Raw genomic sequence first — 57,671 nt, 5'->3', positions numbered from 1 at the left:
TTGAACAAGTTGAGATCCATACAAAGTACGCAGGTTATATTGTGCGCCAGCAAGATGAGATCAATAAACAGTTACGCCATGAGCAAACAATTTTACCAAAAGAGTTTGATTATAAAACCGTATCGGGTTTATCAAATGAGGTTGTTGCTAAGCTGATTGATGCTCGTCCAGACACTATTGGTCAAGCTTCGCGTATTTCTGGTATCACCCCAGCGGCGATTTCGTTATTATTGGTGTATCTGAAGAAGCAAGGCTTGTTACGCAAATCTGCATAACGGCGAGGGTACCTAGTGTTACAGCAACAATTAACTACATTGTTAGCGCAAACTAATATTGCGCTAACCGAAAAACAACAGCAACAGCTGGTTCGTTACGTTGAGTTATTAACTAAGTGGAACAAAGCTTATAATTTAACCTCAGTACGCTTACCTGAAGAAATGATGGTTAAGCACATAATGGACAGCTTAGTTGTTGCACCTCATTTACCCGGTCATCATTATATTGATGTAGGAACTGGCCCTGGCTTACCTGGTATTGTATTAGCGATTGCATTACCTAACACTCATTTTGTGTTACTTGATAGTTTAGGTAAACGTGTACGTTTTTTAATGCATGTTAAACATGAGCTAGGACTTGATAACGTCACTCCGGTGCAGTCAAGAGTTGAAGAATATCAGCCAAGTGTTAAATTAGATGGTGTACTCAGTCGCGCATTTGCTTCATTGCAAGATATGGTTGACTGGTGTGGACACTTAATTGATCATTCAGGAAAATTTATTGCCCTTAAAGGTGTGTTCCCTAGCGAAGAGCTAGAGTCATTACCGACTGGCGTTAAGTTTGAGCAAAAAATTGCATTAGAAGTACCTAATTTAGATGCACAACGACATTTAATTATTCTTTCTAAAGACTAGGGATCAGAGACACTGTGGCAAAAGTCATCGCATTAGCAAATCAAAAAGGTGGTGTAGGTAAAACTACAACCGCTGTTAACCTCGCTGCATCTATGGCTGCAACAAAACGAAAAGTGTTGTTAATTGATCTCGATCCGCAAGGTAATGCCACTATGGGTAGTGGCGTAGATAAGTATGGCGACGTGCCAACTATTTACGATTTGCTGATAGAAAACAAGCCAATTGAAGAGGTTATAATTAAAGAAACCTCTGGTGAATATCATATGATTGCTGCAAACGGTGATGTAACCGCTGCAGAAGTAAAATTAATGGAATTATTTGCCCGCGAAGTACGTTTGCGTAATGCGCTGGAAAAAATTCAAGACCAATATGAATTCATTTTTATCGACTGCCCTCCTTCTTTAAATATGTTAACTGTAAATGCCATGGCTGCAGCCGACTCTATTTTAGTCCCTATGCAATGTGAATATTATGCGTTAGAAGGTTTAACCGCATTAATGGACACCATTACGCAACTTGCCAAGTTAGTTAATCCTAAGCTACAAATTGAAGGCATACTTCGTACTATGTACGATCCGCGTAATCGATTAGCTAATGATGTATCAGAACAATTAAAACAACATTTTGGCGATAAAGTTTACCGCACAGTGATCCCGCGTAATGTTCGCTTAGCCGAGGCACCAAGTTTTGGTGCACCAGCGATGTATTATGACCGGGCATCAAGTGGTGCTAAAGCATATTTAGCACTGGCTGGTGAAATGTTACGCAGAAAAGAAAAAACAACGCCAGTTGTCGCCTAACTTTGAGGTAAAAAAATAATATGTCTGCTAAAAAAAGAGGTTTAGGCCGAGGACTCGATGCGCTGTTAAGTTCATCAAAACCTGCACCAACAAGTAGCAATGAGCAAAATTCGTCAAATACAACTGACATTATGCACAATGTAACGCAATCTCAACAAAGCGAATTACAAAAATTACCGATCGAATTTTTACACTCGGGTAAATATCAACCGCGTAAAGATATGTCGGAAGAAGCATTAGAAGAGTTAGCTAGTTCAATTCGTGCGCAAGGCATTATTCAGCCAATTGTAGTGCGCCCTATTGCTCAAAATAGCTATGAAATTATTGCCGGTGAACGTCGTTGGCGTGCAGCGCAAATTGCTAAGCTTGATACTGTACCTTGTATTATTAAAGATGTACCCGATGAAGCTGCGGTTGCTATTGCTTTAATAGAAAATATTCAGCGTGAAGATTTAAATGCCATGGAAGAAGCGGTTGCTTTAAATCGTTTACTAAATGAGTTTGAATTAACCCATCAACAAGTAGCCGATGCCGTTGGTAAATCTCGTACTACAGTGACTAATTTATTGCGTTTAAATAATTTAAATAATGACGTAAAAACATTGTTAGAACACGGCGATATTGAAATGGGCCACGCTCGTTGTTTATTAGCGCTTGAGGGAGATACGCAATCTGATGCGGCGCGTTTAGCTGTGGCTAAAGCACTTACAGTGCGAGAAACCGAAAAGCTTGTACGTTCAATTTTAGAGCCTGTAGCCGCTAAAGAAGCAACAGAAAAAGATCCAGATGTTAAACAGTTAGAGCAACAACTCGCTGAAAACATAGGTGCCAAAGTAGAAATAAACTATAACAAAAAAGGCAAAGGTAAGTTGGTTATTTCTTACACAAACCTTGATGAATTAGATGGCATTTTAAACCGTATCAACCAAGACTATTCCCAGCATTAATAAATAACATGTCTAAAATGAGACAATTGTCGTTATTTTACACCACAATACAGCTACTCAAGTTGCAAAACTGGCAGGATTAAGTATAATTTCGCCAGTTTTCATACCCTGACAATTAGAACGCCATTAAGGTTAACTAAACGTGACGAATAAGTTAGCAAGACCGTATAGGCTTGCCGCATTGAAATTAATTCTTCTGCAGGGAGTAGTAGCGTTAGTTACTACAGTAATTATTTTTTTAGGTTGGGGAATAAATGCCGGGCTATCAGCATTTGCTGGAGGCACCGTAGCAGTACTCCCCCACTTAGTATTTGCCCTCTACGCATTCAGATATATGGGTGCGAGTAAAGCAAATCAAGCGTATGCCTCGTTAAAACGCGGCAACGGACTAAAATTTATGCTAACAATCATATTGTTCGCGCTAATACTAAAGCTTTACCCGGTAGTGTTACTGCCTTTTTTTAGTGCTTATGTGTTGGTGTTGTTTACTGGATTGTTTGCACCCGTTTTTTTTAAACATTAACTTTGGGATATAACATGGCTGCAGAAGAAGTTACTCTATCTAGCCATATTCAGCACCACTTGACCAATGCGAAGATGTGTTCGACCGATGCCGGTTTAGCCTTCAATAAAGCATGTGCGGATAGTGGATTCTGGACATGGCATGTGGATACCCTCGCATGGTCTATCGGATTAGGTCTAATATTTTTATGGATCTTCCGTAGTGCCGCAAAAAAATCAACACTTGGTGTACCAGGAAAATTTCAGTGTTTTATTGAAATTATCGTTGAGTTCGTTGGCGACAACGTACGCGATACCTTCCACGGTAAAAGTAAGCTTATTGCGCCATTAGCCCTAACGATATTCGTTTGGGTGTTCTTAATGAACTTAATGGACTTAATCCCGGTTGACTTTTTACCATCATTTGCAGGTTTCGTTGGTGAAACAGCATTCGGTATGGACTCACACGACGTGTACATGAAAATTGTACCGACTACCGATATTAATATGACCTCTGCACTTGCGCTGGGTGTATTTATTTTAATGGTTGGTTTTGCAATAAAAATCAAAGGCATTGGCGGCTTTATTAAAGAACTAACGCTTCACCCGTTTAGCTCTAATAACGTGTTTGTGCAAATTTTATTGATTCCTTTCAATTTGTTACTTGAGCTTATCGCATTGGTTTCTAAGCCATTTTCGTTAGCACTACGTTTATTTGGTAACTTGTATGCAGGTGAATTGATTTTCATCTTGATTGGCGCAATTGGTTTTATGCAGTTACCACTGCACTTTGTATGGGCAGTATTCCATATCTTAGTTATTACACTGCAAGCATTCTTATTTATGATGCTGACCATTGTTTACCTAAGCATGGCAAGTTCAGATAATCACTAATTTATAATCTTTACCTTTAATATTTAACTTTAATTACAATTGAAACTTTGGAGAAAAAAATGGAACTAGTATTAGGTCTTAAGTACATCGCAGTAGCTTTACTAATTGGCTTCGGTGCAATCGGTACAGCAGTAGGTTTTGGTAACATGGGCGGTAAATTCCTTGAAGCATGTGCGCGTCAACCTGAGCTTGCACCTTCGCTACAAGTTAAAATGTTTATCCTTGCTGGTCTAATCGATGCTGTAGCAATGATTGGTGTTGGTATCGCTATGGTATTGTTGTTCGTACTTTAATTTTATTTTTTGAACAGCTTACTATTTAAGGAGGAGCGGTTGTGAATTTAAACGCCACTCTTATCGGTGAATTGATTGCGTTTACGGTGTTCGTACTTTTTTGTATGAAGTTCGTATGGCCACCACTAAACGGTGCAATTGAAGCTCGCCAGAAAAAAATCGAAGATGGTTTAGCTGCCTCTGATAGAGCCGAAAAAGACTTAGAACTAGCGCAAAAGAAAGCTGCAGAACAGCTTAAAGATGCCAAAGTTCAAGCGGCTGATATCATAGACCAAGCTAAAAAGCGTGCTGTGCTAATTGTTGACGAAGAGACAGTTCGTGGTCAACAAGAGCGTGAAAAAATCATTGCTCAAGGGCACTCTGAAATTGAATCAGAGCGTAACCGTGTGACAGAAGAGCTACGTAAGCAAGTAGCAACTCTGGCAGTGGTTGGCGCACAGAGAATTTTAGAGCGTGAAATTAATCAAGCTGCACATAGTGACATCGTTGAAAAACTTGTCGCTGAGCTGTAACTAGGAGGGTATGAGCATGTCTGAATTGACTACTATCGCTCGCCCATACGCTAAAGCGGCTTTTGAACTTGCCGTTGAAAAAGGCACTATTGAAAGTTGGAACGAGATGTTATTTTTTGCTGGCCACGTTGCTAGCAATGAAAAAGCATCTGCGCTTCTAGCGGGTATGCCTACTGCTACTACACAAGCTGAATTATTTATTCAAATTTGTGCTGAGCAGCTCAACGAACAAGGTCAGAACCTAGTTAAGGTGATGGCTGAAAATGGACGTTTGATCGCACTACCAGCAGTTGCACAGTTATTTGCTAAATTTAAAGCAGAATACGACAAAGAAATCGACGTTGATGTGATTTCGGCAACCCCTCTTGTTGCAGCGCAACAAGAGTCATTGGTAGCGGCACTTGAAAAACGTTTCGCACGCAAAGTTAAGCTGAATTGTAGTGAAGACGCAGCAGTAGTTGGAGGCCTTATTATTAAGGCGGGTGACACTGTAATCGACGGCTCTATTCGCGGTAAATTAAACCGCTTAGCCACAACACTACAATCGTAATTGGGAAAAAGAGCATGCAACTTAATTCCACTGAAATTTCAGATCTGATCAAACAACGTATTGAGCAGTTCGAAGTTGTAAGTGAAGCTCGTAACGAAGGTACTATTGTATCTGTTACAGACGGTATCATCCGCATCCACGGTCTAGCTGACTGTATGCAAGGTGAGATGATTGAGCTTCCAGGCAACCGTTATGCTATCGCACTAAACCTTGAGCGCGACTCAATTGGTGCAGTAGTAATGGGTCCGTACGCGGATCTTACTGAAGGCGTAAAAGTATATACAACTGGTCGTATTTTAGAAGTGCCTGTTGGTCCTGGTCTACTTGGTCGTGTTGTTAACACACTAGGTGCTCCGATCGATGGTAAAGGCGCGCTAGATAATGACGGGTTTGAACCTGTAGAAAAAATTGCACCAGGTGTAATCGAGCGTAAATCTGTAGATGAGCCAGTACAAACTGGTTATAAATCTATCGATGCGATGATTCCAGTTGGTCGTGGTCAACGTGAACTTATCATTGGTGACCGCCAAACAGGTAAAACTGCACTAGCAATCGATGCAATCATCAATCAAAAAGGCACAGGCGTTAAGTGTGTGTACGTTGCGATTGGTCAAAAAGCATCTACTATTGCTAACGTAGTTCGCAAATTAGAAGAGCACGGTGCATTAGCAAATACTATCGTAGTTGTTGCATCTGCTTCTGAATCAGCGGCACTTCAGTACTTAGCACCGTTCGCGGGCTGTACTATGGGTGAATACTTCCGTGACCGCGGTGAAAACGCTTTAATCGTATATGATGATTTGTCTAAGCAAGCAGTTGCTTATCGTCAAATTTCATTACTACTTAAGCGCCCACCAGGTCGTGAAGCATACCCAGGTGACGTATTCTATCTTCACTCTCGTCTTTTAGAACGTGCTTCGCGTGTAAACGCTGAATACGTTGAAAAGTTCACTAATGGTGAAGTGAAAGGTACAACTGGTTCATTGACGGCATTGCCAATCATTGAAACTCAAGGCGGCGACGTTTCTGCGTTCGTACCGACTAACGTTATCTCTATCACCGATGGTCAAATTTTCTTAGAAACTGACCTATTCAACTCAGGTATCCGTCCGGCAGTAAACGCTGGTATTTCGGTATCGCGTGTTGGTGGTGCTGCACAAACTAAAATCGTTAAGAAACTAGGTGGCGGTATTCGTCTAGCCCTAGCTCAGTACCGTGAATTAGCTGCGTTCTCGCAGTTCGCGTCTGACCTTGATGATGCAACTCGTGCTCAACTTGAGCATGGTGAGCGTGTAACAGAGCTAATGAAGCAGAAACAGTACGCGCCAATGTCTGTTGCTGAAATGTCTTTGTCGTTATTTGCTGCTGAAAAAGGTTTCCTTCAAGATATCGAGATCGCTAAGATCATGGATTTTGAAGCGGCTTTACTTTCGTATGCAAATAGCACATACGCAGAGCTTGTGGCTCAAATCAATGAAACTGGTAACTACAACGCCGAGATCGAAGCGCAACTTAAAGAACTTCTAACGAAGTTCAAGTCTACGCAAACTTGGTAATATAGTTATTAATGGTGCGCTTTAGGAAACTAAAGCACACCTTGATTCGGAGAGAGAGTCATGGCCAGCGGAAAAGAGATTAAAAGCAAGATCGGTAGTATTAAAAATACTCAAAAGATCACTAGCGCAATGGAAATGGTTGCTGCGTCTAAAATGAAAAGGGCGCAAGAACGCGTTGCTACAAGCCGTCCATACGCTGCAAAATTACGCACAGTGATTGGTCGTGTTGCTCAGGCAAATCTTGATTTTACCCACCCTTTTTTAGAAGAGCGTGAAGTAAAACGAGTTGGTTATATTGTTATCTCTACAGACCGTGGTCTGTGTGGCGGTTTAAACTCAAATGAGTTTAAAAAAGTTGCACTAGATATTAAAGCATGGAAAGAAAAAGGTGTAAGCGCAGAGTTTGCAACTTTAGGCAGTAAAGCTGCTGGTTTCTTCCAACGCTTTGGTGGTCAAGTCCTTGCTAAAAAAGCAGGCTTAGGAGATAAACCTTCAATTCAGGATATAATTGGTCCTGTAAAAGTAATGCTTGATGCATTCTCTGAAGGTAAAATTGACCGTTTATTCTTGGTATACAACAAGTTTGTAAATACCATGAAGCAAGAGCCAACAGTAGATCAGTTACTCCCTTTGCCAAAAGCTGAAGAAGAAGTATCTGCCCACACATGGGATTACTTGTATGAGCCAAACCCAGACGCTATTTTAGAAGCGTTGTTAGTACGGTTTGTTGAGTCTCAAGTATACCAAGGTGTAGTTGAAAATGCTGCATCTGAGCAGGCTGCCCGCATGGTTGCAATGAAAGCTGCAACAGACAATGCCGGCGACCTTATGGATGAGTTACAGCTTATTTATAACAAAGCTCGCCAAGCAGCAATCACACAAGAAATTAGTGAGATTTGTTCTGGTTCAGCAGCAGTTTAATGCTTCAGGCAAAGATTAACGAGAGGAATAGACATGAGTTTAGGTAAGGTCGTCCAAATTATCGGTGCCGTTGTGGATATTGAATTTCCACAAAACAACGTGCCAGCCGTATATGACGCGCTAAGAGTAACAGATGGCGATTTAACTGGGTTGACTCTAGAAGTTCAACAACAGTTAGGTGGCGGTGTGGTACGTACTATCGCTATGGGTACTACAGACGGTTTGCGTCGTGGTGCTTCGGTAATGAATACAGGTGAGTCGATTCAAGTTCCAGTTGGTAAAGCAACACTTGGTCGTATCATGAACGTACTTGGTGAGCCAATCGATGAAGCTGGCCCAATCGGCGAAGAAGACCGTATGTCTATTCACCGTGCAGCGCCTACTTACGAAGAGCAATCAAGTTCAGTTGAGCTTTTAGAAACTGGTATCAAGGTTATCGACCTTGTATGTCCATTCGCTAAAGGTGGTAAAGTTGGTTTATTCGGTGGTGCCGGTGTTGGTAAAACCGTAAACATGATGGAACTTATCCGTAACATCGCAATCGAGCACAGCGGCTACTCAGTATTCGCCGGTGTTGGTGAGCGTACACGTGAAGGTAACGATTTCTACCATGAGATGAACGATTCAAACGTACTTGATAAAGTATCGCTTGTATACGGTCAGATGAACGAGCCTCCAGGTAACCGTTTACGCGTAGCGTTAACAGGTCTTACTATGGCTGAAAAGTTCCGTGACGAAGGTCGCGATGTACTTTTCTTCGTAGATAACATCTACCGTTACACACTTGCTGGTACAGAAGTATCTGCACTTCTTGGTCGTATGCCATCAGCGGTAGGCTACCAGCCTACACTTGCTGAAGAAATGGGTGTGTTACAAGAGCGTATTGCTTCTACTAAGACGGGTTCAATCACTTCAATCCAAGCGGTATACGTACCTGCGGATGATTTAACGGATCCATCTCCAGCAACTACCTTTGCTCACTTAGACGCAACTGTAGTACTTTCGCGTGATATCGCGTCACTTGGTATCTACCCAGCGGTAGACCCACTTGATTCATCTTCACGTCAACTTGACCCACAAGTAATTGGTCAAGAGCACTACGATACAGCACGTGGCGTTCAAACAGTTCTTCAGCGTTATAAAGAACTTAAAGACATCATTGCAATCCTAGGTATGGACGAGCTTTCTGACGAAGATAAGCAACTTGTATCTCGTGCACGTAAAATCCAACGTTTCCTATCTCAGCCATTCTTCGTGGCAGAGGTGTTTACAGGCGCGTCTGGTAAATACGTATCACTAAAAGATACAATTTCTGGCTTTAAAGGCATCTTAAACGGTGAATTTGATGACATGCCAGAGCAAGCGTTCTACATGGTTGGCTCTATCGAAGAAGCTCAAGAAAAAGCCAAAAGCATGTAACTTAGGAGGGGAGTATGGCAGCTATGACTGTACATCTTGATGTAGTAAGCGCAGAGCAGAGTTTGTTCTCTGGCCGTGTTGAATCGATTCAAGTTACTGGTAGTGAAGGTGAGTTAGGCGTTAATGCTGGTCACGCTCCACTACTTACTGCCCTTAAACCTGGTATGGTACGTTTAGTTAAGCAATTTGGTGAAGAAGAGTTCATCTACATTGCTGGCGGTACATTAGAAGTACAACCTAATCTAGTGACTGTTCTTGCTGATACAGCTGTTCGTGGTGAAGACCTTGACGAGCAAGCTGCAGAAGCTGCTAAACGTGACGCTGAAGCTCAAATGGCGAAAGGTGCATCTGCTGAACTTGATTATAATCAAGCCGCAGTGCAACTAGCTGAAGCAATTGCTCAGCTACGCATTATTCAGCAATTACGTAAAAAGTAAGCCTATCTGGTTTTTAAAAGCCCACATAACGTGGGCTTTTTTGTGCCTGTAATATAAATCAGCAATGTTATAAAAATTATAAATTTACTTTTTGTGCTCACTATTTATCCCTTGTTACTTATATCCATCACTAATCCCCGTTACAATAACGCCATTGAAGTGTCTGAGTGTTTCAGCCAAGATTCAGTAGTCAGTAATTAAGCTACTGAGTATTTGCACATGATGTGATTTACATAATCTACTGTGCACCAGTACGCGCTTATTTAGCTAAAACAACGAAAAAAGGAAATTGTTTTAATGTCTCTAACAACGGTTATTCTTGCAGCGGGTAAAGGTACTCGCATGCGCTCAGCGCTACCTAAAGTTCTTCATAAAGTGGCTGGCAAACCTATGGTGCAGCACGTTATTGATAACGCAAAAGCACTAGGTGCAACTACTACTAACTTAGTTTACGGTCATGGTGGCGAACTATTACAACAACAACTGGCCAACAACAACGTAAATTGGGTACTCCAAGCTGAGCAGTTAGGTACGGGTCATGCAGTAGCGCAAGCCAACTCTCATGTTAATGACGATGATACAGTGCTGATTTTATACGGTGACGTGCCTTTAACTAAGCAATCAACGCTTGAACGTTTATTAGCTGCGACACCTAAACATGGTTTAGCGGTATTAACCGTAAATTTAGCCAATCCAAATGGTTACGGACGTATGCTACGTGTTGATGGCAAGTTAGTGGGTATTGTTGAGCAAAAAGATGCCAGCCCAGAGCAATTACTTATTAGCGAAGTAAATACCGGTATTATGGCCGTTAATGGTCGATTGCTAAAAAGCTGGTTAGGCAACTTATCTAACAATAATGCACAAGGCGAATATTACCTAACCGACATAGTGGCAATGGCGCATAGCGAAGGTGTCGAAATTACATCAGCTCAGCCAGATCACCCAATGGAAGTAGAAGGCGCTAATAATCGTATACAACTAGCTGGTCTTGAACGTGCGTACCAAGCATGGCAAGCAGAAGAGTTAATGCTTAATGGGGCAACACTTGCCGATCCTGCCCGTATAGATGTTCGCGGAACAGTCACCACCGGTGAAGATGTACTAATAGATATAAACGTGATTTTTGAAGGCAAAGTGACTATAGGTCATAACGTTGAAATTGGACCAAACTGTGTGCTCAAAAACTGCAGCATTGGCGATAACGTTATAATAAAAGCTAATACACTCATAGAAGATGCAACAGTTGCTGCTAAATGTACGCTTGGTCCCTATGCCCGCCTTCGCCCAGGTGCCATTATGGAAGAAGACTCACATGTTGGTAACTTCGTCGAAATGAAAAAAACCCGTTTAGGTAAAGGCTCTAAAGCTAATCACTTAAGTTACCTAGGTGATGCTGAAATTGGCGAAAAGGTTAATATTGGCGCGGGTACTATTACCTGTAACTATGACGGCGTTAATAAAGCAAAAACCATTATTGGCAACAATGCCTTTATTGGTTCTAACTCATCGCTTGTTGCACCCGTAAATATTGGTGCAATGGCAACAATTGGTGCAGGCTCTGTTATTACGAATACAGTAGCAGATGAGCAACTAGCTATTGCTCGAGGCAAACAGCGTAATTTAGATGGCTGGAAACGCCCAGTTAAAAAATAACGACTTATATTTAGTTAAAAAGTATAAGTAGATAGAAGCGAGTTATTAACTCGCTTTTTTATTGTCTGAACAATATGAGCCCCCTACTCTACATCAGATATTTAACTGAGTATTTTGCTAAACCTTAAAAGGTGTAAAGTACCGGCTTTTAACTTATTTAGAGCTACCCAGTAAAGTACTATAACTAAGCCGCATTTAATTATTTAAACATAACATTTAAACTAAACAACCTACCTTCTACCTAGCGTAACTATAACTTCCCTATTACTGCCATTTATTTGGTGCTTTTTTAAGCTTAAACTTCATTGCAAGCCTTTGTTTGTATGCCTTTTATACAATATTCATTTAATTGTCATAAAGCGGAAATAAAGTGTTGACCCTCACTCGTTTATCCCTATAATGCGACCCCACTGAGACGGGAAACGTCAACGCTTAGCGAGACACGAATTACTCAGAGAGTTAAATAAAACTTCGGTTTTAAATCTTCCAAAAGAAAGTTTAAAACAAAGTGTTGACTCGAAAAATAAAGGATGTATTATACGCATCCCTTGAGACGCTAAAGCGACTCAAAACGTTCTTTAACAATATAAAGCAATCATCTGTGTGGGCACTCGTACAGATTGAGTTCTAACAGCCAAGCTTAGTTCGCTAAGTAAGGCAAACAAATTAGAGTCTCAATTGAAAACTGAGTGACCAACAGAATAGTTATTTCGGTAATTATTCGGCACAGTCAATTCAATATCGAAAGATATTAAAATAAATTCAGAATTCATTGAGCTGTCGAAAGACATAAAACTTTTTAATTGAAGAGTTTGATCATGGCTCAGATTGAACGCTGGCGGCAGGCCTAACACATGCAAGTCGAGCGGTAACAGAAAGTAGCTTGCTACTTTGCTGACGAGCGGCGGACGGGTGAGTAATGCTTGGGAACATGCCTTGAGGTGGGGGACAACAGTTGGAAACGACTGCTAATACCGCATAATGTCTACGGACCAAAGGGGGCTTCGGCTCTCGCCTTTAGATTGGCCCAAGTGGGATTAGCTAGTTGGTGAGGTAATGGCTCACCAAGGCGACGATCCCTAGCTGGTTTGAGAGGATGATCAGCCACACTGGGACTGAGACACGGCCCAGACTCCTACGGGAGGCAGCAGTGGGGAATATTGCACAATGGGCGCAAGCCTGATGCAGCCATGCCGCGTGTGTGAAGAAGGCCTTCGGGTTGTAAAGCACTTTCAGTCAGGAGGAAAGGTTAGTAGTTAATACCTGCTAGCTGTGACGTTACTGACAGAAGAAGCACCGGCTAACTCCGTGCCAGCAGCCGCGGTAATACGGAGGGTGCGAGCGTTAATCGGAATTACTGGGCGTAAAGCGTACGCAGGCGGTTTGTTAAGCGAGATGTGAAAGCCCCGGGCTCAACCTGGGAACTGCATTTCGAACTGGCAAACTAGAGTGTGATAGAGGGTGGTAGAATTTCAGGTGTAGCGGTGAAATGCGTAGAGATCTGAAGGAATACCGATGGCGAAGGCAGCCACCTGGGTCAACACTGACGCTCATGTACGAAAGCGTGGGGAGCAAACGGGATTAGATACCCCGGTAGTCCACGCCGTAAACGATGTCTACTAGAAGCTCGGAGCCTCGGTTCTGTTTTTCAAAGCTAACGCATTAAGTAGACCGCCTGGGGAGTACGGCCGCAAGGTTAAAACTCAAATGAATTGACGGGGGCCCGCACAAGCGGTGGAGCATGTGGTTTAATTCGATGCAACGCGAAGAACCTTACCTACACTTGACATACAGAGAACTTACCAGAGATGGTTTGGTGCCTTCGGGAACTCTGATACAGGTGCTGCATGGCTGTCGTCAGCTCGTGTTGTGAGATGTTGGGTTAAGTCCCGCAACGAGCGCAACCCCTATCCTTAGTTGCTAGCAGGTAATGCTGAGAACTCTAAGGAGACTGCCGGTGATAAACCGGAGGAAGGTGGGGACGACGTCAAGTCATCATGGCCCTTACGTGTAGGGCTACACACGTGCTACAATGGCGCATACAGAGTGCTGCGAACCTGCGAAGGTAAGCGAATCACTTAAAGTGCGTCGTAGTCCGGATTGGAGTCTGCAACTCGACTCCATGAAGTCGGAATCGCTAGTAATCGCGTATCAGAATGACGCGGTGAATACGTTCCCGGGCCTTGTACACACCGCCCGTCACACCATGGGAGTGGGTTGCTCCAGAAGTAGATAGTCTAACCCTCGGGAGGACGTTTACCACGGAGTGATTCATGACTGGGGTGAAGTCGTAACAAGGTAGCCCTAGGGGAACCTGGGGCTGGATCACCTCCTTATACGATTTAGAACTTATTTGTTCGTAGTGTCCACACAGATGATTGTTAATTGTTAGTTTGCTCTTTGAGTTGACTAATTAATATGCTCTTTAAAAATTTGGAAAAGCTGATAATAAAATTCGTATGAATAACACTGTTATTTGTACAGAGTTTTCAAAAGTAAAAAGAATGATAGCAGTATCATTCAGTGCCATTTAATGAACGTTTCGTTTGTTGATTGGTATCTACTTTAGTATTCAATATTAACTTCTGGCGAAGTTAAACTGTCACTAACGTATGACTAAACTTTATTGTTTAGTATTGCGACGTGGATTTGATGCTTAGGCAACGCCGCTAATATTTTTGTCGCTGGGCGCATAACGTGTTATGTAACCAAGCAAAAATAGAAAGCAAGGCAGCATAAGTAGCAAAGACCAAGCAAGACCCGTTTGGGTTGTATGGTTAAGTGACTAAGCGTACACGGTGGATGCCTTGGCAGTTGGAGGCGATGAAGGACGTATTAACTTGCGATAAGCCTAGTCAAGCTAGTAAAAAGCACTTGAGACTAGGATTTCCGAATGGGGAAACCCACCTGCTTGCAGGTATCGTTAACTGAATACATAGGTTAACGAGGCGAACGCGGAGAACTGAAACATCTAAGTACCCGTAGGAAAAGAAATCAACCGAGATTCCGGAAGTAGCGGCGAGCGAAACCGGAACAGCCCTTAAGCTTATTATGTGTTAATGGAAGGCTCTGGAAAGTGCCACGATACAGGGTGATAGTCCCGTACATGAAAAGACATTTTAAGTGAAATCGAGTAGGTCGGAGCACGTGAAACTTTGACTGAATATAGGTGGACCATCATCTAAGGCTAAATACTCCCAACTGACCGATAGTGAACCAGTACCGTGAGGGAAAGGCGAAAAGAACCCCTGTGAGGGGAGTGAAATAGAACCTGAAACCGTGTACGTACAAGCAGTAGGAGCCCACTTGTTGGGTGACTGCGTACCTTTTGTATAATGGGTCAGCGACTTATATTTTGTAGCGAGGTTAACCGATTAGGGTAGCCGTAGGGAAACCGAGTCTTAACTGGGCGAATAGTTGCAAGGTATAGACCCGAAACCCGGTGATCTAGCCATGAGCAGGTTGAAGGTTGAGTAACATCAACTGGAGGACCGAACCCACTAACGTTGAAAAGTTAGGGGATGACTTGTGGTTAGGAGTGAAAGGCTAATCAAACCGGGAGATAGCTGGTTCTCCCCGAAATCTATTTAGGTAGAGCCTCGGACGAATACTTACGGGGGTAGAGCACTGTTAAGGCTAGGGGGTCATCCCGACTTACCAACCCTTTGCAAACTCCGAATACCGTAAAGTAATATCCGGGAGACACACGGCGGGTGCTAACGTCCGTCGTGAAGAGGGAAACAACCCAGACCGCCAGCTAAGGTCCCAAAGTCATAGTTAAGTGGGAAACGATGTGGAAAGGCCCAGACAGCCAGGAGGTTGGCTTAGAAGCAGCCATCCTTTAAAGAAAGCGTAATAGCTCACTGGTCGAGTCGGTCTGCGCGGAAGATGTAACGGGGCTAAACTATGCACCGAAGCTGCGGATTCAGAATTTATTCTGAGTGGTAGGGGAGCGTTCTGTAAGCCGTTGAAGGTGATCCGGGAGGGTTGCTGGAGGTATCAGAAGTGCGAATGCTGACATGAGTAACGATAATGGGAGTGAAAAACTCCCACGCCGGAAGACCAAGGGTTCCTATCCCATGTTAATCAGGGTAGGGTAAGTCGACCCCTAAGGCGAGGCCGAAAGGCGTAGTCGATGGGAAACAGATTAATATTTCTGTACTCGATATAATTGCGATGGGGGGACGGAGCAGGCTAAGCAAGCATGGCGTTGGTAGTCCATGTGAAAGTGAGTAGGGCGTTTGTTTAGGTAAATCCGGACGAACACTAAACCTGAGACACGAGACGAGTCACTAAGGTGATGAAGTTGTTGATGCCATACTTCCAGGAAAAGCCTCTAAGCTTCAGATTATATGGAATCGTACCCCAAACCGACACAGGTGGTCAGGTAGAGAATACTAAGGCGCTTGAGAGAACTCGGGTGAAGGAACTAGGCAAAATCGTACCGTAACTTCGGGAGAAGGTACGCTCCTATCTGTGATGAGACTTGCTCTCTAAGCGGACGGGAGCCGCAGTGACCAGGTGGCTGGGACTGTTTATTAAAAACACAGCACTGTGCAAAATCGCAAGATGACGTATACGGTGTGACACCTGCCCGGTGCCGGAAGGTTAATTGATGGGGTTATCCTTAGGGAGAAGCTCTTGATCGAAGCCCCGGTAAACGGCGGCCGTAACTATAACGGTCCTAAGGTAGCGAAATTCCTTGTCGGGTAAGTTCCGACCTGCACGAATGGTGTAACCATGGCCACGCTGTCTCCACCCGAGACTCAGTGAAATTGAAATCGCAGTGAAGATGCTGTGTACCCGCGGCTAGACGGAAAGACCCCGTGAACCTTTACTACAGCTTGGCACTGAACATTGAACCTACATGTGTAGGATAGGTGGGAGACTTTGAAGATGAGACGCTAGTTTTGTTGGAGTCAACCTTGAAATACCACCCTTGTAGTTTTGATGTTCTAACGTTGGCCCCTGAATCGGGGTTACGGACAGTGCCTGGTGGGTAGTTTGACTGGGGCGGTCTCCTCCTAAAGAGTAACGGAGGAGCACGAAGGTTGGCTAAGTACGGTCGGACATCGTACGGTTAGTGTAATGGTAGAAGCCAGCTTAACTGCGAGACAGACACGTCGAGCAGGTACGAAAGTAGGTCATAGTGATCCGGTGGTTCTGAATGGAAGGGCCATCGCTCAACGGATAAAAGGTACTCCGGGGATAACAGGCTGATACCGCCCAAGAGTTCATATCGACGGCGGTGTTTGGCACCTCGATGTCGGCTCATCACATCCTGGGGCTGAAGTCGGTCCCAAGGGTATGGCTGTTCGCCATTTAAAGTGGTACGCGAGCTGGGTTTAGAACGTCGTGAGACAGTTCGGTCCCTATCTGCCGTGGGCGTTTGAGAATTGAGAGGGGTTGCTCCTAGTACGAGAGGACCGGAGTGAACGAACCGCTGGTGTTCGGGTTGTCATGCCAATGGCATTGCCCGGTAGCTACGTTCGGAACTGATAAGCGCTGAAAGCATCTAAGCGCGAAGCAGGCCTCGAGATGATTTCTCACTAGAGCTATAAGCTCTCTGAAGGGCCGTTGGAGACTACAACGTTGATAGGCAAGATGTGGAAGTGCTGTGAGGCATTAAGCTAACTTGTACTAATTACCCGTGAGGCTTAACCATACAACGCCAAACGCGTTTTATGTGACAGTTCAAGCAAGAAGTTAATATGACTAAAGTAGATATTTACGCAAAGACTTAAAAAATATTATCAGATATTTTCCAAATTCAGTTAATTTGTAGTGATATGAATTAACGCCCTAATTTGCTTGGTAACAATAGCGTTTTGGACCCACCTGACCCCATGCCGAACTCAGTAGTGAAACGAAACAGCGCCGATGATAGTGTAGCATTTGCTATGTGAAAGTAGGACATTGCCAGGCTCCAAATTGTAAAAAGCCCGAATTTAACGATTCGGGCTTTTTTACGTCTGGGATTTAATAAATAGCCAAAAGCCCATGCGAATTCAGTAGTGGCCGCTCCTGCACATCCTGTGCTCTACGGCATTTGTATTCCTTTATATCAAACAAAACAGCTCGAAGGCGAACCACGCGGAAGGCCGCCCCGACACAAAGAGAGTGTGTCGCATTTGCTATGTGACTCTCTACCGCTGTGGGCACTACGACATTACCAGGCTCCAAATTGTAAAAAGTGAAGTGTGGGTGAATAATGTACACAAGTCTCCCGCGTAGGTTGGGCGAGCGTAGCGACACCCGACACTCAAATCATGAAAACATCACCACTAGCCAATGAATGTGGTGCATTTGCACTGTGATTTTCCACCGTTGTGGGCACCACGACATTGCCAGGCTCCAAATCGAGAAAGCCCGATTGAAAATATTCGGGCTTTTTTACGTCTGCAGAAAAGTAAAATTCAAGTCATTAATAAGTAAAACTCAAAGATAAAAAAATACTATGCTGATAAACTCAAAGTACATTTATTTTAGACTTGTATGAGCATGACAGCATTTTCTAGCCGAGTTTATTTACTGCGACATGGTGAGCTTACGACTAAAGATGTTTTAGCGGGGCATACCGATTTTATATTGAGTAAAAAAGGGTTTGAGCAGTTAAATATCGCCTGTGGCAGGTTAGCAAATATTGATTTAGTTACCTCATCGTCTTTAAAGCGCTGTAGTGAGTTTGCTCGGCAATTTTGTGATTTTAATAAAATACCACTGAATATAACCGACGATATTAAAGAGTTTAACTTTGGTGATTGGGATGGCCAAAGCTATGATGAACTGTGGCAGCATACTAAAACACCGACAATTGGTGACTTTTGGCAAAGCCCTTGGCTCGTGACGCCACCTAACGGTGAAAGCATGGCTCATTTTTATCAGCGCATAACAACGTGGTGGCAGCAATTATTAGTTAATACTATTTGCCAAGGTACTCGCTCACAACTTGTAATTACGCATGCAGGAGTAATAAAGCAATTACTCGCTATTATTTGTCAGGTGCCAAAACAGTTAAATTATCAAAATATATTTACTGTGGGTTATGGCAAGGTTATTTGTATCGATATATTTTTTGATGAAAATGGCCAAGCTTGGCCTAAAATTATTTTTTAAAAACGCCTGATCCTCTTTTATCACAACGATATCAGTTGTGGGATTTAGCAGTTATCTTTTTACTTTTTTGAAAACGTGAGTTGCTACACAATGTTTAAAATAGCCCCTTTGAATAATCAATTTGACCACCTTATTCACAATAAAATAAATAATAAAACCAAACCCCTAGGGGCACTAGGTCAGCTTGAACTGATTGCATTACAGTTAGTAAAAATACTATCTCAAACGATAAAGAGTGACGTTGAATTTACTGCATTTAAAGCTGAGATTTGTAACCCTACTTTAGTTGTTTTTGCTGGAGATCATGGGATTGCAGCGCAAGGAGTATCAATTGCACCGAGTGAAGTAACTGCACAAATGGTCGCTAACTTTGTCGCTGGCGGCGCTGCTATAAATATATTTTGTCAGCAACTTGGCTGGCAACTTGAGGTTGTTGATTGCGGTATATTAGAAAAAAGCCCTGCTAGCAAGGTACATGATTGCCGACTTGGTAATATAACCGCCCCGCTTAACTTACACATGGCCATGAGCACTGCGCAAGTAAAGCAAGGGTTTAGTAATGCTAAGTCACTGGTTTTACAGCTTAAACAACAAGGCTGTAATACATTGGCTATGGGGGAGATGGGAATTGGCAATACCACGAGTGCCGCAGCTATTATGGCAGCAATATTAAATTTACCTGTGACGCAATGTGTGGGTAGAGGCACTGGCGTGAGTGACGAATTAATTGCGCGTAAAATCAATGTTGTTGAGCAAGCATTACAACTGCATAAAGCCCACTTGGCTGATCCAATAGCGCTGCTTGCTGCAGTGGGTGGCTTTGAAATTGTGCATATTACCGGTGCAATGCTAGCGGCGGCAGAGCAAGGTATGGCCGTTATTGTTGATGGCTTTATTTGTAGTGCTGCGGCTATGGTTGCGATTAAAATTAACCCTATAGTAAAAGAGTATTTAATTTTTGCTCATTGTTCTAATGAACAAGGCCATCAACAAATGTTAAGCAAGCTTGAAGTTAAACCCTTGCTACAATTAGATTTACGCTTAGGTGAAGGCACTGGCGCAGCATTGAGCTTACCTTTGCTACAAGCCGCTCTTGGCTTTTATAACCACATGGCAAGCTTTGCGGATGCCGGTGTTGAGCAGGTTGTATAATATGAGTGACAGTTCACTTTTAGATACCCCAAATAATAAATTACAAACCAAGGTCACGCAGTGGCAGTTAGTATTATTGGCGATTAGCTTTTTAACCCGCATTCCGGTTGCTTTGCGTTTTAATGTTACTAATACTCACCTTAATCAAGCCAGTCGCTATTTTGCATTAGTAGGTTTGTTACTTGGTGGGTTGTTGGCACTTAGTTACTGTATTTTTCAGCTGTTGTTACCGCCGTCTTTAAGTGTGTTATTAATGATGGCTTTTGGCTTGCTATTAACTGGCGCGTTTCATGAAGATGGCTGGGCTGATGTGTGGGATGGCTTTGGCGGCGGTTGGCAGGTAGAGCAAAAATTAACTATCATGAAAGATAGCCGTTTGGGTACTTATGGAGCTGCGGCATTATTTATAATATTGCTGATTAAGTTTCAGAGCCTGGTATTACTTAGTACTTCGCTCACAGCCATTATAACTGCGATATTGCTGGGTCAGTGTTTAAGTCGGGTAATAGCAACCAGTTTAATTATGAGCATGGATTACGTGAGTGAGGATGCCACCTCAAAAGTTAAGCCTATCGCTATGCATTTGTCGTTTAACAGCTTAGCTATTTTAACGCTCACTGCAGTAATTTTATTACTGAGTTTAATTTTCTTAAATATTATTGTATGGCAAACAGCGGTGATTATTATTGCCGTGTTGCTCATTTTACGCAGTGTATTAGTACGCTGGTTTAAGCGCCAGCTAGGTGGTTATACTGGAGATTGTTTAGGCGCGGCGCAGCAGTTATCTGAGGTGGTTATTTACTTAACCTTAGTGGGCTTATTATGAGCAACAACCATGCACTTATTTTAGGTGGTGCCCGCAGTGGTAAAAGTCGTTTTGCAGAACAGTTAGCGATTAAGAGTAATAAATCGGAGATTTATCTTGCCACTGCACAGCCTAATGACGATGAAATGCAAGTACGTATTACGCGCCATCAAAAAGACCGCCCAGCAAACTGGCAATTAGTTGAAGAGCCCATAGCGCTTGCCAAACTACTTAAAGCCCATAGTAAAGCTGATAACTGTATATTGGTAGATTGTTTAACGCTATGGCTTACAAACTGTTTATGCCATAGCGACAAGCATTGCTGGCAAACGCAAAAAGCTGAGTTATTAGCTCAACTTAAAAGCTTACCAGGGCAAGTTATTTTTGTAAGTAACGAAGTGGGGCACGGTATAGTTCCGCTTGGCGAATTAAGCCGTACATTTGTAGACGAATCTGGCTGGTTACACCAAGCATTAGCTGCGCAGGTTTCCCAAGTTGAGTTTATTATGGCGGGTTTAGCGCTTACATTAAAAAATAAACAATAAACCCCTCCCTTAGAAACACACTGCTTAGTTATATATTGTACAACCTGCAGAGTAGGCTTTGTAGGTTGTTTTTAACGAATTACTGCTTCAAATATCTTTAACTTTAACCGCAGGATTTCCAACCACCACGGTGTTGGCTGCCACATTTTTTGTTACTATCGAGCCCGCTCCAATAACGGCATTATCGCCAATAGTTATTCCAGCTAAAATTATTACGCCTGCACCAACCCATACATTATTACCTATACTAATTGGCTGGCTAAAGTTTTCTTTACTTAATCTTTGCTGCGGATCTAGCGCGTGAGATACAGCTAGCAATTGTACATTAGGGCCTATTAAACAGTCGTTACCAATACTAATGGTCGACTCAGGTAGCGGAGAATCTAAAATGGTGCAGTTAATATTTATAAAGGTACGATCACCAATAATAAGTGTACTACCATAATCGCAGTGAAACCCTGCTTCAATAATTACCTCTTCACCGCAATCAAAAAATAAGCTTTTAATACGCTTTAAATTGCCCTTACTGGGGCTTTTATTAAATAAACGGCAGATATCGCCGGCGAGCTTACGCTGAGTTAAATATTCTTTACTGATACTATTAAATAATTGCATATACTTTACTTTATTCGGCTATTACCCCTAGCTTACCGTATTTTAAGTTTTATTATAATTTGATTAAATTGCTTTATTTTTGCTCGTTCACTTGCCATTTAACTAGTTTCGTTTAAAATTGCGCATCTTTCGAAACGAAACTTAATTGCATATCACTTATGACCAAACGAAACACCCAGCAACGACGTCACAATATATTGGCTCAGGTTAATGAGCTTGGTGAAGTGGTCGTGGAAAAATTAGCTGAGCAGTTTCAAACCTCAGAAGTGACCATTCGAAAAGATTTAACTGCGCTTGAAAAAAGTGGCCTGTTACTGCGCCGTTATGGTGGAGCTATTGCATTACCAAAAGAGATAGTAAGCGATGAGATTGATTCTAAGCGTAAAGTGGCTATAGCCAAGGCTGCAGCCGCACTGATCAAAGATCATAACCGCATTATTATTGATAGCGGGCGCACTACAGCAGCAATGATCCCAGAGCTTGCAAGTAAACAAGGCCTAGTTGTAATGACGAATGCTATTAAAGTTGCTAATCGCTTGCTAGCGCTCGAAAACGAGCCAACATTATTGATGACCGGTGGGACATGGGATCCGCATTCAGAATCGTTTCAGGGGCAAGTTGCAGAAAGCGTACTATGCTCTTACGACTTTGATCAGCTATTTATTGGTGCCGATGGCATAGACGTAAAGCGCGGTACTACTACCTTTAACGAACTAGTTGGCTTAAGCCAAGTAATGGCAAAAGCAGCACGTGAAGTTATAGTGATGGTTGAATCAGATAAAATTGGCCGAAAAATCCCAAATTTAGAATTACCGTGGCAAATAGTAACCACCTTAATAACCGACAATGGCTTAGCAGACGATAAACGCAAAGCAATTGAGGCATGTGGTGTAAAACTAATTTGTGCAGAGATTATGGAATAGCCCGTTAACTTGAATTCAGGTTATAAGCGGGCAAATATTTAAAAAATTAATGGAGACACTATGTGTGGAATAGTTGGGGCAGTTGCAGAACGTCCAGTAAATAAAATTTTAGTTGAAGGCCTTAAACGCCTTGAGTACCGTGGTTACGATTCAGCAGGCGTAGCACTGCTTGATGGCAACACCCTTAAAACTGTAAAAGCAGTTGGTAAAGTAGTAAACCTAGAATCGGCACTTGAGCAATCAGGTGTTAGCGGCCATACAGGTATTGCACACACTCGCTGGGCTACTCACGGTAGTGTAACTGAAGCCAATGCACATCCACATGTTTCAAGCGGCCAGCTAGCACTAGTACACAATGGCATCATCGAAAATCACGTAAGCTTGCGCGCCGCATTAAAAGGCGACGGTTACGAATTTTTATCAGACACCGACACCGAAGTTATGGTGCACTTAATTCACCAACTTCGTCAGCAACACAAAACCTTACTCGCATCAGTACAAGCTGCCGTTAAGCAATTTGAAGGTGCATTTGGTACAGTTGTATTTGATAAAGACAACAGCAACGAAATTATTGTAGCGCGCTCAGGCAGCCCACTTGTTATAGGTTTAGGGCTTGGCGAAAACTTTATTGCCTCTGATCAATTGGCACTACTACCGGTTACTCGCAGCTTTATATTTTTAGAAGAAGGCGACGTAGCACGTATTACACGTGACACAGTAGAAATTTTTGATGCCGATGGCAACGCTGTAGAGCGTGAAGTGGTTGAATCAAACATCACTCAAGATACATCAGGCAAAGGCGATTACCGCCATTACATGCTAAAAGAAATTTACGAGCAGCCACTTGCTGTACGTAATACCCTTGAAGGGCGTTTAAACAACGACCGAGTAGCAATTGACGCTTTTGGCGACAGTGCACAACAAATATTTAAAGATGTAAAACACGTACAAATTATTGCCTGTGGTACGTCTTACCATTCGGGTATGGTTGCACGTTACTGGCTTGAGCAATTTGCAGGCGTAAGCTGTAATGTAGAAATTGCCTCAGAATTTCGCTACCGCCAGTCGTTTGTACACGAAAAAAGCCTACTAGTAACTATTTCACAATCAGGCGAAACAGCCGATACACTTGCTGCACTGCGTTTAGCAAAGCAACAAGGTTACATGGCGTCAATGACCATTTGTAACGTACCTGGCTCATCACTTGTACGCGAATCAGACCTTGCCTTTATGACCAAAGCCGGCGCCGAAATTGGCGTAGCATCTACTAAAGCGTTTACTACGCAATTAGTTGGTTTGTTAATGCTTACTGCGTCTATAGCGCAAGAAAAAGGCCTTGATCAAAGCGCAATTGTTAATGCAATTAAAGTACTACCTGCAAAATTAGAAGAAACTTTACAGCTTGCAGATAGCATTGCCGAGTTAGCAGAAGAGTTTGCCGACAAGCAACATTCACTATTTTTAGGTCGTGGTTCGCAATACCCAATTGCAATGGAAGGCGCGCTTAAGCTTAAAGAAATTTCGTACATTCACGCAGAAGCCTACGCTGCAGGCGAGCTTAAACATGGTCCACTAGCACTAATTGACGCCGACATGCCGATTATTGTTGTAGCACCTAATAACGAACTGCTAGAAAAACTTAAATCAAACGTAGAAGAAGTACGTGCTCGTGGTGGTATTATTTACGTATTCGCAGATAAAGATTCTCACTTTGAATCAGACAACACCATGCGTGTTATCAACGTAAATCACACTGACGATATTATTGCGCCAATTGTTTACACCTTACCATTACAGCTACTGTCGTACTACGTAGCGGTAATTAAAGGCACAGACGTTGACCAACCACGTAACTTAGCTAAATCTGTTACTGTTGAATAACAAGAAGTTAGTGTTATAAGATAAAAAAGACGCGAAAGCGTCTTTTTTTTGCCAGTAACTAAATGCGATTTAAATCACTAACCCCTACTTAATAAGCGTTAAATACGCTAAAATTGCAGGCTAATTTTTAGTAATGAGCCCACACCTTTATGACCTCAGCCACAAGCCCTAGCACTTTTAACGAACTTGGCCTTATTCCAGAGCTATTAGCTCGTTTAACCGACTTGGAATATACCCAACCTACTCCAATTCAAGCTAAGGCTATACCTAGTGTGCTTGCAGGCAGTGACTTAATTGCTGGGGCAAATACAGGCTCAGGTAAAACAGCAACGTTTGCGCTGCCAATGCTACAAAAAATGTTCCTTGAACAAGGTAGTAAAAGCGCAGCCAGCAAAGGTAACTTTGTAACGGGGCTTATTTTAGTACCTACTCGTGAGCTTGCTACTCAAGTAGCCGATAGCGTTAAATCGTATTCTGCTAACTTTAATGGCGCAATTAAAACGATTGCTGTGTTTGGTGGTGTATCGGTTAATACACAAATGCAGGCACTTCGTGGTGGCGCTGATATTATAGTGGCAACACCAGGGCGCTTACTCGATTTAATCTCAAGCAATGCTATTAAGCTCGATAAACTAAATACACTCGTGCTTGATGAAGCCGACCGTATGCTAAGCCTTGGCTTTACCGAAGAGCTTGCTGAGTTATTAGCGTTAATGCCTGCTAAAAAACAAACTATGTTATTTTCAGCAACTTTCCCAGAGCAAGTTAAGCTATTAACACAAGATTTATTAAACGACCCTGTTGAAATACAAGTTCAAAGCAAAGACGAAAGCACTTTAGTACAGCGTGTATTTAGCGTTAATAAAGGCGAGAAAACCACTGTTTTAGCGCATTTAATTAAAACCCATAAATGGCGCCAAGCACTGATTTTTGTTAATGCTAAAAAAGATTGTGAACACTTAGCGCAAAAGCTTGAAAAGCGCGGTGTTAATGCACAAGTTTTTCATGGCGATAAAGGCCAAAGTGAACGTACCCGCGTAATAGAAAAGTTTAAAGCAGGCGAAATTGAAGTGCTAATAGCAACTGATATTGCAGCACGTGGTTTAGATATTGAAAAGCTGCCAGTGGTTATTAACTTTAATCTACCACGCAGCCCTGCTGATTATATGCACCGTATTGGCCGCAGCGGCCGTGCAGGTGAAGTGGGTTTAGCGCTTTCATTAGTTGATTATGAAGATTTACATCACTTTAAAATAATTGAGAAGAAAAACAAACTACGTCTTGAGCGCGAGCAAGTGGCAGGCTTTGCAGTGAACCAAGCGAATGTTGATGCCGCACAGGCGCTTAAAAACGAAAAGCCAATGGCAAAACCCGAAGGCACGGGCAAGAAAAAGAACAAAAAAGCAGATCTTGAAGACGATGTTTGGGCTGGTTGGCGAGGTAAATCTAAGTAACCGGAGTTCAAGTTAAGTAATTAGAGTAAACATTGATCTAAAAAGCCGACGTTACGTCGGCTTCTTTGTGCTGCATCAGTATTTTATTTATAAAATACGTCTACAGTACCTTTTACTTTTATAAGTAATGGTTGGCCACGACGATCTAGCGCTTTAGGTGCGGCAACTTTGATCCAGCTTTCGCTGATGCAGTATTCTTCAACGTCAAAACGCTCTTTGCCGTTCAGAGTTACACCAATTTCATGTTCGAATACTTCTTCTACATAAAACTTGCTGCGTGGATTAATCGAAAGTTGGTCTGGTAACTCTGGTTTATTTGTATCAGTCATAATTGTGATCTGCATTGAATAGATAGTGCGCTATTGTAGGCAATACAGGTGTTATGCTCAAGCACGACAACAATAAATGCTAATAAAGTTAGCTATTAAATTTCACAGTTAAGCGCGGCGGTTTAAATTAATAACTAACAGTGCAGCTTGTCTGCAATTAATGAAACGTTAAACTAGCCAGTGAAAAGCTCATTTTACGTTGGCGTAAGTCAATACTTTTTAAGGTCACATTCACACGCTCACCAATAGTAAATTTTTGTTTGCTGTTGCTCCACTGTTGTTTGGCAGCATTAAATACAAACTCACCTTGGCTGAAGCTACTCACCGCTACTAAACCCTCAACGCCTGTGCAGTCTAGCTCAACAAAAAAGCCAGCGCTTGATACACCACTAATAGTGGCGGTAAATGTATCGCCAAGGTATTTTTCCATATAGCTACATTTTAAGGCGCTTTCTACTTCACGGCTAATATCGTTGGCTTTGCGCGATTGTGCTGAGCAATGCAAGCTTAATGTTTCTATACTTTCAAGGTTATAAGGGTATGCCTTTTTAGCTAACTTGCTAACGCTAGACGCTTTATTAGCAAACACATTTAAGAAGCTTATCGCCCGCTGTAAACCATTTTGCTGCTTAGCCTGAATTTTGGCGCGAATTGCACGATGGGTTACTAAATCTGCATAGCGACGAATTGGCGAGGTAAAGTGAGCGTAAGCATTGTATGCTAGGCCAAAGTGACCTTGGTTATTAGCCGAGTATTCGGCTTGCGATTGTGAGCGCAGTAATAAAGTACGGATCACGCTGGCATCGCTGCGCTGACTAATGTTATTTAGTAGTTTATTGTAATCGGCTGGCGTTGGCTTATCACCGCCGCCAAGCTGCAGTCTTTTTTCGGCCAGTAGCGCCCGTAGCGTTTGTAGCTTTTTCTGTTGTGGCCCTGCATGTACTCTAAATAATCCGGGGATTTGGTGTTTATCTAAAAACTGTGCGGTACACACGTTAGCGCACAGCATAAATTCTTCAATCATGCGGTGTGCGTCATTGCGCTCTATTGGCTCAATACTGGTAATTTTTTGATTTTTATTCAGATTAAGCTTGAGCTCTTGCGTATCAAAGTCAATAGCGCCGCGAAGTTTGCGCGCTGCGCTTAAATCTAAATAAAGATAATGCAAATTTTTAATCAGTGGCGACACATCAGCATTCAATTCGGCTAATTGTTTAGCTGAGCTAGAATGGGGTTTAGCAATGACAGCATGTGCTTGTGTGTAGGTTAGCCTTGCATGTGAGTGGATCAGCCCCTCTGTAAAATTAGCTTGAGTCACTTGACCATCTTGGCTAATGGTCATATCACACACTAATACCAGGCGATCTTCATGTGGGTTTAACGAGCACAGGCCATTTGATAATGCTTCTGGCAGCATAGGAACAACTTGTCCCGGGCAATAAATAGAGGTGGCGCGTTGTTGCGCTTCTATATCTAACACATCATTGGGTTTTACATAATGCGACACATCGGCAATAGCGACCAGTAAACGCCAGTTTCCTTGCTCTGTTCTTTCGCAGTATACGGCGTCGTCAAAATCTTTTGCGTCTTCGCCATCAATAGTAACAAACGGAAACAAGCGGTAATCTACACGCGCTAATTTATCTTGCTCGGTTACTTCATTACCAAGTGAACTTGCTTGTGCTAGTAAATCCTTGCTCCAGCTATCTGCAACACCATGACGACGCAGCGCAAGCTTTGTTTCCATACCTGCAGAGTGAGGCAGACCAAGTACTTCGGTTATTTGCACTTGAGTTGCATGGCGAAAAGTAGGGTACTGGGTAATTTTAGTGTTTACATACTGGCCCACACTGGTGTTTGCTAATTGGCACTGCGCTACTTGCACTTTTTGTGGGCATTTTGTGTTATCGGCTACTAGCACGTAGTCTGTGCCTTGGCGCTTTAATATACCGGCTAAATGGGTGGTTTTATGCTCAATAATTTTTATTAATTTATTGTTTGAGCGTTTATGACTAGCGGCTTCTTGTAGTATTTGTACTATATCGCCTTCAAATACGTGAGCTAACTGGTTCTTAGCGATAAATAAATCTTTTTCGCTGGCGCTATAATTAACGAAACCAAAGCCATCTGCATGTAGGGTAATTACACCACTCACAAGTAAGGCTTGATCAATAACTTGGTAACCTTTGTGTTGGCTAAACATAAGTTGGCCATCGCGTTCCATGGCGCGTAAACGCCTTCTGAGGGCTTCTTTTTGCTCAGCATTTTTTAGCTCTAAGGCATGCGCGATTTGTTCACGGTTAAGGTTTTTTTTCATTTTGCCAAAAAGGCTTAAAATAAATTCACGACCCGGGATCGGGTTGTCATAAATTGGTGATGATAATGGTGCGGTTGGGTTCAAATTCATAAAACTCTCTTAAATTCGCCCAGCGCTTTTACTGTGTATCTACAAACTAGGAATATAAAAGACTTAAGATTGATAAAGATAAGGTGGAATAAAGCATAAGGCGAGACTGACTCGAACAGTGAGTCGAAAATAAATTAAGCTGCATAGTACATACTCAATTTTAAATGTTTAGTAATACCAATTACTTAATGTAAGTGGTAAAAAATTAGCTCACAGACAAATTAATTATATGTGAGCTGTTAATACACTAAAGCGTATTATTTAACAGTGTTTATATACAAACAATGTTTTCGGCTTGTGGGCCTTTTTGACCTTGAGTAACAGTAAACTGTACACGTTGGCCTTCAGCTAAAGTTTTGAAACCGTCGCCAGAGATTGCACTGAAATGTGCAAACACGTCTGCGCCAGATTCTTGCTCGATAAAGCCAAAACCTTTTGCTTCGTTAAAAAATTTTACTGTACCAGTTGTAGTATTAGACATAATAGTATCCTAAGAATTAATAAAAGTGTGCCTTAAAATAGGCAATTTAACAGGGAGAAAACAAGCATATAACTGAGGATAACGCGCAGGATTAGTACTAATAACAACGTGGTACTTACAAATAAGCTGGGTTTTCAATCAACCCGATGCAGGCATGTTAGAGTAAGTTAAAACATGTAGCAAGCTTTATATAATTAAAAGTTATATAAAACGGCATGATTATTTTATATCCTTTTGTAAATTAAGGGTTTTATTTTTTCACTTTGTTTTGTGTTTTTAATGCGTTTTGATTTTATAGTAGTTACATTCATAAATTTAGTCATTTAACTTTCATAAAAATTACCTTTATTAGTCATATCTATTTTTTATAGTGCAGCGGTTGATCTTTTTGTGGTCACACATTTTTTAAAAAATAATCACTAAATAATGGGAATTATGGATGAAAATTAAAAAAGTTGCTGCGGCAATAGCGCTAACATTTGCGTTTAACGCAGCTAGTTATGCCAATGTATTACCGCAAAGCCAAAAAGACAGCAGTTGGTATAGTGCTGCGCAAACAAAATTAACAACAAAAACTACCCAAGCGCAGAGTGTTAAAGCCACCAAAGCTAAAAACGTAATTTTATTTGTTGGTGATGGTATGGGGGTATCAACGCTAACCGCCGCACGTATTTTACAAGGACAACGCAATAACCAATCGGGGGAGGAGGGTTACTTAAGCTTTGAGGCATTTCCGTATTCCGCACAAGTTAAAACCTATAACGTAGATGCACAAACACCTGATTCTGCGGGCACTATGACCGCGATGATCTCGGGTGTGAAAACCGATGTTGGTGTAATTGGTGTTAACGAAAATATAGAGCGTGGGATGTGTTCAACAGTTGCGGGCAACGAGTTACTAACAGCAACAGAGCTGGCAGAAATTAAAGGCCTAGCAACTGGGGTTATTTCAACAGCGCGAATTACCCATGCAACGCCTGCAGCAACGTATGCTAAATCGGCCGATCGTAACTGGGAAGATATTTCAGACATGCCAGAGGATGCAATTGCAGCTGGTTGTGAAGATATTGCCTCGCAACTAATTAACTTTGAAAAAAACCTAGAGGCGCGTTTTGTTGGTACTGATATAGATGGCCTTGATGTTGTTATGGGCGGCGGACGTCGGCACTTTTTACCCAAAAACGTAGCAGCTAATTCAACAGACGCAGTAAGCGCAATAGAAGGGGATCGTACCGATAATCGTAATTTGATTAGTGAATGGCAAGCGCAATACCCTACTGCAACGTATGTTATGGACCAAACCGGCTTTGATAATATTGCCGATGACGCTACTAAAGTATTTGGCTTATTTAACGAATCCCACATGCAATACGAAGCAGACCGCGCAAACGATATTGCTGGCGAGCCTTCACTTACCGATATGACTACTAAAGCAATTGAAGTGTTGGGCAAAAACGACAAAGGCTTTTTCTTAACCGTTGAATCGGGTCGTATTGATCACGCGCACCATGCGGGCAATGCCTATAATGCACTTAACGACACAATAGAGTTGGCCAAAGCGGTACAAGCTGCGGTTGATAACACCAATCCAGAAGAAACCCTCATTTTAGTCACTGCCGATCACAGTCATGTATTTACTATTGCGGGCTATCCCAAACGCGGCAACCCTATTTTAGGTCAAGTTGTGGCCGTGGGCGAAACAGCCCCCAGCCTAGCTGCCGATAACAAGCCCTATACCACAGTTGGTTACGCCAATGGTTTAGGGTTTAGAAACTTAGGTGATGAAACAGATGCCGATGCAAGCTATGCAAGTGCTGCTGTGGCAGGGCGCGTTGAGTTACAAGGGATTGATACAACAACCCCTGGTTTTCATCAAGAAACAACAGTGCCATTGGCCTCGGAAACACACGCAGGTGAAGACATTTCATTGCATGCAACAGGCCCCGGTGCTCAGCTTGCACAAGGCGTAATTGAGCAAAATGTAGTGTTTCATATAATTAATCAAGCTCTTGAACTAACTCAGCAATAATGGCGGCTAACATGAAAAAATTAACGGTACTTTCTTTAGCAGTAACTCTTGCACTAACGGGTTGCTCAAGTGACAGCGATAAAAACCAAAATAGTATATTAACTGTCAATAACGTAATTGCTGTCGGGTCTGAGCAATGTGTTAACGGCGGAGTAACAACACAAACAGGCGAAGATACCAACGGTAATGGAATATTAGAAAGCAGTGAGGCTACATCAAGTAACTTAGTATGTAATGCACCAGCTACGTCGCTTAGCAGCGAGCAGTTAGCATCGCTTACTAGTAATGCTTGGTTTAGTGATGCACAAACCAAGTTAGCAACCACAAAAACAGCAAATGCGAGCATAGTGACTGAGTCAGGCAAGGCTAAAAATGTTGTTTTATTTGTTGGCGATGGTATGGGAATTTCGACAATAACAGCAGCGCGTATTTTAGCCGGGCAGTTAGAAGGTGAAATGGGTGAGGAGCATCAATTAAGCTTTGAAACTATGCCGTATTCAGGTTTTGTAAAAACCTATAACGTAGATGCACAAACGCCCGATTCGGCCGGCACTATGACCGCAATGGCCTCAGGGGTTAAAACCGATGTGGGTGTTATTGGTATTGATGAAGCGGTTGAGCGTGGTAATTGTGTGTCGGGCAAAGGACATGAGCTAGTTACCTCACTAGAGCTTGCTGAAATTGCGGGTAAAGCGACCGGTATTATTTCAACTGCCCGAATTACTCATGCAACACCTGCGGCTATGTACGCAAAATCGGCCGATCGTAACTGGGAAGATATTTCTGATATGCCCGCGAGCGAGTCAGCTAATTGTGAAGATATTGCATCGCAACTGGTTAACTTTGAGGCCAACCTAAAAGCGCGCTTTAATGGTGTTGATGTAGATGGCATTGATGTTGTTATGGGTGGCGGGCGTCGTCATTTTTTACCAAAAGATGCTGCGTTTAATTCAGCCGATGCAGTAAGTGCAGTTGAAGGGGATCGTACTGATAATCGTAATTTAATTAGTGAATGGAAAACGCAATATCCAAATGGTACTTACGTAATGGATCAAACCGGTTTTGATGCAATTAGCGATGATGCTACTAAAGTATTTGGGCTGTTTAACGAATCTCACATGCAGTACGAAGCAGACCGCGCAAATGATATTGCTGGCGAGCCTTCGCTTTCACAAATGACCGAAAAAGCCATAAATGTACTGGGCAAAAACGACAAAGGGTTTTTCTTAACCGTTGAGTCGGGTCGTATTGATCACGCGCACCATGCGGGTAATGCATATAACGCTTTAAACGACACCATTGAATTGGCAAAAGCAGTTAAAGTTGCGGTTGATAACACCAATCCAGAGGAAACGCTTATTGTTGTAACAGCCGATCACAGCCATGTATTTACCATTGCGGGTTACCCTAAACGCGGTAATCCTATTTTAGGTAAAGTGGTGGGCGTAGGCGAAACAACGCCAAGCCTAGCGGCCGATGATATGCCATATACAACGCTAGGTTATACCAATGGTGGTGGTTTTAGAAACCTCGGTAGCGAAACAGATGCTGACGTAGGTTATAACTTTGCACCAGTAACAGGGCGGGTTGATTTAACCAATGTTGATACTACTACCCCTGGTTTTCATCAAGAAGCGCTGGTACCAATGAGCTCAGAAACACACGCAGGTGAAGATGTTGGCGTATATGCTATAGGCCCTGGTGCGCACTTAGTGACAGGCACTAATGAGCAAAGCTTTTTATTTCATGTAATGGACTTTGCCGCAGATTTAGTTAAAACAGCAAACGACAAAGTGGCGCAGTAGTAAGTTTATAATTTGTGTGTGCAAAACAACTCGTACTCTGTGCGGGTTGTTTTTATATTATATTTTGTCATAAAACAGCCATTATTTTTAGCTATGTTAAAAGCATAAATTAGAGCATTTAAAAAGAGTACCCAATGAAAAAAGCATTATTAATGATGACCGTATTATTCAGTAGCAGCGCTTTTTCCCAGCAATGCAATGTTAACCCAGCGCTATTAAAAGCAACTTACACTGTAACCAACAATAAAAATAACGAGCCAACAACTCAAGCGCTAACCCTGTGGCGAAACCAGCAACAAGTGGCGCACCAAAGCCAAGTTATAACAGAGCTTTGGCAGCATACGAGCAACAATCAAATACGGCCTATTCGTTATTTTAATGCGCAGCAGCGCGGTATTGAATATCAGCCATCAGAGGTGCAAGGAGTGCAAAACTGGAGTGCAAAAGTACAGCTGGTAGATAATCATCTCATTGAAAAAATGACATTAGTGAGCACTGAAGGTGAAGGCTGCAACGAAATAAAAAATTACAGCTTAGAAGAAAATAACTCTCAGTATAACTTGGCATTTTTTACCCATTCAAAACTGGTAAAAACATTTAGCATTAGTAACCTAGCGAATAAAGCAAGCATGTCACTTAGCTTAGACGCGGTGCAAAATGACACACCAGCGATTAAGGCTCAGTTTGTAAAATGGGATAACTTTCAAACCACCGACTATGCTGACATTGGCGATAACGAAAGCGACCCATTTTTAGCAAAAATGATTAACCTAGGTTTTATAGAGCACGGCGCCACCGGTTTTTATAATCCTCAAGGTGAGGCTATTCAAGGTGGGCATCATCATTAGGTCGTTTTTTAGGCTTAGCAGAGTCTTCTGTTAAGCCATTTTCATAATTGTTGGCATCACAGGTATTTAAATTTTGCTGTGCTTGCTTATCTTGCTGTAATACCTGTTTTAAATCTTCCATACGTTGGCGTACTGCAACGCCGTAGCTGGCATCATCTCCCCAAAGCTCAGAAAGTTGTAACACAGATGCACGGTCATGATCCCTAAATAATTTACCAGCACGCTCAGCGTCTTCTTTGCTATTGCCAAGTAGCTGCAGTGATTCTATGGCTAAGTTAATGGCTGAGTCGACGGTTTCGCGGTTAAATGCATCCACTTTTAGATTCAGTAATTGATACGCATGGCGACGATCGATTGCGCGCGCCACTATTTTTAATTGTGGGTAGTTTTTATGTGCCAGCTTAATAATTTCAATGGTTTTATCTGGGTTGTCAATCGCAACAACCAGCATTTGTGCAGTATGCGCGCCTGCGGCTTCAAGCAGTTCTTGGCGAGCAGCATCACCGTAAAATACGGTGTTACCAAAGCGGCGCAGCAGTTCTATTTGGCTTGGGCTGTGATCAAGTACGGTAATTTCGTAGCCTTGTGCATGTAATAAACGCCCCATTATTTGCCCAAAGCGGCCATAGCCCGCAATAATTACGTGTTTAGCGGTATTTATTTGTTCTGGTTTATCAAACTCAGGCTTAGTGCTACTACTGCGTTTTTGTATTTGCTCATACAACATCAGTAATAAAGGGGCTATCAACATAGATACCGCAACCACTAAGGTCACTAGACTGGTTTGTTCTGGGGTTAAAATACTTAATGTGGTGGTCACGCTTAAAAGTACAAAAGCAAATTCGCCTCCTTGTGCCAAAGCCAGTGTAAATAATAGTTGCTGCTTTTTATTTATTTTAAAGGTAAAAGCCAGCGCAAATAAAATACAGGCTTTAATTACTATCAATAAAACAACTAAGCTAATCACAGTGCTAAATTGATTAAAAAACAGTTCAAAATTAATTGAAGCCCCCACAGTGATAAAAAATAGTCCTAGCAATAGGCCTTTAAAGGGCTCTATGTCGGCTTCTAATTCGTGTCTAAATTCACTTTCGGCCAATACTACACCGGCTAAAAAAGTACCTAAAGCAGGTGATAGGCCAATACTGTGCATTACAAGCGAAATAGCCACGACTAAAAACAATGCAAAAATAGTGAATATTTCACGCATGTGAGTTTGTGCTATGTATCTAAACAGTGGTGCCGACACATATTTACCGCCAGCAATGATAGCGGCAATAACGCCAACAGAGACGCCTACTTGTTGCCAAACAGGCCAGTCAGCAATGATTGAATCGCTAATTTGTTTTGAGCTACTTGGTGCAGCAAACGCGAGTAAGGGGAGTAGCGCTAAAATAGGAATAATGGCAATATCTTGAAATAATAAAACCGAAAATGCATTTTGCCCAGCTTCTTGCTTTAACCAGCCTTTTTCTTCGAGGCTTTGCAATACAATCGCGGTAGAAGAAAGTGCCAGCATTAAACCAATGGCCAATGCGGTTTGCCAATGCATGGTAAAAAACCAATAACAAAAGGCAAAAATAACCGCCGCAGTTAGCACCACCTGTAAGCCACCAAGCCCTAAAATAGAGTGCCGAAGCTTCCATAGTCGTGAGGGTTGTAGTTCAAGTCCGACCAAAAATAGCATCATCACTACGCCAAATTCGGCAAAATGCATTACATCGGTTTGATCGCCAACCATAGCTAAGGCATAAGGGCCAATAAGTATGCCTGCGATTAAATAACCCAGCACCGATCCGAGCCCTACTCGTTTGGCAATAGGCACAGCTACAATTGCTGCCGCTAAGTAAATTAAAGCTATTTCTAACACGTGTTTTTCCTAGGTGAGTTTTTAAACCCAAGTGGTTTGCGTATAAATAGAATGACTGACACGCTTATAAAATACAATAATTTAAGTGGCTAGAAATGCTGTTTTTTTTAAATTTTACAGCCTTCAAAGTATTATTAATGCTGACATACCCTAGCTCTGCTTTAATCATAATGAGATTTTTTTTCAGGATTAACGCGAATGTTACTTATATCAATCGTTAAGCAGCAAAAAAAGGATGCGTAATGCATCCTTTATAACTTTCAACTTTTAGCTAGCACTTTTATTAAAAGCGGTAAGTAATATTACCGTATAAAAAGCGCCCATCTAAACTGTAGGGTGTGTAAGGCGTGTACGGAAATATTTGGCCAAAGTTAGAGTGGCCAATATTATCTACCGTTGCTTGAGGGTACTGATCAAACAGGTTGTTAGCGCCTACGGCAAATTTCCATTCATCGTTAGGGCTATAAGCCACTTCAAGATCGGTTATCCATTTTGCATCTAGGTATTCATCTCGGTCGCTGCTTGTAGAAATATCAGCGACTTCGCCATAGCGCGTGGCACGCAGTGTAGTTTGCCATTCGTTAAAGCTCCAAACAGCCGATAAGTTTAGTTTGCTATCTGGTGTGCCTTCTTCAAAACGGCCCACTTCACGCCGAGCAAATACAACATAGTCATCACCTAACGAATTGAGTTCTTCAGGGTTGTCGTCTATATGGGTGACTTTAGTGTCGTTAAAGTTAACCGCTGCGTTTAAGCGTACGTCGCCTAGGTTATCTAGTTCCAGTAAATAAGTTGCAACTATGTCTACACCTTGCGTACGTGAGTCTATTGCATTGGTAAAGTAGCGTACCCTTTCGGTGTTTAGCTCACCAGCGTTTGCTAAAATTTGAGCAACTGCTGCACCGGCTAGGTTTTCAGAGAGTACAATCCGGTCATCAATATCAATACGATATGCATCAACCGTTAGGCTAAAATTACCTTGAGTGTAGACAAAGCCAGCGGTTAAGTTTACAGAGTCTTCAGCGTCTAGTTTTTTAGCGCCTAATGCTTGTGCTGCTGGAGAGTCACTTGGAAATAAACCTACTTCAAACGCTTGGTTGTTTTCAAGTATGGTTGATATTTGACGATACGAGCTTTGTGCTAGCGATGGCGCGCGAAAGCCGGTACTTGCTGCACCACGTAACGATAAGTTATCAGTAATACTGTAACGCGTTGCTATTTTTGAGGTGAATGTGTCGCCAAAGTCGCTGTAATCTTCATAACGGCTGGCTAAAACCACATTCCACTTTTCTGTTAAGTAGGTATCAAATTCAACAAAAAGTGCTACGTTGTGGCGGCTTTCGTCGGTAACACTTTGCGGACCAAAACCAGATAGTACCTGTGCACCACCTGCTGCAATTGGGTTGCCGTTACTATCAAGCGCGGTAATATAAGAAGCTTCTTCGCCTTGTTCTATTTTGTAGCTTTCGTGGCGGTATTCAGCACCTATAGTAAAAAATACGTCATCTGGTAAACCTAAATCAAATGCTGTGCTGGCATCTCCATTAACAATAAATTGGTCATAAACCAATGCGCCGTTATCAAATTCGGTTTGGCTGGTGGCACCTAAAGATGTATTTAAGCTATTTACTACGCCTAATGCAAAGTCGTTGCGGCCGTAGTTGGTACTTACATCCCATGTCCAGTCGCCTGTTTCACCTTGTAAACCAAGAGCGAGAGAGTAATCTTCTACGTCGGTTTCAATTTGTGGCAAAAAGCCATTAGGGTAAACGTCTAAAATGTTATTTTTATCTACAGCTCGGCGATAAAATCCGCCTGAGTTGCCTTCACGCTTAGAGTAGCTACCAAAAGAGTATAAGTTTAAGCCGTTATCAAAGTCGTAGCCCATGTTGTAAAACAGTGCATAGTCTTCAAGCTCTGCTTTACCAAAGCGGTGATTATAACGATCGATAGTGAACTCGCGTGGATCTAGGCTACCATCATCAAGGTGGCTATATTGATCGCGAGGGTCAAAACCAGAGCGCTGGGTAGAGTCGTTATCACGATATTCAATAGACACGTTTACAAAACCGTTATCAGCTAACGAAAAACCAGAATTAGCACTAATAGTACGCGTTGCGCCATCGCTCATTTTACGATCGTCGCCAGTATTAAATGCTAAGTTGCCGTTTGCATCTGCGTACACGCTTTCAAGCTGAGGTACTCCAGCCATTTGAGTATCATATTGTCCGTAAGTTACGCTTACACTGCCGCCCTGCGCTGCATCTTTAAGAATTATATTAATAACCCCTGCAATAGCATCTGAGCCGTATTGCGCTGCGGCACCGTCGCGTAATACTTCTACGCGCTTAATTGCCGATGTTGGGATCATATTTAAATCAACAGCTGTTGAACCACGCCCAACTACGCCAGCTAAGTTTAATAGCGCACCTGAATGACGACGCTTACCATTAATAAGCACTAGGGTGTGATCGGGGGCTAAACCACGCAAAACTGCAGGTTTAGCATGGTCTGTACCATCGCCCATTGTTGCGCTTGGGTAGTTAAAGCTTGGCACTTGGTTTGCAAGTACTTGGCTGATTTCAAGCTGGCCTGTACTGGCCATATCGCGACTGGTAATAATATCAACAGGTACTGAACTTTCAGCAATACTGCGTAAGCTGCGACGAGTACCCGTTACCGAAATTACTTCGATATTTTCTTGTGCTTGACTATCTGGCTCTGCGGCTACAGCTACTGAATAAGGCGTGCTCAATGCAGTAGTAACGGCCAAGCTAAGTGCTAATTTTTTCGCTGAAAAGCGCTGTATGGTCATGTGATCCCCCAAGGGCTGCTATTGTTGAGTCTAAAAGCGCCGCATCTTAAAGAAGCTAATAGGATAGTGCAAAGATCAAAACAAACTAAGTTATGCAAATAGCTAAGGCTGGTGTTTACTTTGCGCTGAACGTACTAATTTAAATAGGTGTGCTTGTGTTGAGTAGTTGCAATCACATGGTGAATTGAGGTGTTTTTTAATACAATTAATTTAGTAAATGTAAATAAAAAAGGCCAAGTAAATTACTTGGCCTCTTTATTGTTTTTAATGTTTTAATTCAAGAGTTAAGTATTACTCTGGCGCAACGTCTAATGTAGTAAATAACGAGTAACGCACGTTATCTATGCCTTTTTCAGACGACTCTTCGCTCACGCTTGCTTCAATTAAGTATAAACCCGGGTGCTGCCACGTTGTGCTAAAAAAGCCGTTTTTGTCAGTGGTTACTTTAACTTCGCCACGTTCGTTACGGTAGCGTGTATCACCTTTTAATATTGCCAGCTCAACGTTTGCTGCCGGCTTACCAGCTTTGAGCAACTGAAAACGCGCTTGTTCACCAACAAATAAATCGTTAGGGTGAGTTGGGCCGCTAATCTCTAAACCTTTACCGAGTAGTGCAGGCTTAGATGTGCCGTTACGACTTACAAACGTATCAACGGTAGAAAATGCTTTGGTTGTTTTAATATCTGTAGCGTCTGCTGGAATATCTTTACTGTTTTTGCCACCAAAAACACGACGACGCTCACCTTTTGCATCTTTATAAAAGGTCATTAAACGTGGTTCACGTTTCATTGCAATATGGTAAGTCCCTTCGTTGGTTAATTTAACTGCCGCAGAGTTTTTACGCTGTAAAAAGTAAGCGCGAATATTATCGCTAATAGGTTTGCCGTCAGGGCCGATAGCCATCAGTAAATTGTCGTCGTATTGTGCGTCTTTCTCAGTTGGGCGGTATGCTTTGTCGGGAGCAAAAATTTCATTAGAAATACTCGCGTCAATCATTACATAATGCGCTTTATCGCCAGATAAAGAAGTATGCGATGGTACTAACCATTGTGCATGGGCGTTAGCATAGCTTGATGCAAGTGCAGTGACTGTAAGTGCGCCAATTAATGCACTTTTAAGTAAATTGATTTTCATAATCGTTCCTTTTTAAATGGTTTTAGCGGATGCTTTATTTGCTGCTATGTATTACTTGGCAATAATAGTGACGAAGCTTTGTGAAAATTCATTGGTACCATCAATCGTGATTTTACCCTCTTGTGTTAGGTCTATTTCGACACGGCTGTAATCTCGGCCGCCTTCTTCGCGTACCACTTCAATATTAAGTAAGTATTTACCCGGTTTTACTGGGTTACCGTCTAAATCATTGCCCTGCCAATTAATGGTGTAAGATCCAGCTCGTTTGGTTGCGCCGCTTATGCCGTCGAAGTTAAGGTTACTCTTACCGGCTTTACGCCACCATTGGCGTAAGTCTTTAAACCATTCGGCTTTTTGTACCCAAAGTGCCAGCGTAGTAACGTGTTTGCGCTCGCTTGTTTCTAGCCAAACTGCAACATAAGGGCGGTGATACGGTTGTACGTCTAATTCGGGTAGGTTTAATTCAATTTCTAATTGTGCAGTTTGTGCATGCGCAGTCGCTTGAAAAAACGTCGCAACTAGCAGTAATGCTGCGCTTATAAACACTTTAAATTTAATCATTAATACACTCCTTTTAATTGTGGAACCCAACATAAATAAATAACGACAGGCGTTGCTATGCCTAACACCGTTATCCATATTCCTGCTAAGCGTTTTTTTCTGTTTTGAAATAAAATAATCATGCCGGTAATGGCAAATAAGATCATTAATACAGCTGAGATATCTATTACCCAACTCCATGCTTCGCCACTATGTCGGCCTTTATGTAGATCGCCAATTAGGCTTAAAAAACCACCTGTTTGGTAATCAAGGTTTAGTGTGCCACTTATAAAGTCGAGCTCGGCGTAGGCAAACCCCGCGGGTAATGGGTAGTCGAGCATTACCAGTGCGTCCTCTTTTTCCCATTCAATGCTTTTTACGTTAGTGAGCGCATATTGCTTGGCTAAGTAAGCTTCTATTTCGGGGTAGAGTGTAGGTAAGGTACTTAACTGCGCATTTGCTTTGGCAGCCAATGCACTTGGAATTGGAGTTGATATTTGGCCATTATTTTTATCATTTTTAAGCCAGTCAACATGGTTAAGTACTATGCCGCTAACACAAAATAAAATAAGCAAAAAAAATAGCGCTGTAGAAATATAAATGTGTAAAGCCCGGCTGGTGCTATATAAAGCTCGTTTGTTAATAAACGCCATAATAACTGTAAACTAATTAATATTTACCACATGATAATGATTTGTATTAGCTATTACAAATATACTTACTAAACTTTACATTAAGTTTTTATAAACAGCGGGTATTTACGTTGTTAAAGCGGGATATTCAACTTTTTGGTATGGAAGAGGGTCTTAAAATTAAATAAATCATTACAGCCACTTCAATTATGGCAACTAAAAAAATAACCCAAACAGCAGGAGATGAAGCCAGTAAAAATATAAAACCAACCAGCATGCCCAAAGCGGCGCAATATTTGGCTTTAACAGGCACTACTTTATGTGCTTGCCACTGGTGCAGGGTAGTGCCGTATCGTGGATGATTTAAAAGCCAATGCTCAAGTGCAGGCGATGAGCGAGTAAAACAGGCCAGAGCTAAAATAAAAAAGATGGTGGTGGGCATAACCGGTAGTACTATACCTATAATTCCAAGTACAACTAGCATTAAGCCAAGTACTTTAAACCATACCTTTTTGTAATATATATAGGTTGTTTTTATATTCACTTAGGTTAGTTTTATTAAATTATAGTTAGTTTGATTATAGAGTAATTAATGCCGAAATTTAAGCGCAATTGCAGTTACTTAATACGTGGACATAAAGGAATAAATAAAATTAGCGCAGCAAAAAGGGCAAACAAAGTTGCCCTTTATAACTAACCTGAGCTGCGGATAATAAACTTATCTCAAGCAGCTATTTTCAGCGCTAACTGCGTTGAATTTACTTGCAATAGGCCAGCTATTGACGCGTAAATTCGCCTTGTTTTCACTGAAAACCTCTGGCTAGAGAAAATAAAATCAAATATAACTATGATTCAATACGTTAGTAAATATCTTAACCAGAGTTCAGGTTAACTAGCTAATTAACCTTGCTTGGCTTAAAAGTAATAACCAAGGTTAATATTAAAGCGACGTTCTGTATCGCCTTCACCAATAATTGTTCCGCCAATAAATGGTTGATTACGTGCTTGGATAAAGTCGAAGTAACTAAAGAAACCACCTGCAGCAACACTCATACCCGTTACATTCATCCAAGTATTTGCGCTGTTATCAGACTTGTCGTAAATAATACCGTAATCGTTGTAAAACTGAATGTCGGTCACTGGGCCCCACTCAAGTGAGTAGTTATAAGCTACGTTGAAGTTAGTCATTGTTGCTTTGCTCGAAACAGTATCGTAATAAGCGTAAGCACCTACAGCAAAACGGTTGCTATTATCGTCTAGGTCGTAGTCGTACTCGCCATGTTGAAATTGTACGTTCCAGTTATTAATTTTGCTATCAAGATGCACAGCCCATGCACCGTAGCTTCCAGCACGGTCATTACCGTCATGTAGGCCGCCACTTAATAGCGATACACCCAGATCGGTAATTACGTTTTTACTATGCTCTACTTGATACGTTGCGCGACCTGCAAAGGTATTGTATTCACCAATTTTATTTACAGGTTCTGCGTATGTACCTTCATTTGGTGCACGACTACCTACAATATCGTACGAGTAACGCTTGCTTTTATCGGAACCACCGTCTACTCCGCCTAGTTCATCATTTTTGAAAAAACCAAGGTCTAGCTTCCAGTTGTCTTTAAGTTTACGTTTTACTACCACACCTAAATCAAAATCGTCTTCTAACCCTACGTAATAGTTAGTGCTAAAAAAATAACTGTGTGAGTTGTACGGGCCGTTACCAAAAGGAACAGATGTTATACCTGCTTGGCCTTCCCAACCATCCACAAACTCATAACCAAGGTAAGCGTATTTAATTACAGTCATGTAATCGTAAAAGCGAATTTCACCATTTAGAGAAATATCATTAATTTCACCAGATACATTTAAACGGAAAATATCAAAATCAAAGTCGCCGCCGCGATCTTTATTGTCATCATCGTATGAATTAATGCTGTAATTAGCGCGAATAGCACCGCCAATTTTAATGCCTTCGTCTTTTTTATCTGATTCAGACTCTGCAACAGCAACAATTTTTGTATCCGCTTTTTTACTTATTTGAGCAACTTGTTGTTCGTGTTGCTCATTAATTTGTTGTTGTTTGGTTTTTTCAGCTGCTAATTGCTGCTCTAGCATCTGCATTTGCTGTTTAAGTTGCTTAAGCTGAGTTTGAAGCGTGTCTAGATCTGCGGCGAATACATTGCTCGACGCACCAGCTAGCATGAGGGCAAGTGTTAATTTCGAAAGTTTAGTCATAAATTGCTGCTCAAATTTTGATTGAAAATTTAAGATGTAAAAGCACATCCTGTGTAAATTTATTATTTAGGAGCTTGAGTAAGCGCCCCCACTTCTAACAGAGGCGATGCATCAAGTTTATCTGCATCCATCATTGCGGCAATGCGCTGCATTGACGACAGTAATAGGCTCTGCTCCCACTCTGCAAGTGCCGAAAACTTAGCAATAAAATGCTCTTGTAGTGGTTGCGGTGCTTTATCAAGTAACTCCTTTCCTTTATCGGTGAGGTATAAACTCACTCGACGCTTATCCATTTGGCTACGTACCCGAGTTACTAAGTCTCTACCTTCTATCCTATCAAGAATATTAGTAACGGTTGCCGGGCTTAAATTTACATTTTGAGCTATACGGCTTGCTGTTATCCCATCTGTATGGGAAACCTCTTGCATTATAAGCAGTTGTGGCCCAGTTAAGCCTGAAGTTTTATTCAGTTGCTTAGAGTGTAAATCGATCGCACGAATCACTTTACGTAAAGAAACTAATAACTCGTTATGTTTTTGCATTTAGCTAATCTCGTTAAAAGGGCGCAATGGTTTGCCATAATCGCGAAATGTTACACATCAAGTAAATTGAATTCAAATGATATATTGCATTTTAGCCTGCTTTTTGTGGTTTTTATTAGTTTGAGCAGTAATTAAAATTTGTGTTTTTTAATTTTTAATTTTTAATCTATGTCTGTAGTGTTTTATTCGCTAATGGCTGTAGTATACCTTTAAGCCTTTAGAGTATAGATAATGAGTTTTTTTTATCAATTTATAAGTATTGCTAATTTGTTGCAGATGACATTTATAAATAAGTATTAGTACAAAGTAATTATTTATAAATACTTTGCAGGTATTACCGAATGAAAATAAAGCGATCGATATTTAAATTATTTCGCTTATTATGTAGATGATTTATAAGCTTACTTGACTATTTAGGTGCACATTTAACACTACGTGCCAGCATTATAGGAAATAATATGAAGTTATCACCTTCCGTTAGTATTTGTCATACTGATACCGGTTTAGAATTTATTAATATAAATAGCAGCCATTGCGATGCAAAAATATTTTTGCAAGGCGGGCAAATTACCGAGTTTACCCCAAAAGGTAAGCAGCCATTGTTATGGGTATCTCAAGAAGAAACATTCCAAGAAAATGCCAGTATTCGCGGCGGTATCCCAATTTGTTGGCCTTGGTTTGGAGCACACGATAACAGCGATTTTCCGGCGCATGGTTTTGCTCGAACGAGTTTGTGGCAGGCCGATGAAGTGCATGAAACCGAATACGAAGTTATTGTTAGCCTCAAATTACCCATGAAACTAGTTAATCTTGATTATTGGCCGCATCAATCAAGCTTACGAGTTGAGTTTGTACTAAACGAGCAGTTACAAGTGCGCTTAACAACCACAAATTTAAGCAATACACCGTTTAGCTTTTCGCAAGCGCTGCATACTTATTTTCCAACATCAGATATTAACAATACCAGCGTTGATGGTTTGCAAGGTGCGCAATATAGTGAATTTGGCGAAGCTCCAGTAATGCAAAGTGATGTGGTTAGTTTTGCCCGCGAAACCGACATGGTTTATACCCAAGCAGCGCCAGTGCAAACCATTAATACTCCCGAGGGTATAATTAGTGTGGGCCGAGAAAATTCCAGCTCTTGCGTATTGTGGAATCCATGGATAGAAAAATCAAAGCGTTTATCTAACTTTGCTAATACTGAATATAACAACATGCTTTGCCTTGAAGCAGCCAACGTATTAAATGATGCCGTTACGCTCGCGCCAAAACAAAGCCATACCTTAATTACCATCATTAAATGGCTGAGTTGAGCCTTGTATTTATATAAGTAATAGTGAGTTTAAACAATAATATGGTGTTTAATAATCAACAAATAACCAACTTACCACAACATAGTAATATTGAGTTTAAGCCATTGGCGGCTAACGCTTTGCTGCATGTGCAACTTAATTGGCTGGCGTTTTATATTCCTTTAATAACCGGCTTAGTGGTGGCGTGTTACTTAAATGCTGCTTTTGCTAATCTAGCGCAAACGTATTTGTTGATTGGCATGCCAATAATTATCATATTATCAATGTTTTATAATGTAGTGAGTATAAAGCTGCAAGGGGTAGCAATGCGCACCCACGATATCGCGTTTAAAAAGGGAATTATTTGGCAGCAAATAATTATTTTGCCGCTAGCGCGAGTACAGCATATTGAGGTGCACCGCGGACCAATTGAGCGCAAACTCGGCTTAGCGAGTTTAAAGCTATACAGCGCTGGTGGCATGAGCGCCGACCTGCAAATTAGCGGCTTAACTCACGACGATTGTAAAAATATGCGCCAGTTTGTACAAAACTACCGCAACGACGATAACATCGCACAAGCAACCCCTGCAGATGAGTAACGCTGGTAGCGCAAGTAGTTTACATTGGCAAGCTGTATCGCCTTGGGCGTTAGTGTATTTTGTTGTCCATTTTATGGTGCGAGTTATAAGAGATGGCATATTTAATTTGCTACCTATTACGATTGTGTTTGTAACTCAAGTTGAAAACAAACTATTTTGGGGACAAATTGCCGGAGCCGTCGCGCTTGTTGCTTTGCTTATTTACTCTTTTTTATATTATAAAAGCTTTCGTTTTTGTATTTCTGAAGAACACGAAATTTTACTCAAAAAAGGCGTATTTAAAAAAGAGCGTTTAACCCTTAAATTTGCTCGCGTACAAAACGTAAATATTGCTGAGCCGTTTTATTTTACCCCTATTAACTTAGTAAATTGTATTTTTGATGCCGCAGGTAGCGTAGCGCAAGAAGTGGTACTGCCGGGAATAACCAAAGAACACGCACAACAAATGCGTAAACAAATTTTTGCTTACAAAGCCCAGCAGCAAGATACTGTAACTGACAATGTAGATCACCAAGTAACAGCACAAAGCAGTCTATTTATTAGCAATAAAGAAATTGCTAAGTTTGGTTTAATATCAAATATGGCTATTTTAGCCTTTGCAGCTATTGCGCCATTTATAAATGTTGTTATCGATTTTTTAGAGCAAAAGCTGATTGCTAAAATGGAGGGCTTTTACCAGCAAGAGCTAGGTATAGTGGCCAATGCTGCCATGTTTGCGGTGATCACCTTAATTGTTTTGTTGGTTATTATTGCGGTGTTGTTATCGGTTGGCATGTCGTTGATTCGGTTTTATAACTACGAGCTGTATTTTAAAGGACAAAAGTTTAAACGCATTGCTGGCTTATTAGAGCGCCATCAGTTATCTATGAGCTTAGATAAGGTGCAATCAATTGTTATAAAACAAAACTTAGTTGCCCGACTATTAAAACGCTTTACCGTTGAATGCTTGCAAGCGAGCAGTGGTGGTATGGTAGCAGGCGTTGCTGCTAAAAATAATAAACAAACCTTGCTCTTACCGGTATTAAACGCGGCACAAGTAAACAGTGTTTGCCAATGGATTTATCCTTGGTTTAATAGCAAAAACCTCGCATTTACAGGCGCAGAGCGCGCACTACTATATAAAAACTTAGTTTTTTATGCGCTTTTACCGAGCATATTAGTATTTGTTTTTTGCTTAGTAGCTGAGTTTAATATGTGGCTTAGTTTAGGTGTATTTGTTGCATTTGCTGGTTTAGTTACCTTGTCGTATCAGCGTTATGGCTATTACTTACATGAAGAAAATGGCCGGTATTATATGGTGGTGCGCAAAGGCTTGATTGGCGTACATTATCGGGTGTTTGAACTGTATAAAACACAAAGTGCCCGTAGTATAAGTACCTACTTAATGCGTCGCTCAGGGTTAAAAAGTGTGTATATACAACTCGCCTCAGGTTACGCTTTTATGCCCTATATAAAGCAGCAAGATGCTGACTTTATAATTGATTTTACACTTATGCAGGTTGAATCTGATCCCCGTAGCTGGATGTAGCTCTACTAAAAGCATGTGTAGTTTATAGTTGCACATGTTTTATTACACTTTATTACTGCCAACTAAAAGTAATTAGTAATAACCTAGGTGCAGTTAAGGGATCATCTAAGGGACTATAATGAAAAAAACACTTATCGCAGCGGCTTTATTACTTACCGCGCCGAGCTATGGCAACGACTGGCAAACCATTCATACCGAGCACTTTAATGTGCATTACAGTATTGAGCATACCGACTTTGCCAAATCGACTGCTGTAGAGCTCGAAATAGTACGTACCAAAGTGCTTGAGCAACAAAACCGCGCACTCGATAAAACTGTAGATGTAGTGGTGTTTGATCCCTTAAATGCAGCGAATGGTTTTGCGCTACCTACCTCAAATAACCCGATAATGGCACTTTTTACCACGCCGCCACAATCAGATACTGTTATATCAAATACCTCAGGTTGGCAGCAGTTATTGGTATTGCACGAGTACATTCACTTAGTGCATTTAGCACAGCCAACACGTAATAACTGGCAGCAAAAAATACGCAGTCTATGGGATCTATACGATCTAACTTACAGCAATACCCCTCGTTGGGTTGCCGAAGGTTATGCCACGTTAATTGAATCTAAAATGACCGGTCGTGGGCGCTTATTTGATAACTACTCAGAAGCAATATTAGTAGAGTTTGCCCAGCAAGGAGCGTTGCCCAGCTACTCACAGTTAAATAGTACCGAAGGTGGCTTTATGGCCAGCTCCATGGCGTATTTAATTGGTAGCCGTTTTTTAAATTGGTTAGAGCAAAACTATTCAGAGCAAACGCTCGATAGCGTTTGGACACGCATGCAAGGCGTAAAAGTGCGTGATTTTGATCAAGCATTTAGCGGCGTGTTTGGGCAAAGTGCCGCTAAGCTGTACCGCCGTTTTGTAGCTGAATACACTTACAAAGCTATGGCCAAAGAGCAATTAGAACCTAAGCTTAATAGTGAGCTGTGGCTACAGCTTAGTTTATATGCAAGTAACCCTGCGCTTGCAAAAGATGGCAGTAAGCTGGCAATTGTAGAGCGTGATAAAAACGATAACACTAAGCTTATTGTGTACAGCACAGAGCAAAATACTAAAGCCGAAAATAGCTTTAATAAAGCACAAAAAAAGCTATTAGAAAATGATCCCCTAGATATTGCTGACACTGCACCTGGTGTATTTAAGCGTGAGCAAAAACAAGTGCTTAACCAAATTAACCGAGCAGGCATAGCTAACCCACAATGGATTAATAATACCACGCTTTACTTTAGTGCTTTTAGTACTGAGGAATCGGGGAGTTATAATCGTGTTTCTGATGTTTTTAGCTACAACACTGAAACCGGCAATATAGAGCAGCTTACCGAGCTTGCAGGTATTCGCCGTTTTAGCGTAACCAGCGATGGTGAAACCTTATATGCTGAGCAAGTAAGAGGTGGTTACTCAGAATTAGTGAAAGTAAATTTAACCACTAAAGTCGTCACTGAGTTATTTAATAAAAGTTTAAAAACGGCGTATGACTACCCAATATTAAACCCTGATGAAACTAAATTAGCTTACTTATCAGCATCTTTAAACGAAAATTGGCAATTATATATACAAAATACGGATGGTGAGCACCGTCAATCAGTGGCTATGCCAAACGGGTATCAATATTTAAGCCAACCAAGTTTTAGCCAAAATGGAGAGTCGCTTTACTTTATTGCTGGCTTAAATAGCGCTACCGATATTTATAGTTATCATATTGCAAGCAAAACACTCACTAAACTAACTCAAGGGCAAGAAGCGGTTGCACATCCCGTTGAAATGGCTGATGGCTCATTACTTTATTTCTCGATTAGCGCAGATGGCCCCAATATAAAACAACTAGCGAAAACACACCAAGGGAATATGGTTAGTGATATTGCAACCACTAAACATGCGCCACTGCTTATGGTTAATCAACACACACTTCCAAAAGCTAACATTTACACTAACCAAGTAGGCACACAAAGTAGCTACAATGCACTTGAGCAACAAGCCACTTTTGCACTAGGCGCGCAGTATTATTCGGCTGCAACCAGTTTGTTGAATTTAGGGGTTAAAAGTAGCGATTTATTAAAACAGCTCGACTTACAGGCAGGGTATAGCGCCGACTTGCACAATGGTGCTTTGCATGGTGGTTTTGTGCAGGCAAAATACAGTGCATTACCAGTAAAATTCAAACTTAGCGTGTTTGATTATAATTTAAATACAGCACGCCAATATAAATCCTTAAATCAAACAAGCTTAAGCGCCGATATTACTGCGCGCGGTGGTTTTGCTGCAATAAGTTACCCTCTTAAATTTGGGCAGTTAAACTTAACGCCAGAGCTTGCTTATAATTACACTGACTACAAACAAAACCATAAAAACTGGACGCGCTTAGGCGTTACTCAAAGCTGGCAATATGACCGCCAAGACTTTGTTATAGGCCAAAGTACTTATGCGAGCTGGTACGATGGCAGCAGCAAAAGTAATAATTGGCAAGGTTACGATTTAGCCGCCCAAATTTTTGGTAAAGCATTTGGTATTCCTCTTTATGCAAGCCTTGAGCAAAAGCAACGTGATGATGGCAGCCTTGCATTAGGTGGCTTTGGCTCAAACCTGATTAATCAGCAACAAAGTAGCGAATTTGTACTTTCATCTGAGCTGCCTTTTTACAGTGCAACTGCAAAGCGTTATCAAGGTTATGGTGCTGGGTTTAGCTTTAAAGAGGGGTTACCTTGGCTTTATTACAAGCAACACCAACTTGATAGCATGGTATATGCACAAAGTTACGGCTTAAAATATCAAGGTGATCTTAGCTTTGGGATGGGGCCTGCAGGTATAAATGATTTAACGTTTAATTTGGGCTTATCGCGCGTAGAAGGCGATAGCTTTGCAGATGAGATGCGCGCGTGGTTAAGTTTTTATTATTCGCTTTAGCGTTCTTAAAAGCAAAGGTAAAAATAATTAATAACGGGGTTTGAGCGGCGATTTAAGTGCCGTAAAACCCACATTTACTTTGTCATACTTAACGACAGTAACTTAGCTTGATACACATTAAGCTTTTGTTTGTCGCGTTCAAGTTCGATGGCTTTTTCGAGTAAGCTTTGTGTTTGTTGAGTTTTACCTTGCTGAAAGCGTATTTTCGCCAGCTCTAAATACAGATCGGCTATATACGGTGCTTTTACTATTGCTTGCTCAACATGTTTGTTAGCGCTATAAATATTTCCTGTTTGTAACTCATTTTTAGCCAGTACTAATAACTCATAAGGATCTTTTTCTATATTTATTAGTTGTAAAGATAACTGCTGCGCAAGCTGAGTATCACCAAGCTTTTGAGCTAATAATTGATAGTTACTAATTAAATTTATGCTCGCATAATTGTTATTTAATGCTGCTTGATAAATATTTTTCGCGCTTTGTAAGTCGCCAGCATGGCGGTGTAATATGCCTGCTAAGTTAAATAGCTCAGGATTGCATATTCCGGAGCATCGTGAACAGTGATTCCGGCCCATCGTGAACACCCGTTCTGGTTTTAGCGTGAACGCTCATTCCGGTTTTATCGTGAACACTTTTGACTGATTTTCCGGAATCGGTGTTCACACCAAACCAGTACAATTTCAACGCATTGATTATTAATTACTTTGTTAAGCTATTTCCTTTTTGTATTACTGAGGAAGGGATATGGCGACTAAGAGGATCACAATGCGTAAAATTCGAGAAGTGTTGAGGCTACATTTTGCTGCCCAACTCAGTGTCAGAAAAATAAGTGCCAGCACTAAGATCAGTGTCGGTGGTATTCAAAAACTACTCACTAAAGCCAGAGCTTTATCGTTAAGTTGGCCACTGCCCGACGAGCTTGATGATTCTGTGCTTGCTAGTCAGTTCTATCCTCGCGCCGACACTCGGCCATCCCAGCGATTTGAAGTGCCAGATTGGCCAGCCATTCGAAAAGAATTAACGGGCAAAGGCGTCACCAAGAACTTACTCTGGGAAGAATATACTCAGCAATATCCGAATCGTTGTTACAGCTATTCTCAGTTCTGCGATCGCTATATGACCTGGCTTAAAAAGCAAAAACGTTCGATGCGACAAGTGCATAAAGCAGGAGAAAAACTCTTTGTCGATTATGCGGGTCAAACGATGCCCATTGTTTGTAATGCGACGGGTGAAGTGAAGTTCGCCCAGATATTCGTGGCGGTGATGGGCGCATCAAATTATACATTTTGTGAAGCAACCTGGAGCCAAAGTCTACCCGACTGGATCGGCAGTCACGTGCGAGCATTTGAATTTATCGGCGGTATACCTGACATGGTTATCCCCGATAATTTACGCAGTGGTGTCAGTAAAGCGTGTCGCTACGACCCTGATGTTAACCCGAGTTATCAGCAATTGGCCGCGCATTATGGCACCGTGATTGTGCCTGCTCGTCCCAGAAAACCACAAGATAAAGCCAAGGCCGAAGTGGGCGTGCAAATCATTGAACGCTGGATACTCGCCAAGTTACGACACCAAACCTTTTTCTCATTAGCTGAGCTAAACCATTGCATCAAAGCCTTACTGCTTGAGGTCAATAATAAGCCCTTTAAGCAACTGAGTGGGACACGACAATCATGGTTCGAGTCAATCGACAAACCCGCCCTCGCGCCCATGCCCAAACTAGCTTATCAATTCACGGATATTAAACACGTCAAAGTGAATATTGATTATCACGTTCAGTATGATAACCATCTTTACTCGGTACCCCATCACTTGGTGGGTGAAAAGCTTGAACTTCATGCCAAAGACAACTTGATTGAGGCTTATTTCAAGCATAAACGCATCACCAGTCACCCGAGAAAATATCATCCGGGCATGACCACCACATCCGAGCACATGCCTGTAAAGCATGAGAAGCATCATAAATGGTCACCAGGGCGTTTAATGAATTGGGCGAAAGATATTGGAGATGACGTTTTGCTCTGGGTGAAAGCACAATTGGCACAGAAACAACATGAAGAACAAGCGTATCGTGTGTGCTTAGGCTTACTCAACCTATCAAGAAGCTATCCCGCCGATCGGCTCAATAACGCCTGTGCGATAGCCAATCAATACAGTTTATATCGGTTAAAACATATCAAAGACATACTCAGTAGCAACCAAGATAAATTGCCGCGAACGCAAGAAGAGCCGTCGACGTTATTGCCACAATCCCATGAAAATATCCGTGGTCCTAAAAGCTTCCATTAAGGTAAGGAAATTCTATGTTAGAACAAACGATAACTCAGCTTCGTCAACTCAAACTCAGTGGTATGGCCAACGCCTTAGTGAGCCAAATAGAACAACCAAGTACTTATGAAGGGTTGTCCTTCGATGAGCGACTACAACTGCTAGCAGACAGTGAAGCCCAAGACCGAGAGAGCCGAAAACAACAACGCTTACTTAAAGCGGCAAAACTTAAATTAGCCGCTAACGCCAGAGACATAGATTATCATCACCCGCGAGGTCTCAATCAATCGATGATGGCATCGCTACTGCAATGTGATTGGCTGAATAAATCACAAAACTTACTCATCACAGGCCCTTGCGGTAGCGGTAAAACCTATATCACTTGTGCGCTTGCGCATACAGGATGCATGAAAGGCTACAGCGTTAAATATTACCGACTCTCAAGGTTGATGCTTGCGCTGACACAAGCCAAAGCAGATGGCACTTACAGTCGAATGTTACAGTCACTCGCTAAGATCGACTTACTCGTTTTAGATGATTGGGGGCTTGAGCCACTTAAAGCGGCACAACGAAATGACTTAATGGAGATCATGGATGATAGGCACGGCAGTTCATCAACCGCCATCATCAGTCAATTACCCACCGAAGAATGGCATCAATCCATCGGCGATAATACCTTAGCCGATGCCATTTTAGATCGACTAATGCACAATGCTCATCGGATAAAATTAAAGGGGGAGTCTATGAGAAAAATTCAATCTAAAATTGACCATCGTGAACACTTAGGTTAAAAATGTCATGAACCCAATGCGTGGAATTTAAGTGTTCACGATAAAACCGGAATCGGTGTTCACCATCACCGGAATACGCAAGGATCTTTAGGGGTGTAGTTATTAGCTTGCAAAATAAGAGAATATGCCATGTTTAATTGTTTGTTTGCTAATGCGCTAGCGGCTAAATTGCTATAAAACTTAGCGAGTAAGTCATTATGGTTAGCACTACCTGAGTAAACACTGTCTCGAGTTGGGAAGTAGTCGATTAACGTACCTGCGCGGGTTGTTATTGTGCTTATTGGATTTATATTTTTAGCGGTACCTATTTCTTTAGGGGCATAAACCATAGTTCTAAAATGGTTAGCTACATACACTAAGTTACTTTCTTTTGCGTAAACAGGCTCGCTGGTCATTTCTTGAAAACTCGTATCTAAACCAAGAATGCGAGCATAGCTTTGGGTAAGCACCGCTAGGCTAATACAGTTTCCTTGCGCTCGATTAACTGTTTGTGTAGAAGTGAGTGTATCGCCGTGATATGTAAAGTTAGTTAGTTGGTTTTCAAGGTAATTATAAACAACTCTATCGGTACGAATCCCAGATAATAGCTGTTTTTTGGCATACGCTAAAAACTGCTCTGTCTCGACCTCAGACAGCTCAAAAATAGCTTGTTCAGATAAAGTGGGTTGCTGGCTAAATAAAGCATGATTAATTACTTGTGTAAGCGGTATAGTTTGCAGTATTTGCTTTTGATTGTTAGTACTGCTGCAGCCGGTTATTAATGAAAAAATAGTAATTATCACAAGCGTATAAAATTTCATAAACTCACTCCATTGATACAAAAGTAAGTAGCTTAAATAGAGTTAATTACTACTTTACCTAACATTATAATGAGTTTATTTTTTAATCAAGGGTTTGCTGTGCGGCGTTTATTTAAACGGTTTTGTCGTGACTGCTTTTTGCGTGCACGTCGGGTAAGCCATAAATAAAAGCCAGTACCTGCAAGCCATACAGGGCTTAAGCCAATAACAGCCCACAGCACCTTACTTACAAGCCCTGCAAAGTAGCCAAAGTGGAGCTTTCTAAAGCTATCAATTACTTGCCAGCCAATTCCTACTTCGCGAATATCCCAGTTAGCCATGTGCTCGCCAGTTAGCTTACTGTAAGTAATTGTATTGGCGTATTCACTAGCCAGCGGATTGGTTGTGCTTACTTCACCAAATAAGGTAATGTTTTCGTCTGGCTCTAATGGCAAAACTAAAAAAGTACCGTTAAAAGTAGAGATTTGTTTTTTGCTGTCATCGAGTATTTGCTGCAACGAAATGTCGTGACTGTATAAGGGGTTGGTTAGTACATAATGCTCTTCTTGTGCGTGTTCTATCACTTCGTGATACCACACAGCCCAGTTAAAGTAGCCGCCAGTAATGGCTAAAATAATAATAATGGGTGAGCCTAACACGCCGGTCATTTTATGAATGTCGCTAAGCACTATTTGTAGTGTTGCACGCCAGCGTACGCTAAATAAGCGTCGCCAAAATTTGCGATAAATAATCAGGCCGCTAATACCCAATACGAGTAAAAACACCGCAAAAAAGAACCCTAATACAGTGCCCGTTTGCCCTGGTAAATTTTTAAAATCGTTAAGTAAAAAGGTGTAATGCAGCTCTAAAAACCAATCGGTGAAATAATGGCTGGTACCCACAGGCTCTGACAAAATATCACCTGTGTATTGGTTTAAATGTAACTTAGCCCATTGCTCTGTACCGCGCTTTATTAAGTAAACCCGATCAGCAGTATCATCGTTAAATATTTCCCAACTAACTACTATATAATTAGGGTAAGTACGCTCTGTTTTAGCGATTAACTTATCAATAGGTAGTCGCTCAGGTAATGCTTTTACCACAAAGTGGCTATTTGGCATTAGCAGGCCATCTATTTCGCTTTTAAATACTAAAACACTCCCTGTAATGCTAATAACAATAAGGGGGATGATAGCAATAAGGGCAACCCAGCTATGAATTTTAAACAGTGTTTTTCGCATATATAAAGCAAGAAAAGATGACAAGTATTGCGCATGATAACAATTATCAATTGCAATTCAAGTTTTGCAGATGGTTATGCTAAAAACAGCAAAAGCGTGAACTTAAGCTAACGATTTTTGTATAGCTAAGTTGCCAGCTGCTAAAAAAATATTTTCAATTTAGTTGAGTAAAATCTAGTCGCCACTACAATGCCGCTATAATATAAAATCCTTTAAAAACATATGTTTATTATATGTTTCCATTTTAATTCCTATTAACACTTACGTAACGAGCGAGGTTGCTTTGGCACATTTTCTGCCTGTATTGTCTTCATTTATTTTAGTCTTTAGTTTTTTACCACTGCTAAATAAAATTCGTAAAAATCGCAGCGTGTCGGGTTTATCGCTGTTGATGATGACCTTTGGTGTTGCACAAAGTACGTACTTTATTGCCTTTAATCTGTATTTTGAGCGCTTTTATATGGCGCTGCCATTTATAGTAACAGGTATATTAAGTGGTTCTATTTTATACTATTTTGCGCGTTATAATGCTGAGCGAAAAGAGCGTGTTCAGTTACTGTGTATGTTGGCTTTTTCGCTTATTCCATTTACGTTATTAGCTAACCCAGTACTTGATACAGCTAAGGTACTAACGTGGTTAACCTTTGTTGGTTTGGTAATGAGCTCGGTGCGTGTAATGCCACAAACGTATAAAACTATTCGCAGTGGTGATATTAGTAATTTAAGTGCACGTTATTTTAGTTTGCAGTTTGTGGCGGGTATTTGTGGTTTATTTGCCGAGTTTGCTATGGCTACGCAAAGTATTGCGCATATTTTAACGTTTGTGATGATTTTACTCACCAACGCTGCGCAGCTTGGTTGCATTCAATATTATAAAATGCGCCCTAATACGGTATAACGTTTAAAATAGTAGTGATAATTTAATTTAACTGTGGCAGGTTTAAGCTATTCGTAATTATAAAGTTTAAACCATGCAATTAACTATTCATCAAATAGATGCGTTTACTAATGAATTATTTAAAGGCAATTATGCCGCAGTGATCCCCCTAGATACATGGTTAAGCGACGATTTAATGCTAAAAATTGGCGCAGAAAACAACGTGTCTGAAACCGCTTTTACTTGCCAGCAAAGCGATGGCAGCTTTGCTATTCGCTGGTTCTCACCTTTGATGGAAATTGACTTTTGTGGCCATGCCACACTGGCAGCTGCTTATGTGCTTTGTGAGCAGCATAATTTAGCGCAAGTGCGTTTTTATGCTGCTGCCGTGGGCGAGTTAGTCGTTAATAAAAATAGCGATGGTAGCTTTGCCATGACCTTTCCAAAACAAGCACCGGTTGTTGTATTAAATGCCCCTTCTGCACTGCTAAATGGTTTATCAAAAGCACCCACAAAAGTGCTAAAAAACCGCCAAGCTTATTTTGCTATTTACGATAATGAGCAAGATGTAACTCAGCTTAAAACCGATTCGCAGTTACTAAAAACATTATTTCCGCTCGATGTGGTTGCCAGCGCACCTGGAGATGAATACGACTTTGTGTCTCGCTACTTTTGGCCTGCAAGCGGTGGCGATGAAGATTATGTAACAGGCTCTATTCATACCGGCCTTGCCCCTTATTGGGCTCAGCAATTGGGTAAAACTACGTTAAGCGCTTATCAGGCTTCGAGCCGCGGCGGGCAGTTACTATGCGATGTTGGTGATACATATGTAACGATCACAGGGCATGCGGTAAGGTATTTAACCGGCACTATTTTTATTTAGCAAAGCGCTACATACTTTCTAAATTGTGTATAAATAAACCATGCTATTACTCTTGCGCTGCGAATAAAACGCTTTTATTTAAAAATATAATTTTTGAAAGTTAGCACAGGCGACGCAGCCGCCACTATATACTTATTACTCCAAACCGCGCCTCTATTATTTATTCTTGTTTAAAGTTATTGATTTATAAACTTAAAAATTACAGCTTTAATTTCTCTATAGTATTACTTGCCTAGATTCAAATTGTAAGTGCATAACTTGTTTTGGCTAGATTAAGTGGTCAGTTGCTCATAAACTAACTGCTTTTTCTCCGGCAAGAGATTTTACAATGAGACATTACAAACAACTGACCTATGCGCAAAGATGCCAGATCGCCGTTCTAAAGAAAAGCGGTTTTACGCAACAAAGTATTGCTGAGCTAACTAATTTATCGCAATCTACGATTTCAAGAGAGCTTTCTAGAAATACAGGTAAGCGAGGTTACAGACACAAACAAGCTCATGAGCGGGCTTTGTTTCGCCGAAGAAGTGTAAGAAAACCGCTTAAGATGACACCTGAAATGATAGCTTTAATTACCCAGAAGCTTAATGAGAAGTGGAGTCCTGAACAAATAACGGGATGGTTACGCAAAGAAAGTGAACTGTCTGTCAGCCATGAATGCATTTATCTGTATATCTGGGAAGATAAAAAAGCAGGTGGTGAGTTATACCTACATCTGCGCCGACACGGTAAGAAATATCACAAGCGCAGTCATGGTAAAACAAACCGAGGGCAAATAAAAAATCGCGTTAGCATTGAAGAGCGCCCACAAATAGTTGATGAGAAAGGTCGTATCGGAGATTGGGAAATAGATACCGTCATAGGTAAAGGTCATCGAGGCGCCCTTGTTACCATTGTAGAGCGGGTTA

General features: G+C 41.5%; 46 protein-coding genes, 3 rRNA genes and 2 pseudogenes (2 of these 51 cut by a window edge). 36 read left to right on the top strand and 15 right to left on the bottom strand.

The features are described 5' to 3' along the window. The 21 genes from mnmG to cobU form a co-directional block, all read left to right on the top strand. Window positions 1-275, top strand: partial view of a tRNA uridine-5-carboxymethylaminomethyl(34) synthesis enzyme MnmG gene (gene mnmG, locus PNIG_RS16525; RefSeq protein ID WP_089368915.1) — the 3' portion only. The gene continues 1,615 nt to the left of window position 1, outside the view; only the last 275 of its 1,890 coding nucleotides appear in the window; the start codon falls outside the window, past its left edge; the stop codon is at window positions 273-275. Window positions 276-290: 15 nt separating this feature from the next. Next, window positions 291-911, top strand: coding sequence for a 16S rRNA (guanine(527)-N(7))-methyltransferase RsmG (gene rsmG, locus PNIG_RS16520; RefSeq protein ID WP_011329636.1), 621 nt, complete (start codon window positions 291-293; stop codon window positions 909-911). Between the two features lie 14 nt (window positions 912-925). After that, complete coding sequence (locus PNIG_RS16515; protein WP_011329635.1) at window positions 926-1,711, top strand: ParA family protein; 786 nt, start codon at window positions 926-928, stop codon at window positions 1,709-1,711. 20 nt (window positions 1,712-1,731) lie between these two features. Further along, window positions 1,732-2,658, top strand: a complete 927-nt coding sequence (locus tag PNIG_RS16510) for a ParB/RepB/Spo0J family partition protein (protein WP_086996472.1) — start codon at window positions 1,732-1,734, stop codon at window positions 2,656-2,658. 142 nt (window positions 2,659-2,800) lie between these two features. Beyond that, window positions 2,801-3,181, top strand: a complete 381-nt coding sequence (locus PNIG_RS16505) for an ATP synthase subunit I (RefSeq protein ID WP_011329633.1) — start codon at window positions 2,801-2,803, stop codon at window positions 3,179-3,181. 14 nt (window positions 3,182-3,195) lie between these two features. Further along, entirely contained in the window at window positions 3,196-4,053 is an 858-nt protein-coding gene (gene atpB / locus PNIG_RS16500) for a F0F1 ATP synthase subunit A (RefSeq protein ID WP_011329632.1), read from the top strand. Between the two features lie 59 nt (window positions 4,054-4,112). Next, window positions 4,113-4,346: a F0F1 ATP synthase subunit C gene (atpE, locus tag PNIG_RS16495; protein WP_011329631.1), complete on the top strand. Its 234-nt coding sequence runs from the start codon at window positions 4,113-4,115 to the stop codon at window positions 4,344-4,346. A gap of 41 nt (window positions 4,347-4,387) precedes the next feature. Continuing rightward, the gene (gene atpF, locus PNIG_RS16490; RefSeq protein ID WP_011329630.1) at window positions 4,388-4,858 is read left to right on the top strand and encodes a F0F1 ATP synthase subunit B; all 471 of its coding nucleotides are present in this window, start codon (window positions 4,388-4,390) and stop codon (window positions 4,856-4,858) included. 16 nt (window positions 4,859-4,874) lie between these two features. Further along, entirely contained in the window at window positions 4,875-5,408 is a 534-nt protein-coding gene (atpH, locus tag PNIG_RS16485) for a F0F1 ATP synthase subunit delta (RefSeq protein ID WP_011329629.1), read from the top strand. Between the two features lie 14 nt (window positions 5,409-5,422). After that, window positions 5,423-6,964: a F0F1 ATP synthase subunit alpha gene (gene atpA, locus PNIG_RS16480; protein WP_011329628.1), complete on the top strand. Its 1,542-nt coding sequence runs from the start codon at window positions 5,423-5,425 to the stop codon at window positions 6,962-6,964. 60 nt (window positions 6,965-7,024) lie between these two features. Beyond that, a complete protein-coding gene (gene atpG / locus PNIG_RS16475) occupies window positions 7,025-7,885 on the top strand; it encodes a F0F1 ATP synthase subunit gamma (protein ID WP_011329627.1) in 861 nt (286 codons plus the stop codon). A 33-nt stretch (window positions 7,886-7,918) separates the two neighbouring features. Continuing rightward, window positions 7,919-9,304 (top strand): F0F1 ATP synthase subunit beta, encoded by a 1,386-nt coding sequence (atpD, locus tag PNIG_RS16470; protein ID WP_011329626.1) that lies wholly within the window; start codon window positions 7,919-7,921, stop codon window positions 9,302-9,304. A 14-nt stretch (window positions 9,305-9,318) separates the two neighbouring features. Next, a complete protein-coding gene (locus PNIG_RS16465) occupies window positions 9,319-9,741 on the top strand; it encodes a F0F1 ATP synthase subunit epsilon (RefSeq protein WP_011329625.1) in 423 nt (140 codons plus the stop codon). A gap of 297 nt (window positions 9,742-10,038) precedes the next feature. Beyond that, window positions 10,039-11,397, top strand: a complete 1,359-nt coding sequence (gene glmU, locus PNIG_RS16460) for a bifunctional UDP-N-acetylglucosamine diphosphorylase/glucosamine-1-phosphate N-acetyltransferase GlmU (RefSeq protein WP_089368914.1) — start codon at window positions 10,039-10,041, stop codon at window positions 11,395-11,397. A gap of 800 nt (window positions 11,398-12,197) precedes the next feature. Then, window positions 12,198-13,733: ribosomal RNA gene (locus PNIG_RS16455) — 16S ribosomal RNA — on the top strand. A gap of 439 nt (window positions 13,734-14,172) precedes the next feature. Next, window positions 14,173-17,062 (top strand): 23S ribosomal RNA (locus PNIG_RS16450). A 145-nt stretch (window positions 17,063-17,207) separates the two neighbouring features. Beyond that, a 5S ribosomal RNA gene (rrf, locus tag PNIG_RS16445) occupies window positions 17,208-17,322 on the top strand. Together the 16S, 23S and 5S rRNA genes form the textbook arrangement of a ribosomal RNA operon. A gap of 570 nt (window positions 17,323-17,892) precedes the next feature. Continuing rightward, window positions 17,893-18,513: a histidine phosphatase family protein gene (locus PNIG_RS16440; RefSeq protein WP_225741021.1), complete on the top strand. Its 621-nt coding sequence runs from the start codon at window positions 17,893-17,895 to the stop codon at window positions 18,511-18,513. 90 nt (window positions 18,514-18,603) lie between these two features. Beyond that, window positions 18,604-19,665, top strand: coding sequence for a nicotinate-nucleotide--dimethylbenzimidazole phosphoribosyltransferase (cobT, locus tag PNIG_RS16435; RefSeq protein ID WP_011329622.1), 1,062 nt, complete (start codon window positions 18,604-18,606; stop codon window positions 19,663-19,665). A gap of 1 nt (window position 19,666) precedes the next feature. Beyond that, window positions 19,667-20,491 (top strand): adenosylcobinamide-GDP ribazoletransferase, encoded by an 825-nt coding sequence (locus tag PNIG_RS16430; RefSeq protein ID WP_089368913.1) that lies wholly within the window; start codon window positions 19,667-19,669, stop codon window positions 20,489-20,491. Beyond that, complete coding sequence (gene cobU / locus PNIG_RS16425) at window positions 20,488-21,015, top strand: bifunctional adenosylcobinamide kinase/adenosylcobinamide-phosphate guanylyltransferase (protein ID WP_089368912.1); 528 nt, start codon at window positions 20,488-20,490, stop codon at window positions 21,013-21,015. Before PNIG_RS16430 ends, cobU begins: the two co-directional genes overlap by 4 nt. 87 nt (window positions 21,016-21,102) lie before the next feature. Here cobU and PNIG_RS16420 read toward each other — a convergent pair whose 3' ends face one another. Beyond that, window positions 21,103-21,630 (bottom strand): sugar O-acetyltransferase, encoded by a 528-nt coding sequence (locus PNIG_RS16420; RefSeq protein WP_089368911.1) that lies wholly within the window; start codon window positions 21,628-21,630, stop codon window positions 21,103-21,105. A 158-nt stretch (window positions 21,631-21,788) separates the two neighbouring features. Between PNIG_RS16420 and PNIG_RS16415 the strand changes: the two genes are divergently transcribed. The 3 genes from PNIG_RS16415 (at window position 21,789) to PNIG_RS16405 (ending at window position 25,888) form a co-directional block, all read left to right on the top strand. Further along, window positions 21,789-22,553 (top strand): DeoR/GlpR family DNA-binding transcription regulator, encoded by a 765-nt coding sequence (locus PNIG_RS16415; protein ID WP_086993160.1) that lies wholly within the window; start codon window positions 21,789-21,791, stop codon window positions 22,551-22,553. Window positions 22,554-22,613: 60 nt separating this feature from the next. Continuing rightward, entirely contained in the window at window positions 22,614-24,434 is a 1,821-nt protein-coding gene (glmS, locus tag PNIG_RS16410) for a glutamine--fructose-6-phosphate transaminase (isomerizing) (RefSeq protein WP_089368910.1), read from the top strand. A gap of 149 nt (window positions 24,435-24,583) precedes the next feature. Next, the gene (locus tag PNIG_RS16405) at window positions 24,584-25,888 is read left to right on the top strand and encodes a DEAD/DEAH box helicase (RefSeq protein WP_089368909.1); all 1,305 of its coding nucleotides are present in this window, start codon (window positions 24,584-24,586) and stop codon (window positions 25,886-25,888) included. 83 nt (window positions 25,889-25,971) lie between these two features. On the opposite strand, the gene PNIG_RS16400 is transcribed toward PNIG_RS16405, so the two are convergent. The 3 genes from PNIG_RS16400 to PNIG_RS16390 form a co-directional block, all read right to left on the bottom strand. Next, window positions 25,972-26,217 (bottom strand): DUF3297 family protein, encoded by a 246-nt coding sequence (locus PNIG_RS16400; protein ID WP_172459242.1) that lies wholly within the window; start codon window positions 26,215-26,217, stop codon window positions 25,972-25,974. 157 nt (window positions 26,218-26,374) lie between these two features. Continuing rightward, window positions 26,375-28,624 carry a ribonuclease R gene (rnr, locus tag PNIG_RS16395; protein ID WP_089368908.1) on the bottom strand — a complete coding sequence of 750 codons (2,250 nt, stop codon included), beginning with the start codon at window positions 28,622-28,624 and terminating at the stop codon, window positions 26,375-26,377. A gap of 271 nt (window positions 28,625-28,895) precedes the next feature. Continuing rightward, complete coding sequence (locus PNIG_RS16390; RefSeq protein ID WP_011329603.1) at window positions 28,896-29,105, bottom strand: cold-shock protein; 210 nt, start codon at window positions 29,103-29,105, stop codon at window positions 28,896-28,898. A 439-nt stretch (window positions 29,106-29,544) separates the two neighbouring features. Between PNIG_RS16390 and PNIG_RS16385 the strand changes: the two genes are divergently transcribed. The 3 genes from PNIG_RS16385 (at window position 29,545) to PNIG_RS16375 (ending at window position 33,787) form a co-directional block, all read left to right on the top strand. Next, a complete protein-coding gene (locus tag PNIG_RS16385; RefSeq protein WP_089368907.1) occupies window positions 29,545-31,134 on the top strand; it encodes an alkaline phosphatase in 1,590 nt (529 codons plus the stop codon). 11 nt (window positions 31,135-31,145) lie between these two features. Beyond that, a complete protein-coding gene (locus PNIG_RS16380; RefSeq protein WP_089368994.1) occupies window positions 31,146-32,939 on the top strand; it encodes an alkaline phosphatase in 1,794 nt (597 codons plus the stop codon). A gap of 134 nt (window positions 32,940-33,073) precedes the next feature. Next, window positions 33,074-33,787 (top strand): hypothetical protein, encoded by a 714-nt coding sequence (locus tag PNIG_RS16375; RefSeq protein ID WP_089368906.1) that lies wholly within the window; start codon window positions 33,074-33,076, stop codon window positions 33,785-33,787. Here PNIG_RS16375 and PNIG_RS16370 read toward each other — a convergent pair. The 8 genes from PNIG_RS16370 to PNIG_RS16335 form a co-directional block, all read right to left on the bottom strand. Beyond that, a complete protein-coding gene (locus tag PNIG_RS16370) occupies window positions 33,762-35,657 on the bottom strand; it encodes a monovalent cation:proton antiporter-2 (CPA2) family protein (RefSeq protein WP_089368905.1) in 1,896 nt (631 codons plus the stop codon). The genes PNIG_RS16375 and PNIG_RS16370 overlap by 26 nt on opposite strands. A 283-nt stretch (window positions 35,658-35,940) precedes the next feature. Next, a complete protein-coding gene (locus PNIG_RS16365) occupies window positions 35,941-38,472 on the bottom strand; it encodes a TonB-dependent receptor plug domain-containing protein (RefSeq protein ID WP_089368904.1) in 2,532 nt (843 codons plus the stop codon). A gap of 291 nt (window positions 38,473-38,763) precedes the next feature. Then, window positions 38,764-39,606, bottom strand: a complete 843-nt coding sequence (locus PNIG_RS16360; protein WP_011329597.1) for a DUF4198 domain-containing protein — start codon at window positions 39,604-39,606, stop codon at window positions 38,764-38,766. A gap of 51 nt (window positions 39,607-39,657) precedes the next feature. Next, complete coding sequence (locus PNIG_RS16355) at window positions 39,658-40,167, bottom strand: DUF2271 domain-containing protein (protein ID WP_089368903.1); 510 nt, start codon at window positions 40,165-40,167, stop codon at window positions 39,658-39,660. Continuing rightward, window positions 40,167-40,799, bottom strand: coding sequence for a PepSY-associated TM helix domain-containing protein (locus tag PNIG_RS16350; protein ID WP_011329595.1), 633 nt, complete (start codon window positions 40,797-40,799; stop codon window positions 40,167-40,169). The genes PNIG_RS16355 and PNIG_RS16350 overlap by 1 nt, the downstream gene beginning before the upstream one ends. Before the next feature lie 127 nt (window positions 40,800-40,926). After that, window positions 40,927-41,322, bottom strand: a complete 396-nt coding sequence (locus PNIG_RS16345; RefSeq protein ID WP_041454623.1) for a YbaN family protein — start codon at window positions 41,320-41,322, stop codon at window positions 40,927-40,929. 371 nt (window positions 41,323-41,693) lie between these two features. Further along, window positions 41,694-43,013, bottom strand: coding sequence for a porin family protein (locus tag PNIG_RS16340; protein WP_011329593.1), 1,320 nt, complete (start codon window positions 43,011-43,013; stop codon window positions 41,694-41,696). Window positions 43,014-43,075: 62 nt separating this feature from the next. Continuing rightward, window positions 43,076-43,555 carry a MarR family winged helix-turn-helix transcriptional regulator gene (locus PNIG_RS16335; RefSeq protein WP_011329592.1) on the bottom strand — a complete coding sequence of 160 codons (480 nt, stop codon included), beginning with the start codon at window positions 43,553-43,555 and terminating at the stop codon, window positions 43,076-43,078. Window positions 43,556-44,013: 458 nt separating this feature from the next. Between PNIG_RS16335 and PNIG_RS16330 the strand changes: the two genes are divergently transcribed. From PNIG_RS16330 to PNIG_RS16315, 4 genes are all read left to right on the top strand, one after another. Beyond that, entirely contained in the window at window positions 44,014-44,868 is an 855-nt protein-coding gene (locus PNIG_RS16330) for a D-hexose-6-phosphate mutarotase (RefSeq protein WP_089368902.1), read from the top strand. Window positions 44,869-44,912: 44 nt separating this feature from the next. Beyond that, on the top strand, window positions 44,913-45,446 hold the full coding sequence (locus tag PNIG_RS16325) for a PH domain-containing protein (RefSeq protein WP_089368993.1): 534 nt from the start codon (window positions 44,913-44,915) through the stop codon (window positions 45,444-45,446). After that, complete coding sequence (locus PNIG_RS16320) at window positions 45,439-46,974, top strand: PH domain-containing protein (RefSeq protein ID WP_089368901.1); 1,536 nt, start codon at window positions 45,439-45,441, stop codon at window positions 46,972-46,974. The genes PNIG_RS16325 and PNIG_RS16320 overlap by 8 nt, the downstream gene beginning before the upstream one ends. Before the next feature lie 118 nt (window positions 46,975-47,092). Further along, the gene (locus tag PNIG_RS16315) at window positions 47,093-49,924 is read left to right on the top strand and encodes a TolB family protein (protein WP_089368900.1); all 2,832 of its coding nucleotides are present in this window, start codon (window positions 47,093-47,095) and stop codon (window positions 49,922-49,924) included. 74 nt (window positions 49,925-49,998) lie between these two features. Here PNIG_RS16315 and PNIG_RS16310 read toward each other — a convergent pair. Continuing rightward, window positions 49,999-50,460, bottom strand: a pseudogene (locus tag PNIG_RS16310) (tetratricopeptide repeat protein); the annotation flags it as partial. A gap of 208 nt (window positions 50,461-50,668) precedes the next feature. On the opposite strand from PNIG_RS16310, the gene istA reads away from it, so the two are divergent. Beyond that, a complete protein-coding gene (gene istA / locus PNIG_RS16305; protein WP_024600838.1) occupies window positions 50,669-52,213 on the top strand; it encodes an IS21 family transposase in 1,545 nt (514 codons plus the stop codon). 14 nt (window positions 52,214-52,227) lie between these two features. Beyond that, window positions 52,228-52,983, top strand: a complete 756-nt coding sequence (gene istB / locus PNIG_RS16300; protein WP_024603886.1) for an IS21-like element helper ATPase IstB — start codon at window positions 52,228-52,230, stop codon at window positions 52,981-52,983. 71 nt (window positions 52,984-53,054) lie between these two features. Here the strand turns inward: istB and PNIG_RS16295 are convergent. After that, window positions 53,055-53,783: pseudogene (locus tag PNIG_RS16295) on the bottom strand (tetratricopeptide repeat protein); the annotation flags it as partial. A gap of 86 nt (window positions 53,784-53,869) precedes the next feature. Next, window positions 53,870-55,003, bottom strand: a complete 1,134-nt coding sequence (locus tag PNIG_RS16290) for a PepSY-associated TM helix domain-containing protein (protein WP_089368899.1) — start codon at window positions 55,001-55,003, stop codon at window positions 53,870-53,872. Window positions 55,004-55,286: 283 nt separating this feature from the next. Between PNIG_RS16290 and PNIG_RS16285 the strand changes: the two genes are divergently transcribed. From PNIG_RS16285 to PNIG_RS16275, 3 genes are all read left to right on the top strand, one after another. Continuing rightward, window positions 55,287-55,901, top strand: a complete 615-nt coding sequence (locus PNIG_RS16285; RefSeq protein ID WP_011329585.1) for a PQ-loop domain-containing transporter — start codon at window positions 55,287-55,289, stop codon at window positions 55,899-55,901. Between the two features lie 73 nt (window positions 55,902-55,974). Continuing rightward, window positions 55,975-56,763, top strand: coding sequence for a PhzF family phenazine biosynthesis protein (locus PNIG_RS16280; protein ID WP_089368898.1), 789 nt, complete (start codon window positions 55,975-55,977; stop codon window positions 56,761-56,763). Between the two features lie 328 nt (window positions 56,764-57,091). Next, window positions 57,092-57,671, top strand: partial view of an IS30 family transposase gene (locus tag PNIG_RS16275; protein ID WP_089368737.1) — the 5' portion only. It continues 389 nt past the right edge of the window; the window shows 580 of its 969 coding nt (coding positions 1-580); the start codon lies at window positions 57,092-57,094; the stop codon falls past the right edge of the window.

Source organism: Pseudoalteromonas nigrifaciens, assembly GCF_002221505.1.
GTDB classification, from domain to species: Bacteria; Pseudomonadota; Gammaproteobacteria; order Enterobacterales; family Alteromonadaceae; genus Pseudoalteromonas; species Pseudoalteromonas nigrifaciens.
The sequence above is the reverse complement of the archived record's forward strand: the minus strand, read 5'-3'. Positions and strand labels throughout refer to the sequence as shown.

Excerpts from the sequence above, each read along its gene's own strand:
- PNIG_RS16290 (WP_089368899.1), bottom strand. The coding sequence starts at position 55,003 with ATGCGAAAAACACTGTTTAAAATTCATAGCTGGGTTGCCCTTATTGCT.
- glmS (WP_089368910.1), top strand. The coding sequence starts at position 22,614 with ATGTGTGGAATAGTTGGGGCAGTTGCAGAACGTCCAGTAAATAAAATT.
- PNIG_RS16360 (WP_011329597.1), bottom strand. The coding sequence starts at position 39,606 with ATGAAAATCAATTTACTTAAAAGTGCATTAATTGGCGCACTTACAGTC.
- PNIG_RS16320 (WP_089368901.1), top strand. The coding sequence starts at position 45,439 with ATGAGTAACGCTGGTAGCGCAAGTAGTTTACATTGGCAAGCTGTATCG.
- cobU (WP_089368912.1), top strand. The coding sequence starts at position 20,488 with ATGAGCAACAACCATGCACTTATTTTAGGTGGTGCCCGCAGTGGTAAA.
- PNIG_RS16280 (WP_089368898.1), top strand. The coding sequence starts at position 55,975 with ATGCAATTAACTATTCATCAAATAGATGCGTTTACTAATGAATTATTT.
- PNIG_RS16415 (WP_086993160.1), top strand. The coding sequence starts at position 21,789 with ATGACCAAACGAAACACCCAGCAACGACGTCACAATATATTGGCTCAG.
- atpB (WP_011329632.1), top strand. The coding sequence starts at position 3,196 with ATGGCTGCAGAAGAAGTTACTCTATCTAGCCATATTCAGCACCACTTG.
- PNIG_RS16340 (WP_011329593.1), bottom strand. The coding sequence starts at position 43,013 with ATGACTAAACTTTCGAAATTAACACTTGCCCTCATGCTAGCTGGTGCG.
- istA (WP_024600838.1), top strand. The coding sequence starts at position 50,669 with ATGGCGACTAAGAGGATCACAATGCGTAAAATTCGAGAAGTGTTGAGG.
- PNIG_RS16380 (WP_089368994.1), top strand. The coding sequence starts at position 31,146 with ATGAAAAAATTAACGGTACTTTCTTTAGCAGTAACTCTTGCACTAACG.
- glmU (WP_089368914.1), top strand. The coding sequence starts at position 10,039 with ATGTCTCTAACAACGGTTATTCTTGCAGCGGGTAAAGGTACTCGCATG.
- rnr (WP_089368908.1), bottom strand. The coding sequence starts at position 28,624 with ATGAATTTGAACCCAACCGCACCATTATCATCACCAATTTATGACAAC.
- PNIG_RS16390 (WP_011329603.1), bottom strand. The coding sequence starts at position 29,105 with ATGTCTAATACTACAACTGGTACAGTAAAATTTTTTAACGAAGCAAAA.
- PNIG_RS16430 (WP_089368913.1), top strand. The coding sequence starts at position 19,667 with ATGAGTGACAGTTCACTTTTAGATACCCCAAATAATAAATTACAAACC.
- PNIG_RS16315 (WP_089368900.1), top strand. The coding sequence starts at position 47,093 with ATGAAAAAAACACTTATCGCAGCGGCTTTATTACTTACCGCGCCGAGC.
- atpE (WP_011329631.1), top strand. The coding sequence starts at position 4,113 with ATGGAACTAGTATTAGGTCTTAAGTACATCGCAGTAGCTTTACTAATT.
- atpG (WP_011329627.1), top strand. The coding sequence starts at position 7,025 with ATGGCCAGCGGAAAAGAGATTAAAAGCAAGATCGGTAGTATTAAAAAT.
- PNIG_RS16510 (WP_086996472.1), top strand. The coding sequence starts at position 1,732 with ATGTCTGCTAAAAAAAGAGGTTTAGGCCGAGGACTCGATGCGCTGTTA.
- atpH (WP_011329629.1), top strand. The coding sequence starts at position 4,875 with ATGTCTGAATTGACTACTATCGCTCGCCCATACGCTAAAGCGGCTTTT.
- PNIG_RS16375 (WP_089368906.1), top strand. The coding sequence starts at position 33,074 with ATGAAAAAAGCATTATTAATGATGACCGTATTATTCAGTAGCAGCGCT.
- PNIG_RS16365 (WP_089368904.1), bottom strand. The coding sequence starts at position 38,472 with ATGACCATACAGCGCTTTTCAGCGAAAAAATTAGCACTTAGCTTGGCC.
- PNIG_RS16330 (WP_089368902.1), top strand. The coding sequence starts at position 44,014 with ATGAAGTTATCACCTTCCGTTAGTATTTGTCATACTGATACCGGTTTA.
- atpD (WP_011329626.1), top strand. The coding sequence starts at position 7,919 with ATGAGTTTAGGTAAGGTCGTCCAAATTATCGGTGCCGTTGTGGATATT.
- PNIG_RS16385 (WP_089368907.1), top strand. The coding sequence starts at position 29,545 with ATGAAAATTAAAAAAGTTGCTGCGGCAATAGCGCTAACATTTGCGTTT.
- PNIG_RS16355 (WP_089368903.1), bottom strand. The coding sequence starts at position 40,167 with ATGATTAAATTTAAAGTGTTTATAAGCGCAGCATTACTGCTAGTTGCG.
- istB (WP_024603886.1), top strand. The coding sequence starts at position 52,228 with ATGTTAGAACAAACGATAACTCAGCTTCGTCAACTCAAACTCAGTGGT.
- PNIG_RS16350 (WP_011329595.1), bottom strand. The coding sequence starts at position 40,799 with ATGGCGTTTATTAACAAACGAGCTTTATATAGCACCAGCCGGGCTTTA.
- PNIG_RS16335 (WP_011329592.1), bottom strand. The coding sequence starts at position 43,555 with ATGCAAAAACATAACGAGTTATTAGTTTCTTTACGTAAAGTGATTCGT.
- atpA (WP_011329628.1), top strand. The coding sequence starts at position 5,423 with ATGCAACTTAATTCCACTGAAATTTCAGATCTGATCAAACAACGTATT.
- PNIG_RS16420 (WP_089368911.1), bottom strand. The coding sequence starts at position 21,630 with ATGCAATTATTTAATAGTATCAGTAAAGAATATTTAACTCAGCGTAAG.
- PNIG_RS16405 (WP_089368909.1), top strand. The coding sequence starts at position 24,584 with ATGACCTCAGCCACAAGCCCTAGCACTTTTAACGAACTTGGCCTTATT.
- cobT (WP_011329622.1), top strand. The coding sequence starts at position 18,604 with ATGTTTAAAATAGCCCCTTTGAATAATCAATTTGACCACCTTATTCAC.
- PNIG_RS16465 (WP_011329625.1), top strand. The coding sequence starts at position 9,319 with ATGGCAGCTATGACTGTACATCTTGATGTAGTAAGCGCAGAGCAGAGT.
- PNIG_RS16440 (WP_225741021.1), top strand. The coding sequence starts at position 17,893 with ATGAGCATGACAGCATTTTCTAGCCGAGTTTATTTACTGCGACATGGT.
- PNIG_RS16400 (WP_172459242.1), bottom strand. The coding sequence starts at position 26,217 with ATGACTGATACAAATAAACCAGAGTTACCAGACCAACTTTCGATTAAT.